The organism is Staphylococcus sp. IVB6214 (assembly GCF_025558585.1).
Taxonomy (GTDB): Bacteria; Bacillota; Bacilli; order Staphylococcales; family Staphylococcaceae; genus Staphylococcus.
The window spans coordinates 1,326,445-1,384,115 of record NZ_CP094723.1 but is presented as its reverse complement, the minus strand read 5'-3'; the positions used below and the strand labels follow the sequence as shown (position 1 = coordinate 1,384,115).

Below are 57,671 nucleotides of genomic sequence, written 5' to 3'. Positions count from 1 at the left end.
GTTTTCAACTTTCTGATCATCAATTTTTGTGATGATATCACCACGTTTCAATCCACTTTGACTGCGTTGGACTTCAGCAACATAAACACCACTGTCAGCATGAAGTTGTTTTTGATACGTTGCTGGAATATCAGTAACGTTAATCATACCAATCCTAACTGATGGGCGTTTCACTTCTCCATGCTTGACGAGCTGTTCAATGACTAATTTGACTTCGTTACTTGGAATGGCAAATCCAATCCCTTCAACATGTGGGGCAGAGATTTTCATAGAGTTAATGCCGACTAAGTTTCCATTAACATCAACCAATGCACCACCTGAGTTCCCTGGATTTATTGCTGCATCTGTTTGGAGTACTGTCACTTTATTTGTTCCTGCTGGTGTCTCAGCGTCAATGGTACGTTCACTTGCTGAAATAATACCAGAAGTGACTGTATTCGCAAATTCTAAACCGAGTGGATTACCCATCGCAAAGACACTATCACCTGTTTTTACTTTTGATGAATCGGCAAAATCAATGGCTTTAATATCATTTCGATTTTTAATTTTAAGTACAGCGATATCCGTCAGTGGGTCTGTACCAACCAGTTCAGCGCTCACTTGTTTAGAATTATGTAGTTGTACTTTAATAGAAGATGCTACGTCGATAACATGGTTATTCGTGACAATGAAAGCTTCTTTTTTATTGCGTTGATAGATAACACCTGAACCGATTCCAGAAGGTTGTGCATCTGTTGACTTGCCTCGTAGTAAATCTTCTATGTTTTCAGCTTTTTGTTCATTAACAACCCCTACAATTGAAGGGGATTTGTCTTTAATCATGGCGTTGATTGATGGATAAGACTTTGATTTTTGATCCAATACATTGCCACTTTTTTCATTTTTTGCAACATTGACATCCGCACCAGAGTGGTTATCTGATGATGTTAAGTTTGAAATCCCACTAATGGTTAAAAATGCAATGCCACCTCCGATAAGTCCCGCTATAAGTGCAATTACAATCGTACGTAGCCATCCATTCTTTTTTGGGGAAGGGGGTGGTGTATTATTTTGTTGATTTTGAGAAGTTGGATTAAAATCATTTGAATTCATAGTATGCCTCCTTTCCTTATATTATGCTTTTTTTTACACGATATTTCTAGTCACACGGTATCGGTCTAGAGTTGTATCTGTTGAATGCTTGTTGAAAAGATATGGAAGTGATAAAATCTAAAGAGTTAATTTTAATAAATAAAGAGGTGCCGAAATGCTCTACAAATTAATTGGAACAATATTAGAATTTATCGTTGCCAAAAGATTAAAAAATTTAGAAGTTATTGGAAAAGACAATGAACCAGATAACAACGAATATCTCGTGACATGCAACCATGAAAGTTATAATGAAATTGTATTGTTAGGAGTTGCATTATTACCAAATCAAATTCACTTTATGGCGAAGCAAGAGTTGTTTAATAATAAGCTTTTTGGTAAGTTTTTATCGGCATTGAATGCATTTCCAGTCAATCGTGAAAATCCGGGACCGAGTACGTTAAAAATTCCGGTTAAGTTATTAAATTCAAATAAAACAGTTGGTATTTTCCCATCGGGTCATAGAACGACAGAAGAAGTCCCACTTAAACGGGGGGCGGCAACGATTGCGATGTTAGCAAAGAAACCAATTTTACCTGCTGCCTATGTAGGTCCTACAAAACTTATCGGTATGCTGACAGGCAAAGCTTATATTAAGTTTGGGACACCGATTGATACAACGACATTCCCAGAAGGTATGAAGCGACAAGAAAAAGTGGAATACCTTACAAACTTAATTGGTGAACGCACAAAGCAATTACAACAAGAACTCAATGAGTATGTCAAAACAAAATAATGTATGGATTATAGTAGCGTAAATCACAGGCTTGCAGCTGATTTGCGCTATTTTTATTAATTCTATTGGGAGAGTTGGTGTATAAGCATGTCCGTGATATAATATCATTATCTGAATATTCGGGAAGAGGGATCAGTTATGACAAAAGCAGTATTGTTTGATGTAGATGGTGTGTTTTTAGATGAATCAAGATGCTTTGATGTATCAGCACTGACTGTTTATGAATTATTATATGATAAAGCTTATTTGAATCTTAAAGAAGGGATTGCTCTTGATGCTTTAACTGAATCTGAAATTATGACGATTCGTAACGAGCTTTTTGAAAATGATTTAATTTTGCATCGTCTCAAATCTTTAGGAATCAACTCTAACTGGGATATGCTATTTATCGTATTTTCAGTACACTTAATTGACTTGTTAAAGTCATTGCCTGAAGCTGAGAAGTTATCATTTTTAGATGAATCTACGTTCTCTGAAACGTCTATAAAAGCATTGCAATCACACATTAAATCGAGTCATATTGATTATGCATTGCCTTTAGACTTTTTAAATCATCTTACGGAAGGTAAGGAACAGATTTATGAAGGTTTAAAAGCTTATGCAGCCAATATTTTACAAACGGATAAAGTAGCATTGTTTGATATTAATAGTCCATTGTGGCAATTGGCTCAAGAGTTATATCAAGAATGGTATTTAGGAACAAAACTGTATGAAGAAGTAGAGAAAAAAGAAGCTAAGACGAACTACAAAAAGGGATATATATACGATGAAGTTGTTTTAGCACCAATTGATGGAATACGTAGTTTACTGCAAGATCTTAAAGAAGCAGGTTATTTAATTGCGATTGCCACAGGACGTACACGTGTTGAAACATTAATCCCTTTTGAAGCATTGGGCTTATTGTCATACTTTGATGATTCCCATATTGTAACGGCAAGTGAAGTGATTCAAGCGGAAAAACAATATCCAGAATTAAAGCCACTCGGTAAGCCGAACCCATTTAGCTATGTTGCGACATATGATGGGAACGATACGTCAAAATACCATGATTATGCAACAAATCAAGTGAATCGTTTACATCATCATGAAGTGACGATTGTTGGAGATTCGTTGGCAGATTTATTAAGTGCGCAAAAAGTCAATGCACGATTTATTGGGACATTGACGGGATTAAAAGGGACGGAAGCTGCAGAAGAACTTGATTCAAAAGGGGCAGATGAATTAGTCAATCATGTCTTAGAAGTTCGTCAATATTTATTATAGTCATTATTTAAGCCCAAAGATTGGAAGGTACTCTCCAGTCTCTGGGCTTATTTTAATTGATAAGTGACAAGTCATTCAAAGTGACAAGTTGGGCTTTCTCTAATCCAGGGATGTTTAATAACGCTTCGTGAACCGCTTCATTAATAGGATGATCAATTGATAAAATCATCATCGCATGGCCGCCGACTTGTTTACGACCAACATACATTGATGCGATATTAACATCGTGCTCTCCTAAAATTTGACCCGTCTGACCGATCATACCAGGTTGATCGGTATGCTGAATAATCAGTTGATAGCGCTCTGGTTTAAAGTCAACTGCATAGTCATTAATGCGTACAATACGTGGACCAAAACCGTTGAGGACTGTCATACCAATCTTTGCACGTTGATCTTTATTAATAAGTTCTACTTCGATATAGTTGCTAAACCCCTGAATTCCTTTTGTTTTTTCAATCGTATATGAGACATTTTGTTCGTTCAATAGCATGAGTGTATTGATTAAGTTGACGTGATCTCCCATATCTTCTTGAAGGACACCTTGCGCTAATGTTCGTGTTAACAAACTTGTATCATCCAGTGCTAAGTCACCCCCATAAGTAATATGCATTTTACGTGGTGCTTTAGGAAGTAATTGAATGGCTAATGCCCCTGTTAATTGTGCCAAATCGACAAATGGTTGAATTTCTTCTGATTGATCAAATATCACTTTTGGTGCATTAACTGCATGTTTCACATTTTGATGCTTTAAGATATCAATGATTTCTTCAGAGACTGAAATCGCAACTTTTTCTTGTGCTTCAATCGTTGAGGCACCTAAATGTGGTGTCACAATAATTTTTGGATGCTGGGTAACAGGTGTATTGACGGCAGGTTCGTTTTCAAACACATCCAATGCGGCTCCTGCTATTTTATTTTCATCCAATGCATCAATGAGTGCTTGTTCATCAATAATACCACCACGTGCAACATTGATCACTCTAAGGTTAGGCTTGGCAAGGTTAAAAAAGTCAGCATTAATTAAACCACGTGTTTTTTCAGTTAATGGTGTATGTACCGTAATAAAATCTGCCGCTTGGGCAATCTCTTCAACTGTTGCACGTGTGAATCCTAGTTCGTTAGCTTGTGCTTCAGTTAGGTATGGATCAAATGCAAGAATATCCATGCCAAAACTTTGCATACGTTTTGCTACACCAATGCCGATTCGACCTGTACCGATAACACCTAATGTTTTTTGATACAATTCTGTGCCACGGAATGTCTTTCGGTCCCATTCTCCTTGTTTGAGAGATGCATGTGCTTGTGGAATATTTCGAGCCATGCCTAATAGCATTGCGACAGAATGTTCTGTGGCTGATATGGTGTTACCATCAGGCGCATTGATGACGATGATGCCTTCTTTTGTAGCGGTATCAATATCAATATTATCTACACCAACACCGGCTCTTGCAACAACCTTTAATCGCTCAGCACTTTTTAAAACGGTTGCTGTCACTTGTGTTTGACTTCGCACGATTAGAGCGTCGTAATCAGGAATAACCGCAACGAGTTCGTCTTCAGTTAATCCGGTATTGTGAATAACTTCAAATGCATCATCCGCATATAATTGATGTAAGCCATCTTCAGAGATGGGGTCTGCAACAAGTACCTTATAATTCATGATAGATTACCTCCAAAAATACTTTTGTGCCTTTACCGATATAGTTTTCCTTGCGATAAGTACTTAAAATCATCTCAAGACTCGAAACAAATGGCAAAAGGTCATTGGGTGAGATGAATCCCATATGTCCAACACGCAATATATGTCCTTTTAATTTACCTTGTCCACCAGCAATGGTGATATTAAATTCTTTTGATAATTGTTCCTTAATATATATTAATTCGTCATGATCTTTTGGGACAAATGCAGTTACAGTAGGTGAGGCAGCATGATCATTGACAAGTAAATCAAGGGATAGTGACTTAAGCGCTTGTCTCAACGCATCACGTATTACATTATGACGTTTGACGACATGCTGAAATCCTTCTTCTTCGATCATTTCGTTATATTGTACAACACCACGAAAAGCCGGAACATTTGGTGTATATGGGGTTGTATTTGCTTCTAAGGATGAAAGATGTTTTGATAGGTTCAAATAAAAGCTTGGACTTTTAGCTTGAGAAAATCGTCTTTTAGCACGATCATTATATGCGACGAAAGCAAGTCCAGGTGGCAACATCATTGCCTTTTGACTGCCAGCGACTAACATATCAATCTGATCTCGTTCCATATCCACATCAACAGCACCAATACAACTTACGCCATCAACAATATAATAGATATCTGGATTGAACTGCTTTAAAGCATGTCCCAGTTCGGCAACTGGATGAAGGACAGACGTTGATGTTTCACAATATTGAGTGAAGACAGCAGTGACCGGATGATCAATGGATTGAATGAATGCCAGTACAGCTTCTGTATCGAATGATTCACCCCATTCGACATTGAAGACATGAAGATGATGTGAATATGTCTCTGCAATTTGTTGAAAACGCGCACCAAACGCACCTGATACGATGACAACGATATGATCGTCAGGGTCTATTAGATTGCGCATGCTAGCCTCTAATGCACTCGTACCACTAGAAGTTAAAATAATGACGTCATTAGGTGCACCAAAAACACGTTTCAGGCCTGAAAATGCGAGTTGCGCAATGGCTTCAAAGTCGCTTGAACGATGACCAACCATAGGTAAATTCATTGCATGTTGTATTTTGTTAGGGACAGGAGTCGGTCCGGGTGTTAAAAGTAAAGAGTGATGAGTATACATAGTTTTGCCTCCCAATCAGTATATTTTTTAATTTTAACAAATTTTCAGATAAAATAACAGCTTATAACGGATAACAATTTGATGAGTTAATGAATAATAAAGAAAGTGGGATGACAAGGGAGTGGGACAGAAATCTTTTTTGCTATAAAAGATTTCGTCGTCACACCCCGACAAGGGTGACTAGAAGTTTTGCAGTAGCTGATTGATATGTGACTACGTTTACTTAATAAACTTGTCACACATCTAATCATCTTTGCAGGGGCACAACTACAAAATCATTATAAATGTTTATGATTTTTGTAGTGCTCCCAAAGTTTGTAAAAACGCATTTTCACTTCAGATACCTACTGCCATTACACTTATTTCTACATCTTAAAAGCGAGGAGCTGAGCACTATGTCCCAGCCCCGCTATCACACTTAGTAATTTTGTCAAGAGTGCGATATTTCTCCCAATAATGTGTGATTGAGATTATATTTATTGGTCACACATTTATTTTATCCCAATCAAGGGTACTATTAAAATGTGATGAATTTTTATTAACAATGGATAATTTCAGGAATAATAACGATCTGCACGTTGCCTTTCAAACTATTTGATACCATACAATTGTTGTCTGCAATGCTAATGAGTTGTGCTATACGCTGTTCTAATTTTTTAACATCTTGTTCATTCAAAAGAAAAATTTTAGGATAATGTGTTATTTTTTTCATTTGGAATCGCTGTTGATCAAACACAGCATGTCCATCAGATTGCATTTCAATTTTAATTGGTGTGAGATGGGCACGTTCCAAAGTAGCTGCAAGTGATATCGTCATACAACTCGATGCAGCTGCAACGAGCAGTTCATCAGGGTTTGTTCCTTTTCCTGTACCGCCTAACGATGCTGGGATCGATACATCATGTGAAAGGACATCGCCTTTCAAGTAACCAACTTCATTTCGTCCACCTTGCCATGAGACAGTTGTTGTAAAAGTATGTTGTATCAATTTAAGTCACTCCGATTCTAAATATGATAAATTAAAGATAGATTATTTTTATAAAGAAAGTAGGGCAGTTTATGAAATTGTTGAGACCAAATAAGTCGTTCCAAGTGATTGCGCATCGTGGGTTATCACAGCGCTATCCAGAAAATACAAGACTTGCGTATCAAGCGGCACTTAGCCAACATATCGATATGTTAGAAATTGATTTACATATGACGAAAGATGGAATGCTTGTTGGCATTCATGATGAGTCAATCGATCGAACATCAAATGGAAAAGGTGCTATTAAAGACTTTACATTGGAAGATTTAAGAGGGTTTAACTTCAATGCACAAATGAAGGGAGATATCGATGCGCCGATTATGACGTTTGATGAAATCTTGACCTTGTGTAAAAATTACTCTAAAACACTGTTGATTGAAGTGAAAAAACCTAGAAAATATCCAAATATTGGGGCATTAATAATTCAAAAAATCACTCATCATGATTTCCCAATTAATCGAATTATCATCCAATCATTTGACCAATCATTTATAAAAGAATTGCAGCATCAAGTGCCATATATTCATTACGGTGTCCTTATCAGCAAAAGAAAATATTGGCTGAAGCAACCTGACTTTTATGATATTGCACAATATGCAGACTACATCAATCCTAATTATCAACTCGTCAACAAAAAGTTTGTGAAGCGTGCACATGATGTTAATTTACAAGTATTACCTTATACAGTGAACGACGCACAAACGGTCAAAAAGTTAATTCAACTCGGAATCGATGGCGTCATATCTGATATACCAGATGAAATATTTAAGTTATAGGGATAAAGGAAAAGAGGGGATTGGATCAATTCTGCTCTGATAAATGGACAAAAATGTCTTAATCTAGCAAGGTGTCTGAAGTAAAAAGTATTTCGACTTCAGACACCTTTTTAATTAACCATTGTTTTTATTGAATTTTTCCCATGCCCCAAGTGCAACGGCTAGGTCGAAGTGTGCAGCACCGACGCATTTGAAGATGGTGATATCTTCATCATTGCGTGCTACTTTTCCATTTAATGATACGCCTTTCAAGTCATCATTATGCTGATCGAAAGAAAATAGCCCTTGTTTATCTGCTTCGATAAATTCACCAGCTTCTTCCTTTACACCTTCTAAATCATCGAAAACAATTTGTGAAGATGCAGGAAAGAGGCGGTTATCCATCTCTTTCATCTCAGGACGATATGATCCAATACCATTGATATGTGTACCTGGTTGTACATCATTAGCGTTGAAAACCGGTGAAGTGGACTGTGTTTGGCAATTGATAATGTCAGACTGCTTGACAAGTTCATCGACAGTGGAAACGACTTCAAATATAACGTTTGGATGTTTGTCGGCAATTCGGGCTTTAAATGCGTGTGCCTTTTCAGAGCTACGATTGAACAATAGTACTTTTTCGATTGGACGGACTTCTAGATTTCCTAACAATTGTTCATAAGCCATACCACCCGTTCCAATCATACCTAATATTTTACTATCTGGACGACTCATATATTTAGTAGCGATACCACTAAGCGCACCTGTACGCAAGCGAGTTAAATAACTTCCGTCCATACTTGCGACATGTTCACCAGTCGTTAAATCAGTGATGACGATATTAGCTTGTGTTGTAGGTCGATGATGTTGTGGATTTTCGGGTGTTATAGACGTTATTTTAACAATCCCTTGTTGTTTGCCAAAATGGATGCAAGGCATGTACAGCATTGATTTTGCACCTTCACCTGTTGGTATGACAACACGAGATGTTTGACTAACGTCATCCATATTTTGAAACAAATTTTCAATATCTTGAATTGCATCCGACATTTGATATGTCGCCATGACTTCTTTTTCTGTAAATACTTTCACAGTAACATCTCCCTTTGAATAACTATATGTTTATTATAAAAAACAGACATGACATTGCAAAGTAATTCATTATTCTCTAAATAGGGAAGGGACGAAAAAGTTATGTAAAATAAAAGAAAAAACCAAGTAGGAACAGTGTCCATACTTGGTTTTTAAATAAATTATGAAATCTTAACGTGAGTAGTACTCAACGATTAATTGTTCATTGATTTCTGCAGGTAATTCGCTGCGTTCTGGTAAGCGAACGAAAGTACCTTTAAGGTTGTCTGCATCGAACTCTAAGTAGTCAGGAACAAAGTTGCTGATTTCTACTGATTCAGCGATGATTGCAAGTTTTTGTGATTTTTCACGTACAGCAATCTCTTGACCTGGTTTTAATGAGTATGATGGGATGTCAACACGTTTACCATCTACTAAGATGTGACCGTGGTTAACTAATTGACGTGCTTGACGACGTGTACGAGCTAAACCTAATGAGTATACAACTGCGTCTAAACGACTAGCAAGTAATACCATGAAGTTTTCACCATGTACACCACCTTGTTTACCAGCGATGTTGAAAGTGTTACGGAATTGACGTTCAGTCATTCCATACAAGTAACGTAATTTTTGTTTTTCACGTAATTGTAAACCATACTCTGATAATTTTTTACGTTGAGTAGGACCGTGTTGTCCTGGTGCATATGGGCGTTTATCTAATTCTTTACCAGTACCTGATAATGAAATACCTAAACGACGTGATTTTTTCCAGCTTGAACCTCTGAATCGAGCCATAATTGACTCCTCCTTTTTCTTTTTTGTAGTTATGAAAAAACAAAAAAGAGTGTTGAATGCTCGATAGGATATAGTGTTTTCTGTGTCCTCGCCTCATAGCTACGGTTACACGGCACGCCCGCTTTGGGAACACCATAGCGCCTATCAATATTCAACTGCTAATTTCGTTTATTCACACAAAGACAATTGTAACACTTTCATCACTTTTGTCAATGTTTTTATGCAAGATGTTGTTCGAGTACTTCGACAACTTTTGCAAGTCCTTCTTCGTCTTCTTGAGAGAAGCGATTCGTAATAGGAGCGTCAATATCTAATACACCTATAATGGTATCACCTTTATGGATGGGTACGACTATCTCTGATTGGCTTGCAGCATCACATGCAATATGTCCAGGGAAGGCATTCACATCTGCAATACGTTGAATTTTATTTTGTTCAACAGCTGTCCCGCAAACGCCACGACCGACTTCGATATGAACACATGCAGGCTTCCCTTGAAAAGGACCGAGAATGAGCGCATCATTTTTCATTAAGTAAAAACCGACCCAATTGATTTGATCAAGATTTTCATTCAATAGTGCTGAGGTATTACTTAAGTTTGCGATTAAATCTGTTTCACCATCTAATAAAGCATCAAGTTGGCGTGTTAGTAATGTATAATCTGTTTGTTTCACCGACATGTTATCCACTCACTTTTCTGAAATTTAAAGATATTATAGCTTCTCATATGTTTTCGTGCAATCATTCGATTTTATACATATAAATAAATGAAGTCAGATGTTTTTTGAGATTTTGATTTTATGACATGATAATTTACGTTATAATAGTTTTATGTATTCTAGGAGGAGAAAAATGAACATGTTATTGTATATCATACTAGCGGTTATTATTATTATTTTAATTGGCATTGGTATCTTGTTCTATATGCGATCTCAAAAGCGAACAATCATACAAGAAGCTGAGACGCGTAGAGAAAAACTGAATGCGTTGTCTTATGATGAAAGTTTGGATAAACTAAAACAACTTCGTATGTCTGGCGAAACGAAACAACGATATGACAGCTTGCGTTCAGAATGGACACAAACAACAAATGACTTTTTAGCACCTGTTGATGAGAAAATTCATGAAGCTGAAGTCACGCTCGATAAGTTTAAGTTTTCGCAAGCACAAGTTGAAATTGATGATGCGCATAGTTTGATGGATGCGTATGAAGCGAAACATCAAGATTTAACTGAACAAGCAGATGAAGTGATTCACCTTCATCAAGAAAGTGATACGATTTATGAACAGACGAAGGAAAATCATCGTAAAATGAAACGTGATGTATTAGCGAATCGTCATCAATTCGGTGAAGCAGCAACACCGCTTGAACAAGAGATTGAAGCGCTCGAACCTGAAATTGAACGTTATCAAGAGTTGAAGGATGCAGGTAACTATCAAGAAGCACATACACATATTAAGGGATTGAGCGATGACATTACATATCTTCAACAAGATATGACTGAAATCCCTGACTTAATTCGAGAAGCGCAAAAAGAGTTGCCAGGTCAGTTCCAAGACTTGAAGTACGGTGTACGTGACTTGAAGGTGGAAGGTTATGATTTAGATCATGCAAAAGTGGACAGCACTCTGCAAAGTTTAAAAACAGAGTTGAGTTTCGTTGAGCCGATGATTAGTAAGCTTGAACTTGATGCTGCGAATCAGAAGCTTGAAGAGATTAACAAGCAACTCGATGTGATGTATGACCTTATCGAACACGAAGTAAAAGCAAAAAATGCAGTCGAAGAATCAAAAGAACGCATTACAGATGAATTATTCCATGCAAAAGATATGAACTATACATTACAAACAGAAATTGAATATGTCCGTGAAAATTACTACATCAACGAAAGTGATGTACAAAACGTACGACAATTTGAGAATGAAATTCAAAATCTTATCTCTGTATATGATGAAATTCTAACAGAAATGTCAAAATCTGCTGTGAGATATAGTGAAGTTCAAGATAACTTGAAATATATTGAAGATCATGTTGTAGTTATAAATGACAAACAAGAAAAGCTACAAAATCATCTGATTTCACTCAGAGAAGACGAGGCGGAAGCGGAAGAACATATTTTACGTATTCAAAGCAAAAAAGAAGAGATTTACCGTCGCTTGTTAGCTTCAAACTTAACGAGTGTGCCAGAGCGTTTTATCATTTTGAAAAATGAAATTGATTATGAAGTAAGAGATGTTAATAAACGCTTTAGCGAACGTCCAATCAACGTACAACAATTGAAAGACAAAGTGAACAAAGTCGTACTTCAAATGAATAAGTTTGAAGATGAAGCCAATGATGTGTTAATCAATGCGGTATACGCTGAGAAGTTGATTCAATATGGCAATCGATACCGTAAAGATAACCATGACTTAGATAAGAGTTTGAATGAAGCAGAACGCTTGTTCAAAAACAATCGCTACAAACGTTCAAGTGAGATTTCGGCACAAGCGCTGGAACGAATTGAACCGGGGATTAGCCAACAAATTGAAAAAGAAGTAATGCTGAAACAAGCTTAAAATGACGGAAGCCATGATGTGTATAGTTGCATCATGGCTTTTTTGCGCAGTAATATTGAAATAACAAGAAAGCAAAGAATGTGATGGATTGGTTATTTGAGATTTTTACCTATTCATTTCAATTAGAATTATAGTACAATGAAATAATGATTAATGAGTGAAGGAGTCTTAAACATGCTCTATTTTGATAATGCGGCAACAACGAAGCCAGATTCATCTGTACTTGATAGTTTTATGAAGGTGAATCAACAATATTTTTATAACCCGAATAGTCCGCATGAAAAGGGTGTTGAAGCCGGTCGTCTGTTACAACAAGCACGCAATCAGATTAAGTCAGCGTTACATTTAAATGATGAAACAGTCATTTTTACAAGTGGCGCCACAGAGTCGAATAATATGGCATTGAAAGGTGTCGCCTACCAAAAGAAACAATTTGGTCGAACAATCATCACTTCCGTACTTGAACATCCATCGGTATTAGAAGTGTGTCGTGCGTTAGAGACACAAGGCTTTATATTGAAGTATGTGAATGTTACGAAAGAAGGACGCATTGATCTCGATCATCTGAAAACATTAATGTCGTCTGATGTGATATTAGTTACTTGTATGCATGTCAATAATATTATGGGACAAGTTCAACCGATCGAAGACATTGCTAAGTTGCTAAAACACTATCCGAAGGCACATTTTCATGTGGATGCGGTTCAAGCACTAGGCAAGTTATCGCTCATTACGCAAGATGTGGATAGTATTGCACTAAGCGGACATAAATTTAATGGTTTGAAAGGGCAAGGTGTACTGATTTTAAATAATATGCATAATATAGAGACTATCATTCATGGTGGCGGCCAAGAATATGGTTTGCGCAGCGGCACTGTTAATGTACCGATCGATGTTGCGAGTGCAAAAGCAATTCGTTTAGCAGAAGCACGTCGTCCGGATATGATGTCGACACTTGTTCAAGTCAATCAATCATTAAGAACATTTATTTCTCAATATAAAGGCGTATGTATTAATTCGCCAATCGATGCGTCACCGCACATTTTGAATATTGCTTTTCCAGGTGTTCGTGGTGAAGTGCTCGTCAATGCTTTCTCAAAACAAGGTGTGATGATTTCAACAACAAGTGCGTGTTCATCAAAGCACGCAAAAGTGAATGAAGTTCTTCAAGCGATGGGCATCTCTACATCACGCATATTAGGAAGTATTCGCTTGTCCTTTGACGTCAATACACAACATGCAGATATTCAACAATTTAAAGAGGCTTTTGACAAAGTATACAAAGAAGTGAAGGAGTTACTAGAATAATGATATATGATCATCTACTTGTAAGATATGGAGAATTAACATTAAAAGGCGGTAACCGAAAAGTTTTCGTCAATCAATTGCGTTCCAATGTGAAGCGATCATTGATGCCATTAAAGGGTTATGAAGTTAAAGCCAATAGGGATCGCATGTATATTGAGCTAGATCCACAGGCTGATGTAGAAGAAATGATGTCACGTATTTCGAAAGTTTTCGGTGTGCACTCGATTAGCCCAGTGCTAAAAATCGAGAAAAATATGGATGCTGTCTATGCACATGCAATAAAGTTTGCAGAAAAATATAATGAAGGCGATAGTTTTAAAGTCGAAGTAAAACGCAGTGATAAGCAATTTGAATATGAAACATTCGCCATCCAACGTATGGTCGGTGGTGAAGTCCTAAAACATGTACCTGGATTACACGTTGATGTTCGTAAGCCTGATCATCAGATTATGGTAGAAGTTCGTTTAGATGCGATTTACATGTATGATCGTACGATTGAAGCGATCGGTGGACTCCCAGTTGGAACAGGCGGCAAAACATTGCTGATGCTGTCAGGTGGTATTGATTCGCCAGTTGCTGGTATGGAAGTCATGCGTCGTGGTGTGACAATTGAAGCTATTCATTTCCACAGTCCGCCGTTTACAAGTGAAAAAGCCAAACAAAAAGTAATTGAACTAACACGAATTATGGCGGAACGTGTCGGTACGATTAAACTGCATATTGTTCCATTTACAGAAGTCCAAAAACAAATTCATAAAGTAGTCCATGAGCGCTATACAATGACGTCTACACGTCGTATGATGTTGCGCATTGCAGACAAATTGGCACATCAAATTGAAGCAGACGCTATTGTAAATGGGGAAAATCTAGGACAAGTAGCGAGTCAAACATTGAAAAGTATGTATGCGATTAATGCAGTTACGTCAACGCCGATATTGAGACCGTTACTTTCTTTAGATAAGGAAGAAATTGTCGCAAAAGCAAAAGCGATTGGTACGTTTGAAACATCTATCCAACCGTTTGAAGATTGTTGTACTATTTTCACGCCAAAGCATCCTGTGACTGAACCACAGTATGACAAAGTGTTGAAGTACGAATCAGGATTTGATTTTGAAGAAATGTTGAATCGTGCAGTCGAAAATATTGAGACATTGGTAATTGATAAAAATTACCAAGTACATGAAGAGACTGAAACAACTTGGGAAGCAGACTTATTCTAATATAATTAACCGAATAAAGGGGATGGTTAAATGTTGATGGAATGGGATTGGACATTGATTGCTATTATTTTAGTTTTTGGTTTTTTGGCAGCGTTTATTGATGCGGTAGTCGGTGGGGGTGGATTAATCTCCATCCCTGCATTACTTGCTATCGGATTACCACCTGCAACTGCGCTCGGAACGAACAAACTTGCCAGTGCATTCGGTTCATTTACGAGTGCCATTCGTTATTTACGTTCTGGCAAAGTTGATCTCGGAATCGTAGCAAAGCTATTTCCAGTATCGTTTATCGCTTCGATTTGTGGTGCGATACTTGCTGTTTATCTACCTGCTGCATTATTAAAACCATTGGTTATTGTGATACTAACAATTGTTTTAATCTATACATTGCTGAAAAAGGATTGGGGTAGCATACGTACATATCAAAAATTATCATTGAGAAAACTAATTGTTTTTGTACTTGCATTAGCAATTATTGGATTTTATGATGGTTTTCTCGGTGGGGGTACCGGATCATTTCTTATGTTTGTTTTTTTGATGATTGGATTTGATTTTTTAAGCGCCGCAGGAAATGCTAAAGTACTTAATTTTGCATCGAACATAGGTGCCTTACTACTTTTTATCTTTCTTGGATATGTCAATTATCTTTACGGACTTTCAATGGCGGCAAGTATGGTTATCGGGTCATACTTTGGTGCGTGGTTTGCATTAAAGTATGGTGTCGGTTACGTCAAAGTACTTTTTGTCGTTGTGACAGCTATACTGATATTGAAAAACTTATTAGACTATGCAACGACACATTTTTAAATAGTAAAACCTCTCATTCGAAACCCCGTTTGAGAGGTTTTTGTCATTTGGTACAAGAAACTTTTTCATATATAGTATAACCTTGTTACAAATTAAATGAGGTTTGATATGATAGGAACAAACAATTATTTAAGGAGTGGTTATCTATATGTCTAAACGAATTGTAGCAATTATTATTGCGGCTGTGATTGTACTGAGTGGTATTTTGACCAGCGCAGTAACAACATTAGCTTCATCGGTTTTTAATTCCAATCTTTCAATGATTGATGAAGCAAAGAGTACAGTTGTTGAAGAAGGCAATGGCAACAAGCAAATTGCAAAACTGTCTGTCAAAGGTGAAATTGTGGATATGCAGAGTGGCGGATTATTTGCCAGTGGAGGCTATGATCATCAAATGGCTTTGAAACAGTTGGATGCGATTAAAGAAGATGACACGATTAAAGGGGTATTTTTAACTGTCGATAGTCCAGGTGGTAGTACATATGCGAGTGATGAATTTTATCAAAAATTAAAAGAAGTGAAGGATTCAGGTAAAAAGGTTTACGTGCAAATGGAAACGATGGCCGCTTCAGGTGGTTACTACATCTCAGCGCCTGCAGATAAGATATATGCAGGACCACAATCACTCACAGGATCAATTGGTGTGATTTCTCAAGCAATGGATTACTCGGAATTACTGAATAATCTTGGCGTAAAAACAAACACAATCAAATCAGGCGAACATAAGGATATTATGAGTCCTTCAAAAGAAATGACACAAGAAGAACGCGATATTTTACAATCTATTAATAAAGATAGCTATGATCAATTCATAGATGTCATTGTCAAAGGTCGTCACATGTCAGAATCTAAAGTACGTGAATTAGCAGATGGTCGAATATATAGTGCACAACAAGCAAAGCGTAATGGACTTATTGATGAAATTGGATATAAAGAAGCATCTTTGAAGGATCTGAAAAAAGCGATAAAAGCAGAAGATGCACAAGTGATTAGCTATGATCAAGCTGATATGGGGTTCGGCTCATTATTCGGTGCGAAGAGCTTTTTCAAAGGTATTCGTGCAGATATTGAACAAGTGAAATCAATATTAAACAATGAAACACAAACGAGACCTATGTATAAATATGAAGGGTAGGTGTGTGACATGAATGAAGAACAAGTATACGTAAACACCAATCCGACACAAAGACGTTTTGAAGAAAGTAAATCAACTCAGACGAGTGTACCTATGAGTCCATATGAACGAGATGCCTTTTTGTATGCAGGCTTTGGACGAAGATTTTTCAGCTATATTATTGATATCATCATACTTTGGGCTGTCAAACAAATGATTTTAGAACCTATTTTTGCATTAACAAATATGGATGAATGGCAATTGTGGATATCATACTTCAACGTTGCAAATATGTTAGAAGCGCTTATATATTTCTTATACTTTTTATTAATGACACGCTTCTTCCAGCAAACTTTAGGCAAAATGATTTTAGGTATTAAAGTGTATACAAATCAAATTGAAGCCTTATCTTGGTCAGATGTATTAATGAGAGAATGGATTGGTCGAATTATTTCCAATGTGATGTTAGGATTACCATATTTGGCAGTGATTTTCACACCGAAACATATCGGTGTTCATGATTATTTTGCCGATACAGTGGTAGTTAAGCAAAAATACTTAAGACAGATTAAACATCATAAAAATGAAATGGATGCGAAATCAACACAAACTCGTTATAATGAGAATGAAATATAAGGCTAAGGAGGCAGTCAAATGACACAAATTACATTTAAACAACAACCAGTTGATTTGATTGGAGATGAAGTGAAAGTAAATGATCAAGCACCTGATTTTACAGTGGTAGATCAAGGCTTAAATCCAATAACATTAGATGATTACGAAGGTAAAAAGAAATTAATCAGTGTGGTACCTTCTATTGATACAGGTGTATGTGATCAACAGACACGTCAATTTAATGAACAAGCTAACGATGAAGATGGTTACGTTTTAACAATATCAGTTGACTTACCGTTTGCACAAAAAAGATGGTGTGCTAGTAACGGTTTAGACAACGTGATTACGTTAAGTGACTATCAATCACATTCATTTGCTAAAAATTATGGTGTACTAATGGATGGTTTAATGTTGTTAGCACGTGCAGTATTCGTTCTAGACGAAAATAACAAAGTCGTATATAAAGAAATTGTTCCAGAAGGTACAGATTTTCCAAACTTTGATGCGGCATTAGAAGCATATCAAAATATTTAATCACAAGAAGAGGTTGAGACGCTAGAGGGTTCTACTTGTCTCAACCTTCATTTTTTATTATGCTAGAAATAGATGAGAATTATTGAAAGGGCGTAACTTATGACACAATCACCATCTATCATGGAGCAATTATTCCAGCGACTTGATGAAAAAACAAAAGCTTTAAACGAAGAGAATGGGCAGAGTTTTATTGAAAATCTAGGTTTAGCGATGGAACACTTTTATACAAATGAACGTTCATTGCTAGAATCTGCAAATTTTCAGGATAGACGAAAAGCATTTCAATTTGCTTATTTAAGTCAATTACAACAAGAAGAAGTACAAGCGAACCATCAGATTACGCCTGATACGATTGGTTTAGTCGTTGGTTTTCTTATTTCACAATTTGAAGAAGATACGAAAGAAATGCATATTGCAGACTTAGGAAGTGGTTCTGGACACCTGAGTGCCACAATTCACGATGTCTTAAAAGATGTAACAGTGATGCATCACCTTGTAGAAGTTGATCCAGTATTGTCACGATTAAGTATTCATCTTGCTAACTTTTTAGAAATTTCATTTGATGTATACCCACAGGATGCAATTATGCCGTTACCTTTTGAAGAAGCGGATATTGTAGTAGGAGATTTACCAATCGGCTATTATCCCTTAGACGAGCGAAGCCATCAAATGCAGTTAGGGTTTGGTGAAGGACACAGTTACGCACATTATTTATTTATTGAGCAAGCTGTTCAAGCGCTCAAACCAACTGGCTATGCATTTCTCGTTGTTCCGACACAACTTTTTGAAGGCGAACATGTGAAACAGTTAGAAAATTTCATTGCAACAGAAACGGAAATGCAAGCATTTTTAAATCTTCCTGCTAATTTGTTTAAAAGTAAAAATGCACAAAAGTCAATTCTCGTATTACAACGTAAGCAGCAAGGGGTTACTAAACCTGTTGAGGTTTTATTGGCAAATATCCCTGATTTCAAGAATCCGCAACTTTTCCAGAACTTCTTGGCGGAATTAAAAGAGTGGCGTTCTGAAAATCATTAAAATAACCTGTAATACTCTTGAATTACAACTGTATTAATGGTTAAATAGATGTGGATAAATTTAAATATATTGGAGGACGTTCCTATGTCTAAGTTAATTTTGGCGATTAACGCTGGTAGTTCATCATTAAAGTTCCAATTGATTGAAATGCCAGAAGAAAAATTAGTTACTAAAGGTTTAATTGAGCGTATTGGACTTAACGATTCAATCTTTACAATTGAAGTGAATGGAGAAAAAGTCAAAGATGTTAAAGACATTAAAGACCATGAAGAAGCAGTAAACATTATGTTAGATAGCTTCCAAAAACATGGTGTGATTAATGACATCAATGATATTGACGGTACAGGTCACCGTGTTGTACATGGTGGGGAAACATTCCCAGAATCAGCACTTGTCACTGATGAAGTAGCAAGCCAAATCGAAGCTTTAGCTGACTTAGCACCTTTACACAATCCTGCAAACTTAATGGGTATTAATGCATTCAGAAAGCTTTTACCGAATATCCCACACGTTGCAGTATTCGATACATCATTCCACCAAACAATGCCGGAATCAGCATATCTTTATAGCTTACCGTATGACTACTATAAAGACTATGGTATCCGTAAATATGGCTTCCACGGTACAAGCCACAAATATGTGTCACAACGTGCTGCAGAAATTTTAGGTAAACCAATTGAAGAATTACGTATGATTTCTTGTCACATTGGTAACGGTGCCTCTATTACTGCTATCGATGGCGGTGAGTCAATCGATACATCAATGGGATTCACACCGTTAGCAGGTGTTACAATGGGAACACGTTCTGGTAACCTTGACCCTGCATTAATTCCATTCATTATGGAAAAAACTGGCAAAACTGCTGAAGAAGTTATCAATGTATTCAACAAAGAATCAGGTCTATTAGGTATCACTGGTACTTCATCTGATTTACGTGACATTGAGCAAGCAGCTAACGAAGGTGACGAACGTGCGAAACTCGCTTTAGAAATCTTTGCATCACGTATTCATAAATATATGGGTACTTATGCATCACGTATGCACGGTGTCGATGTCATCATCTTCACTGCGGGTGTAGGTGAAAACTCAGACGTTGTACGTGCACGTGTATTAGAAGGCTTAGAATTCATGGGTGTTTATTGGGATCCACGTAAAAACGAAGGATTACGTGGTAAAGAAGCTGAATTAAACTACCCTCATTCTCCAGTAAAAGTTTTAGTCATCCCGACTGACGAAGAAGTCATGATCGCTCGAGACGTAATCACATTCGGTGAGTTATAAGTTTTAATGAGATAGGTTTGATTTGAAAAATAAGTAGATCGCCTGTATAATATTATAAATGAAAAGCATTTCTCTGTTTTTTAGTGGACGGAGAAATGCTTTTTTTAAAATATGTATGATGTTAAGAAAGGCATCACTCATTGACGCAATGATAATTTGTGATAAAGAGTGATATGCTGATCCTACTTCATCAAAGATCTTCAAATGAGGAGATTGTATGCGCGTATATAAAGAATATTGGTTGAATGCTTTTAATTATAAAGGTATCTCTACTGTGACAGATTTGCTGATTTGTTTAATGATTAATCTCGGTATTTTAGTTTTAATCAATCTTGTAGGTTTAGTTGTACCCGTTTCAAAAGAAAATATCATTGTAACACTGTATTATATCGTACTAGTCGTCATGATAATTCCCACAATTGCAATGGGTGTTCGAATCTGGAATGCTAAGAAATCTTAGTAACAAAAATCAATATCATCTCAATGAGAAAAAAAGTCCAAACCATCATCTTAATGTGGTTCGGACTTTTCATTTTTGTTGCGCTTACTTTTGATCATTTGAAGGATAAAACCACATACAATACCAAGTAATACACCAATAAATGCACCGGCAATGAGTGGTAACTTAAAATATGTTTGTAGAACAAAACTCACAATGACTGCAAAAATAATAATAGTTAACGACATATAATTTTCTTTAAGTGTTTTCATACATTTCACTCCTATTACTTTAATTATAACATCTCTTTATAAAAGGTAAATCATTCTGTATATTTATAAAAAATAACGCTTGACCCTTGAAACAAAAGTGATATGCTTATTTAGAAGAAAAGATGAAGGTGACAGCATGGACAAAAAATTATCAATTATTATTGTAGCAATTATCGCAATTGGTGTACTGGGCTTTCAATATATCAATCAGTCGGGTCCTTTTTCAGATACTACCTCGAGTTCAGAAGAGGAAATGTATACTGTAAAACGTGTCATAGACGGAGATACGATTATCGTTAGTAAACCGGGGCATGAGGATGAACGAGTGCGGCTAATTGGGGTTGATACGCCAGAAACGGTAAAACCGAATACACCCGTTCAACCATATGGAAAGGCAGCATCTGACTTCACGAAACGACATCTTACAAATCAACAAGTAAGATTGGAATACGATCGTGAAAAAACAGATCGTTATGGTCGTACACTTGCATACGTTTGGCTTGGAGATGACATGTTTAATGCCATGCTCGCAAAAGAAGGACTTGCACGAGCGAAGTTTTATGCGCCTAATGATAAGTATCGTATTGTAATTGAACAGGCACAAAAAGAAGCGCAAAAGAAACAACTTAATATTTGGGAACGATAAAAAGTCTCAGAATAGTACATATCGTACTGTTCTGAGACTTTTATGTTTATAACGTATTTTATTAATTAAGATTCTGTCAAAATAGATTTTTGAATTTGATCGAAGTCTTTAAGTATTTCATTCATTCTTTGATACTGCTCATCTGTAAAGGTGATGAAAACTTTACGTTCATCTTCTGTCGAACGTTCTTTTCCGATAATTTCCATTTCAGATAATGCAGTTAATGATTTATGTACTTCCATAAGACTAAAATCAATGGATTGTTTCACTTTATGAAGTGAAATACGTTTGCTGTTTGCTGATTTAAGGTGATAGAGAAACAAAATATCATTAAGTTTTAGGCCGAATTGTTTTTTTATTTCACTGATAATTTTTTTTCGATAGGATTCATAGAAAAAAATTTGTTCTGAATCCATTTTATAACCGTTTTTCATTCTTCCACTCCTTATCATAACCCTGTGAACTGCACAACTTATTATATTAAATTTTTTATACTTTTAAAAGAAAAATTTTAAATATTGACAAATGTAAGCGATAAATGACTTATAGCATAAGAGATACTTTACACTTTACATAAAGAATTTTACCCAAAAAACAAATCAATTTCAATTATTTAATAATAATAGAGAAAGTTTAAATATAAAAACAAAAAAATTAGTAGCAAAAAATCATTTTTCTTAACATAAGTCATGAAGATATACGAATATAATATTTTTTATTGGAATTTAAGAGATTTTGAAATTAATCCTTTGAAAAACTGATTATTTCATTTAGACATAAGCGTATATGTATATTTCATTTGAACATATAAAAAGTAGGGCTACGAGAGTACCTTTTTCATAAACGTACTACGTAGCCCTATATTATTTCTGAAAGCGGCTGAGACAGCTTCTAGTATCCGTACTATTAATTCCCAGAAAGTAAATTTTAAGATATCCTAATCTGTTATAAATAACAATTCAAGTAGCATGCTTTAACTGCTGCTTCAGCATCTTTGTTAGAAATACCGAACATCATTGAAATTTCAGAAGAACCTTGGTTAATCATTTTCAAGTTAATATTTGCTGCTGCTAATGCGGTTGTAATTTTATTCGCTGTTCCAACAACTGCACTCATACCTTCTCCAACAACCATTAAAATAGCTAAGTCATGTTCAACATTCAATTCATCAATTTCACATTGTGAACGAATTTCGTTCAATACTTTTTCTTCTTTACCAGCCAATTGAGAAGTGCGCATGATAATACTAATATTATCGATACCAGATGGCATATGATCATATGAGATATTGTTTTCTGCAAGGATATTTAAAATCTTTAATGAGAAACCGACTTGTCTATTCATCAAATATTTTTTGATATTAATACTTGTAAATCCTTTGTCACAACTAATTCCAGTCACGACTCTATGACGATTAATTTCTCTATCATGTACGATATACGTACCTGGATCATCAGGTCTGTTTGTATTTTTAATAACGACTGGAATACGATAACGATATAAAGGTTGCAATGCTTCATCGTGGAAGACACCGAACCCTGCATAAGAAAGCTCTCGCATTTCACGGTAAGTAATCTCGTTGATAATTTCAGGCGACTTGATAATTGTAGGATTGGCACGGAAAATTCCTGACACATCTGTAAAATTCTCATAGAGATCTGCATGGACACCACGCGCAACGATAGCACCAGTAATATCTGAGCCACCACGTGGAAACGTTACGATATGATTCGTTTCTGAATAGCCGAAAAATCCGGGAATAATAATTTTTTCTTTCGTATGACGAAGCTGTTCAATCTTGTCATAACTCGACTCTAATATTTGAGCATTTTCCGGTTCGTCGGTTACGATAATTCCAGCGTCTTTGGGTGACATATAAATAGTCGGCACACCTTGAGCATCGTTATAAGCTGCGATAATTTGGGCATTGAAGTTTTCGCCTGATGATTTTAGAGCATCCAGTAATCGTGATGGTTGATCTGCTAGTTCGCTGATGTGTTGTTCGAGTGTATCGTCTATTTTTTCTAATAAATCTGTTTGAAGATTGAGTTCTCGAATAATGTCATCAAACCGATCTAGGATTTCTTGTTTTTTCGATTGATAGTCTAACCCATTGATAACTTTTTCATAAAGCCTAATTAATAGGTCGGTTGCTTTAATGTCTTTATCGTGACGTTTACCCGGTGCTGACACAATAATGATACGTCTATCATCATCACTATTGACAATATTTAATACTTTTTTAATTTGTTCAGCTGAAGCGACTGAACTTCCACCAAATTTAGATACTTTCATAACTTATTACAACCTTTCTATTCTAATGGGATTCCCTATTCAGTTTTATACTGAGAAATGGTATTATAGAGATATCTTTTTAAATTTTTAGAACTTTACAAACTTTAGGAATGAACATATACTAAACTATATTTATTGATATTTCAATATGTAGTAAAGAATTTAGTTGAAACTATCGGAGGGATATTACATGAAACAGCTCAATGTTGCATTATTAGGACTTGGTACTGTGGGGTCTGGTGTGGTGAAAATTATAGAAGAAAATCATCAACAGATTAAAGAAACCATTCAGAAAGACATTCAGATCAAACATATTCTTGTTCGTGATAAATCAAAAAAACGTTCGCTTAATATTTCACAATATCATTTAACTGAAGATGTAAATGATATTTTAAATGACGATGATGTTGATATTGTGATTGAAGTGATGGGTGGTATTGAGCCGACCGTAGATTGGTTGAAAGCAGCATTGTCACAGAAAAAGCATGTAATTACAGCCAATAAAGACTTACTAGCTGTCCACTTGCGTGTGTTAGAGGATTTAGCACAGGAGAACGGTGTTGCTCTAAAATATGAAGCAAGTGTTGCAGGTGGTATTCCAATCGTCAATGCGATTAATAATGGCTTAAATGCCAATAACATCAGTAAATTTATGGGGATCTTTAACGGGACTTCGAACTTCATTTTGACGAAAATGACTGAAGAGGGTGCTGCCTATGAAGATGCACTACAAGAAGCGCAAGCGTTAGGATTTGCCGAAGTCGATCCAACAGATGATGTTGAAGGCATTGATGCGGCACGTAAGGTAGTCATCACATCCTATTTATCATTTAACCAAGTCATTAAGTTAGCGGATGTCCACACTGAAGGTATTAGTCAAGTGACGACGGATGATATTCAAGCAGCAACAGCACTTGGTTATAAGATCAAATTAATTGGTAAAGGAACGTATGAGCATAGTGTCGTACAAGCTTCTGTGAAACCAACTTTAATTGCTAATAGCCATCAATTAGCAGCGGTTGAAAATGAATACAATGCGATTTATGTCATCGGTGATGCAGTTGGTGAAACGATGTTTTATGGAAAAGGTGCAGGAAGTTTGGCAACTGGTTCTGCCGTAGTCAGTGACCTACTGAATGTATCATTGCAGTTTGAATCGAACTTGCATACATTACCACCACATTTTGAATTAACAACGGAAAAGACGAAGCAAATGATGGATTCGAATGAACCGCAAACGATTAAAGAAAAAGAAAGCTACTATTTCGTTGTCAACTGTCCAGAAGCATCAGAAAAGCAAATTGAATCAGATATTAAAGGACATCTCCCGTTCCACAAAACATTGCAATTACAACAGCTCAACGAACATCAATATGCAGTTGTTGTCATCGGTGTGGATGAGTTACCGACATCAGCGATAGATGCAATAGAAGGCTACAAAGTTGAAAAATTTTATTCGGTTGAAGGAGTTTGATGAAAGATGAAGTTATGGCAAGGTCTTGTAAAAGAATATGAAGGGTATTTACCTGTAAACGAAAATACGCCTAACGTAACGTTGAATGAAGGTCACACACCACTTATTTATTGTGATAAGATGTCTGAGTTACTAGGAATTGAACTATATGTAAAATATGAAGGTGCGAACCCAACTGGATCATTCAAAGACCGTGGTATGGTGATGGCAGTTACAAAAGCGAAAGAACAAGGACGTAAGATGGTTATTTGTGCTTCTACGGGCAATACTTCGGCATCAGCAGCGGCTTATGCGGCAAGAGCAGGCATGAAAGCAATTGTTGTTATACCAGAAGGAAAGATTGCACTAGGAAAACTATCACAAGCAGTGATGTATGGTGCGCAAATTGTTTCTATCGAAGGGAATTTTGATGAAGCGCTTGAGATTGTAAAAGAAATCGCACAAGATGGTGAAATTGAACTGGTGAACTCAGTCAATCCATATCGTATTGAAGGTCAAAAAACAGCAGCATTTGAAATTGTAGAACAGTTTGATGGTGTTGCACCTGATGTATTAGCAATTCCAGTTGGTAATGCAGGTAATATCACCGCTTATTGGAAAGGTTTCAAAGAGTACAATGAACATACACAAAGTGGTCTACCAAAAATGTTTGGCTTCCAAGCAGAAGGGGCATCACCGATTGTTCAAAATAAAGTTGTAAAAAATCCTGAAACTATTGCGACAGCGATTCGAATTGGGAATCCAGCAAGTTGGGATAAAGCAGTTGATGCGATTCAAACGTCTGACGGTTTAATTGATGCTGTTACAGATGAAGAGATTTTGGAAGCATATCAGTTGATGACATCAAAAGAAGGTATCTTCAGTGAACCTGCGAGCAATGCATCTATTGCAGGACTCATCAAATTACACCGTCAAGGTAAATTAGAAAAAGGTCAAAAAGTTGTTGCGGTATTAACAGGAAACGGATTAAAAGACCCAGATACAGCCATCGGATTATTAGAAAATCCAATTCAAGCATTGCCGAATAACAAAGCAGAAATCATACAATATATTAAGGATGCATTAAAATGATGAAAAACAAGTTGAGCTTAAAAGTACCCGCTTCAACGGCGAATCTCGGATGTGGCTTTGATTCCATTGGTATGGCACTAAACAAATTTTTATATGTAGATGCACAACCAATTCGTGCACAGCAATGGAAGTTTCATCATGAAGGTCCGAATTTATATGGTCTACCAGAAGATGAATCAAACTATATTTATAAGACTGCGCAGTGGGTAGCAAAAAAGTTTGATGTAAAGCTACCTACATTAGAGATTCGGTTGTACAGTGATATTCCACTTGCACGAGGTTTGGGGTCATCAGCATCAGCACTTATTGCAGCACTATATATTGCAAACTATTTTGGTGATATTGAATTGTCGAAGTATGAGTTGTTGCAATTGGCAACTGAAATCGAAGGACATCCGGATAATGTTGCACCGACGATTTATGGCGGATTGGTAGTCGGTTATCATGATGTTGAAACGAATGTAACGGACGTAGCACACATAGATATTCCAGATGTTGACTTCATTTTGACGATCCCAGAGTATGAATTAGAAACAGAAAAGTCACGTGCAGTGCTACCTGAACAAATCAGTCATAAAGATGCTGTGAAGTTTAGCGCAATCAGCAATACGATGATTAGCGCATTGATTCAACATAATTATGACTTAGCAGGGAAGATGATGGAACGAGATGGATTGCATGAACCATATCGTCAGCATCTCATTCATGAATTCGAAGCAGTGAAAAAAATGTCACACGAATTTGATGCTTATGCCACAGTCATGTCTGGAGCAGGGTCAACGATTATGACAATGGTGAAAAAGGAAAAGAGTGGGCCACTTGTGCGTGCGTTACGACAATCTTTTAAAAATTGCCATTCAGAACTTGTGACGGTGAATACGGAAGGTGTTATTAGCCAGGCAATGCATAAAAGTTAATTGTGATTACAATAGGATGATTGATAAGAACGGGATGGCAGTTAAGCCGTCCTGTTTTTCTATGTATATTATCCAAATTATAGATTTCTTATAAGTTTGTGACTTTCTTCTCATATCAGTATCATAATTAGACAGCCTATTGTAAGATATAAATGAAAAGGAGTAGAATAAATATGAAGACAGATTTAATTATTTTTGACATGGATGACACATTATTGACATCAAACAATAACGTATCACCGTTAACGAAAGAGTATTTATTGAAAGTACAACAGCAAGGCTACAAATTAACACTTGCTTCAGGACGCCCAACTGAAGGGATGTTAAGTGTTGCTAAAGAATTAAAGTTAGATGAGTATGGTAGTTATATTATGAGTTATAATGGTGGGCAAACATTGGATTTTGCCAATCAAACTGTCATTGCAAAACAAACGGTTTCTAAAACAAACTTTGATCGTATCGTTGACTTTTGTAGAGAAAATAATATGCTCGTTTTAACTTATTATAATGGCCAGATTGTCGTTGAAGGAGAACATAAGTATATGGACGTTGAATCACAACTGACGGGTATGCCGATGATTCAGGTAGATGATATTAAAGCACATGTACAAACAGATGTACCGAAAGCGATGGCTGTTGATAATGAAGAGAAGATTGCTGAGATGTTGGCAACACAAACCACACAATTTACTGATGAATTAACAGTGACAATCAGTAAGCCATTTTTCCTTGAATTTATGAGTAAAGGTGTATCTAAAGGAGCGGCTATCAAACGACTGGCTGAACAATTAAATCTCTCTGTGGACAGTATGATTGCATTTGGTGATAGTGCCAACGACTTGGATATGATTGAAACAGTTGGAACAGGTGTTGCTATGGGGAATGCATTAGACATCGTTAAAGAAAAAGCAAATGTTGTCACAAAGAGTCATGATGAAGATGGAATTCCATATATTTTAGAACAATTAATTGGTATTTCAATTACAGATTAATCAATAAATAAAAAAACAGTGAAGTGGAAAAATCTGCTTCACTGTTTTTATACTATTTTGCTGTATGTGTCCATTCTTTTTGACCACGATGGCGCTTAATATGCGCATATATATAGTCAGCTGCATAATCTTGATTTGTATAGATTGTAATGGCAAAAGCAGATTGGTTTTCTTCAAAAGGAACATCCAAGTACAAATCTTTTAAATGCTGATAAAGGTTTTCCATTTGTTCATGTGTCAAACTGCTGTACTCTCGCAAGGTACGTTTTAATAATTGACCTTGTTTTTCTTCAAGTGATTGTACAACAATAACGAAGCGTTCTTCTGTTTTAAGCACATCATCGAAAAGGTTTGTTTGTCCAACCATAATAAAACCACCTTTATTTGTTGTTACTTTAATTATACATTATTTATAAAAAGGATAAAATAGTAAAAGATTAGGGCTATTGCATGATTATGATGTCTACAAATTAAAAAGAGGAGCTAAGCACTGTGTCTCGGCTCCAAGTCCTTGTGTAAGTTATTTATACGATTCATGTTCACTCAAGTCGATTTCATTTAATGGAATGACCTTCGTTTTATGAATCATTTTATGTGTGATATAGATGATGAATAAAATTAAAATTGGCAATAAATTTTGAGCCAATTTTGGGACATCAAAGTGAATAATGGCCTCTGCAGAACTTCCTAGAATAAGGAATAGAATTGTAACAAATACGAGTATCGGACCAAATGGGAAAAACGGTGCTTTGTATGGTAATAATTGATCGATATCTTTTTGTTGAACGTTGATGGCACGTCTTAATCGGAATTGTGCCAAAACACTTGATGCCCAAACAACAGTAATCAATGCACCGATAATATTTAATAAGCCAACAACACTTTCAGTATTATAATTAGCATACACTGTAACTGCTGTGATAAATGTAAATGTCGTAAGTAATGCATTCATCGGTAACTTAGTTTGACGGTTAATTTTGCTCAAAAACTTAGGTGCTTGTTTATTTTCACTCAATGAATAAAGCATACGACTTGTTGTAAAAATCCCAGAGTTTGCCGCTGATAACAGTGTTGTGAGAATGACGGCATTGATAACGGAAGCTGCAAATGAAATACCAACTTTATCAAATACAATTGTAAATGGACTTTGTGTGATTGAACTATGTTCGTTTAATAGCGTTGGATCTGTGTAAGCTAGTATTCCAGAGATTACCGCAATTGAAAGTACGTAGAATAACAGTATACGCCAGAAAACTTGCTTAATTGCACGAGGCATTGACTTTCTAGGATTGTCAGATTCACCAGCTGCTACGGCAACAACCTCACTACCACCGACAGAGAACCCAGCGATGAGCAGTACGCTTAAAAATCCAGAAATACCGCCAACAAATGGTGCTTCACCAACTGTATAGTTTTTGAATCCATAATAATTACCACCTAAAATGCCGAAAATCATCAGTATCCCTAAAATGATAAAAATGATAATCGTGATAACTTTTACAAGCGATAACCAAAACTCTGCTTCACCAAATGCTTTAACAGAGAAAACATTCAGTAGAAAGATGATAGATAAGAAAATAATACTCCAAACAAGTGGAGAGAAGAAATGGAAGGCATCCCAATAGCCTAAAACGTTGGATGCAACAATCACGTCAATACTTGTAACGAGTGACCAAATTGTCCAATATAACCATCCCATAGTAAAACCTAATGATGGGTCAACAAATCGAGTAGAGTAACTACTAAAGGATCCAGAAACAGGATAAAATGTTGCCATTTCACCGATTGATGACATTAAAAAGTACAGCATAATTCCAATGATTAAATATGCTAGGATGGCGCCCCCTGGTCCAGCTTGGGCAATGACACTACCAGTTGCAACGAATAGGCCTGTACCAATCGCGCCACCAATTGCAATCATGGTAATATGTCTGGACTGCAGTCCTCTGTTTAAATTCTTTTCTTCCATAAGCATCTGCTCCTCATATAATTAAAGATTTCTATCTATTGTACTTGCTATTCTTATGATATTCAACAGGAATTTACAACTTTAAAGGAAAAAAGCAAAATTTTTTGAAAATTCGTCGATAATCACTTTTTGATTTACTTTTAAAATATAAAAAAACGGGTATAATATAGATAGTACTTAAATTAGAATTATTATAAATAAGAAAGAAGGTTTTTCTATGAGTAACCATGATGATTCGAAACTAACAGGCTTATTTGGGCATCCAGTAGGCGACAGAGAGAATTCAATGACAGCCGGACAACGTGGTCCACTGCTCATGCAAGATTGGTACTTTCTTGAGCAGATGGCACATTTCGATCGAGAAGTCATTCCTGAACGACGTATGCACGCAAAGGGATCAGGTGCATTTGGAACGTTTACTGTAACGAATGATATCACGCAGTATACTTCAGCAAAGATCTTTTCAGAAGTTGGCAAGCAAACAGAGATGTTCGCACGTTTCTCAACAGTAGCAGGTGAACGTGGTGCAGCTGATGCAGAGCGTGATATTCGTGGCTTTGCATTAAAGTTTTATACTGAAGAAGGAAACTGGGATTTAGTAGGCAACAACACTCCTGTCTTTTTCTTCAGAGATCCAAAACTATTTGCGAGTTTGAATCATGCGGTTAAGAGAGATCCAAGAACGAACATGCGCAGTGCTCAAAATAACTGGGACTTCTGGACTTCTTTACCAGAAGCATTGCATCAAGTAACAATCTTAATGTCAGATCGCGGTATTCCAAAAGGTTATCGTCATATGCACGGCTTTGGTTCGCACACATATGCGATGATTAATGATAGCAATGAACGTGTATGGGTGAAGTTCCACTTTAGAACACAACAAGGTATTGAAAACTTATCACCTGATGAAGCGGCTCAAGTGATTGCCAAAGACCGTGAATCTTCACAACGAGATTTGTTTGAAGCCATTGAAAAGGGTGACTTCCCTAAGTGGAAAATGTATATTCAAGTCATGACGGAAGAACAAGCACGTCAACATAAAGATAACCCGTTTGATTTGACAAAAGTATGGTTTAAGGATGAATATCCATTAATTGAAGTAGGAGAATTTGAATTAAATAGAAACCCAGATAACTACTTCATGGATGTAGAACAAGCGGCATTTGCACCTACAAACATCATTCCGGGTATTGATTTTTCACCGGATAAAATGTTGCAAGGACGACTTTTCTCATATGGTGATGCACAAAGATATCGCTTAGGTGTTAACCATTGGCAAATCCCAGTGAATCAACCTAAAGGTGTCGGTGTAGAAAATATTTGTCCGTTCAGTAGAGATGGTCAAATGCGTTTCTTAGATGGGAATGGTGGCGGTTCTACACATTACTACCCAAACAGTACAGGTGTTTTTAAAGATCAACCAGAATATAAACGTGCGCCATTGGATATTGAAGGAGCGGCTTATGAGTATGACTTTAGAGAAGATGATGATAATTACTTTGAGCAACCCGGTAAGCTATTCCGCCTGCAAACACCCGAACAACAACAGCGTATTTTTGAAAATACTGCCAATGAGATGGAGGGTACAACAGACGAAGTAAAACATCGTCATATTCGCCATTGTTATCAAGCAGATCCAGAATATGGTATCGGTGTCGCTAATGCACTTGGTATGGCAGATCAGTTAGATGAAATTTTAGGAGATTTAAAATAATCTTCATAATAAAAAGGTGAGCACTTTGAATGCTCACCTTTTTTGTCGTATTTTTGATTAGTCGTGATATGCCGTTATTATTTTGTTTCTCTGTGTAAAGTGTGTTTGTTTAATCTTGGGCAATATTTCATCATTTCGATACGCTCTGGGTTTGTACGTTTATTTTTAGTTGTGATATAGTTACGGTCACCACATTCTGTACAAGCTAAAGTTACATTAATACGCATGGTTTTCCCTCCTTTAGTACATAATAAATTGAAACCATTACGATTTATTATTTTATCACGCTTTTTTATATTTGCCAACATTTTATCTTGCGTTTATAAAAGAAAATATGCTAATATATAAAACGTAATGATTACGATTTATAAAAAGGTGGTATAAATATGGCTAAAAAGTCTAAAATAGCAAAAGAAGCAAAGCGTGAAGCGTTAGTTGCGCAATACGCTGAATTAAGACGTGAATTAAAAGCGAAAGGTGATTATGAAGCACTTCGTAAACTTCCACGTGATTCATCACCAACAAGATTGACAAGAAGATGTAAAGTAACAGGTCGTCCACGTGGTGTGATGCGTAAATTTGAAATGTCTAGAATTTCATTCCGCGAGTATGCACATAAAGGCCAAATACCTGGCGTTAAAAAATCTAGCTGGTAAAATTGCTTCCCTTTGTTTACTTTATCCGTTAATGATAGTATATTATCATATGGATAAAATAAATGAGGGGTTTTTTAAACATGAAAATTTTTGATTATGAAGATATACAACTAATTCCAAACAAAAGCATCGTGAAAAGTCGTTCAGAAATTGACACATCTATCCAATTTGGGCCTAGAAGATTTAAATTACCTGTTGTACCTGCAAACATGCAAACGGTTATGAATGAACAGTTGGCAGAATGGTTTGCGGAAAATGATTATTTCTACATTATGCACCGTTTTGATGAAGCAGCACGTATTCCATTTATAAAACGCATGCATGAGAAAGGTTTATTCGCTTCGATCTCAGTTGGTGTAAAAGACCCTGAATTTGAATTTGTTAAAAACATTAAAGCTGAAGGATTGAAACCAGAGTATATCACAATTGATATTGCTCACGGTCATTCAGATCAAGTTATCAATATGATTCAACACATAAAAGAGCACTTACCAGAAACATTCGTTATCGCTGGTAATGTAGGGACGCCAGAAGGTGTTCGTGAACTAGAAAACGCAGGTGCAGATGCAACGAAGGTTGGTATTGGACCAGGTCGTGTTTGTATTACAAAAATCAAAACAGGTTTCGGTACAGGTGGCTGGCAATTAGCTGCAATTAACCATTGCAGTAAAGCAGCACGTAAACCAATTATTGCAGATGGTGGTATCCGTACGCATGGCGATATCGCTAAATCAGTTCGCTTTGGTGCATCAATGGTAATGATTGGTTCATTATTTGCAGCGCATGAAGAGTCACCAGGTGAAACAGTCGAAATGGATGGCAAAAAGTATAAAGAATACTTTGGTAGTGCATCTGAGTATCAAAAAGGTGAACGTAAAAACGTTGAAGGCAAAAAAATGTTTGTTGCACATAAAGGTTCACTTCAAGATACATTGAAAGAAATGCAAGAAGACTTACAAAGTTCTATCTCTTATGCAGGCGGTAAAGATGTCGGTGCATTAAGAAAAGTGGACTATGTAATTGTTAAAAACTCAATTTTTAACGGTGATAGAGACTAATAAGAAAAGCTCGGACACACATCATTCGTGTGTCCGAGCTTTTTTGACGTTGACTGAGGAGTGTCATTGAGAGAAAGGGTGAAAAACGAACTACATTTCTCTAAAAAGACCGACAACTTTTCCTAAAACAGTCACATGGTCCAGATAAATAGGACTGAGCATACTATTTTCTGGTTGTAATCGATAACGATTTTTCTCTTTAAAGAATCGTTTTACTGTCGCTTCATCTTCTTCAGTCATAGCAACAATAATATCTCCATTTTCAGCGATAGATTGACTTCTAACAATCACTTTATCACCATCTAAAATGCCTGCTTCAATCATACTGTCACCAACAACGTTTAATATAAAAATTTGGCCGTTATGTGTGGAAGTGAAATGTTCGGGTAATGGATAATACTCTTCTACATTCTCAACAGCCGTAATTGGGACACCGGCAGTGACCTTTCCAATCACTGGAACGAAAATAGTTGCTTCCATATTGACTGGTTCACCCATGAGTTCACTCACAATCTCGATAGCACGTGGTTTCGTTGGGTCACGACGAATATATCCTTTTTCTTCTAAACGAGAAAGATGACCGTGAACAGTTGAACTTGAAGCTAAGCCAACTGCTTCTCCTATTTCACGAACACTCGGTGGATATCCCTTAGAATGTACAACTTGTTTAATGAATTCAAATATTTCACTCTGTCTCTTCGTTAATTCCCTCATAAATAGCACTCCTCTATTGAATTTAAAGCTATTATAGCATATCACACGAACAAGAACAAACATTTGTTCGTCTTTTTGTTGACACGGAACGCTTGTTCTGTTAGATTACTAATACAAACAAATGTTCGAGGAGTGTATGAGAATGATTCAACAAAAATATCACGAGTTAACACTGTTTTTAATTGTATTCCTAGTCTCTATCATCTTGTGTTTTGCTTTCTTTATTATGGCAAGTCAAAACGAACAGGTGGAACAGACGTACGAAATGACAGATCACTCACTTAAAAATACAGAACAATATGAAGCAGCACCTGATCACAGTAATGAAGAGAGTGTGTTTGCTATTACGTTAAGTAAATAATGCTTTAATTAAGTATAAAGAAAACTGATTTGTGTAGAGTAAGTATTTCTAAGTGAACGACAATGATGTCAATGTTTTCGTTAGAATGAATCGTTTGGTTTTCCACAGTACTTCTGTTATATTTTTATAAAGAAATTAACGGAGGTAATACGGTATGTTAAGCCAAGATAAATTAAATCGTATTAATGAACTTGCAAGAAAGAAAAAAGAGCAAGGATTAACAGAAATTGAGGCGAAAGAACAATCTAAATTAAGAAGTGAGTATTTAGAGACATTTCGCGGTAGCTTCAAGGCTCAGATTGAACAAACAAAAATAATCGACCCACAAGGTAACGATGTGACGCCTGAAAAATTGAAATCAATTCAGAAGCAAAACAATTTGAGAAAGTAACTGTCACACTATTTTCATGAATATTTTAATTGAAGCATTGATTTGCTAGGTTTCTAATCTATGTTTCGGGTATAATATAGCTATGAAAAGAAAAAGAAAGGAAGTAATTTTATGTTTGATAAAAATGATAGTTTAGCAGTGAATACACTGCGTGCTTTGAGTATTGATGCAATTGAAAAAGCAAATTCAGGACATCCGGGTCTTCCTATGGGTGCAGCACCTATGGCTTATACGTTATGGACACGTCATTTGAATTTCAATCCAAAAGCTGATCAATACTTTAATAGAGACAGATTTGTCTTATCTGCTGGACATGGATCAGCACTACTTTACAGTCTTTTACATGTTTCTGGTGGTTTAGCATTGGATGAATTAAAAAACTTTAGACAATGGGATTCAAAAACACCAGGGCACCCTGAGTTCCGTCATACACAAGGTGTAGAGATTACAACAGGACCATTAGGACAAGGTTTTGCAATGGCTGTTGGTATGGCAATGGCAGAAAAACACTTATCAGATAAATACAATCAAGATGGTATTTCTATCGTAGATCATCACACATATGTATTAGCTTCTGATGGTGACTTGATGGAAGGGATCTCACATGAAGCTGCTTCATTAGCAGGTCACTTGAAGTTAGACAAGTTAATCACATTATATGATTCAAATGATATTTCATTAGATGGAAAAACAAATAAATCATTTTCAGAAAATATTAAACAACGCTTTGAAGCATACGGTTGGAATCATCTTTTAGTAGAAGATGGTAATGATTTAGAAGCGATTGATCGTGCGATTGAAACAGCAAAAGAACAAGCAGGACCAACAATTATCGAAGTGAAGACGATTATTGGATATGGTTCTCCTAACAAATCAAATAGCCATACATCACACGGTGCCCCATTAGGTGCAGATGAACGAGCACTAACGTTTGATAACTACGCGTTAGATGCGGATAAACAATTCCACGTAGATGAAGTTGTTTATGACATTTTCAAGGAAACAATGATTGAACGTGCAGATGCTCATGAAGCTGCATGGGAAGCAGAATTTAAGAAATATGAAGAAAAATATCCAGAACTTGCTGCAACATTCAAAACAGCCATTGCGGGTGAACTTCCAGAAGATTATGCAGCATCATTACCTCAATTTGAAGTGGGTCATAACGCCGCTTCTCGTGCAGACTCCGGTGAAGTGATTCAAGCGATTAGTGCCGCAGTGCCATCATTCTTTGGTGGATCAGCTGACTTAGCTTCATCTAACAAATCAAATGTAAAAGCAGAAGGTGACTTCTCTGCCGAAGATGGTAGTGGCAGAAATATCTGGTTTGGTGTACGTGAGTTTGCGATGGCAGCAGCAGTCAATGGTATGGCAGCACACGGTGGTGTACATCCATATGGTGCGACATTCTTCGTATTCAGTGACTACGTTAAACCTGCATTGCGTTTATCATCATTAATGGGATTAGGTTCAACATTTATCTTCACACATGATTCAATTGCTGTTGGTGAAGATGGCCCGACACATGAACCAGTTGAACAACTTGCTGGTTTACGTGCAATGCCTAACTTAAACGTGATTCGTCCAGCAGATGGTAACGAAACACGTGTTGCTTGGCAAGTAGCACTTGAATCTAAATCAACACCGACTGCTTTAGTATTGACGAGACAAGGATTGCCTGTCTTGGATGTTGACTTTGCAGCGGTTGAAGAGGGTGTACGTAAAGGTGCATATGTTGTTTATGAGACTGAAACAACACCTGAATACGTATTGCTTGCGACAGGTTCAGAGGTGAGTCTACTTGTAGACGTAGCAAAAGAATTAGCTGAGCAAGGTAAAGGTGTACGTGTTGTATCAATGCCAAACTGGCAAGCATTTGAACAACAACCACAAGCTTATAAAGATGAAGTTTTATTACCACATGTTGAGAAACGTGTTGCAGCTGAGATGGGTGCGACTTTAGGTTGGCACAAATATGTCGGTATGCACGGTAAAGTAATTGGTATCGATCGCTTTGGTGCAAGTGCGCCTGGCAACTTAGTAATTGAAAAATACGGTTTCACTAAAGAGCAAGTTTTAGCAGAGATTGAACAACTATAATCAATTATTTCAATCGTCATAACAGATTAGGGCATAGAAAGTTTGATTGCTTTCTTGTCCTAATTCTTTTTTCTGTTATTTAAGGTATATTCATTTGAATTACCTTGAAAACAAATGGTATTTCTAGTAAAATGCTAAAGGATAAAGAAAGTGGGTGAAACGATGGCAACATGGTTAGCGATATTATTAATTGTTATTGCACTTATCATCGGTCTTGTTGGTGGATTCTTCTTAGCTCGTAAATATATGATGGATTATTTGAAAAAGAACCCACCTATTAATGAAGAGATGTTACGTATGATGATGATGCAGATGGGACAAAAACCATCACAAAAGAAAATCAATCAAATGATGACAATGATGAACAAAAATATGGAAAAGAAAATGTAATAGCTTTTACTTAGATAAGCAAGGGAATCGATGGTGACACATACATGGATTTCCTTGCTTTTTACTTTGCTGTGCAATGAAATATGGCTATAATAAAAGTAACAATTTTAAATGGAAATACATATGAATGTACGGATGATATGCATATCATTTATAGTCCGATACTTGAGGAGGCAACACTTTGAGCTATTTAGTATTTTCAATCATAGTAGCATTTGTCATGGGGGCTGCTGTGATTGTTGTGCGTATGAAAGCACAACAGTATCCAGTGAATATAAAGAAGATTATTTTGCCACCTGTTTTTATGTCGACAGGTGCACTAATGTACGTTGTCCCTTATTTTCGATTGACGCATACAGAAATTGTAGAATCAATTGTAGTGGGTGTGATCTTTTCAACAGTATTGATGTTCACTTCTCATTTCGAAGTGAAAAAAAATGAGATTTACTTAAAAAAATCAAAAGCGTTTCCTGTTGTACTCGTGTCATTATTAGTGATTCGTACAGTGCTCAAAGTCTTTCTAGGGAACTCTATTGATGCAGGAGAGCTTGCAGGTATGTTTTTCTTACTTGCATTCAGTATGCTATTACCGTGGCGTTTAGCGATGCTGTGGCGATATCAACAGTTAAAAAAACGTATGTTTCACCATACGACGTAGTTCATTAAGAGACTTTTGCAACAAAGCAGTGATCATAGCCATTCGGTATGTGACCTGCTTTTTATTTTGTCATATAAGAAAATGATTCATTTGAGGTGAAAATATGAAAATTATTCATACGGCAGATTGGCATTTAGGCAAGCGACTCAATAGTCATAGCTTTTTAGAAGATCAACGTTATATTTTGTCACAGTTTGTTGAAGCAATGATAGAAGAGAATCCAGACTTAATTATTATTGCTGGAGATATATATGATACAGCACATCCTAATAAAAATACGGTGGCAATTTTTGAAGAAATGGTTCAAAAGTTAAACTTGCAAATGCGTATCCCAATTATTATTATCAACGGTAATCATGATAGTAAAGAGCGCCTAAGTTATGGGGCATCATGGTTCAATCAGAGTCAGCTTTATATCCGAACATCGCTATCATCCTTTTTTGAACCGATTGAATTTGAAGATATCGCTATTTACACACTTCCATTTTTTTCAGTTTCTGAGGCACGTGTATACCTTGAACAAGACGTTAAAAGTTATGAACAAGCTGTCAAAAAATTTGTTGAATTGGTGAAACCACAATTGGATACGACGAAAAAAAATATACTTGTTGGACATTTTACGTTACATGGTGCGCCTAAGTCTGATTCTGAACGTGATTTGACAATTGGAACGATAGAGTCTGTATCTCCACGATATTTAGATGGGTTTGATTGTGTTTTGTTAGGACATATCCATCATCCGTTTGCGATAGATTATGCGCATATTTTTTATAGTGGATCGATCTTGCAATATTCTTTTTCTGAAGTGAAACAAGCAAAAGGATATCGTACGATTGAATTTGATAATAAAGGTCAATTAAAACAAATATTTCGTCAGTTACAACCGCAATTTGAACTTGAAGTTGTAGAAGGGAAGTATGAAGATATTATCAACGGTCATTTTGATAGAAAGTCTGATAATAGTTATTTTCATTTTAAATTACGTGAGATGCAACATGTTACGGAACCTATGCAAAAACTAAAACAACTATATCCAAATACATTGGCATTAACGCCAGAAGTTTTAGCAATTTCCGACACAGTACAGGAAACAGGTGAAATTAGTCAATCAGAACCTTTGGATATTATCAATATGTTTTATCGCATGCATACAGAAGAAGACTTATCTGAGATTCAACGTGATCATTTGGTAAAACTCATTGAAGAAGAAAGGGGGACACATTAAGTGAAACCGATACGTTTACATCTTGAAAATTTTGGTCCTTTTGTTCAGGAAGAAATAGATTTTTCTAAAATACATGATAATCAACTCTTTTTAATTTCTGGAAAGACGGGTTCCGGAAAGACGATGATTTTTGACGGTATCGTATTTGCATTATACGGACGTGCATCTACTGAAAAGAGAGAAGTAAAGCATTTGCGTAGCCAGTTTGCTGACCCGAATGAACCATTAAAAGTAACTTATGAATTTGAAGTGCGTGGTCGTCGTTATAAAGTGATTCGAACAGCCCCTTATGTGACACCAGATAATCAGCAAGTGAAGCATCAAACGATAGAAGTGTATGCGTTTGACGGTACAACTTATCATTTAGAAGAAAGCAAAAACAGAGAAAGTAAACAATATTTATTAGACCTTATCAATTTGGAGCATGAACAATTTCGACAATTATTCATACTACCACAAGGTGAATTCAAACGCTTCTTAATTTCTAGCACGAAAGAGAAACAACCCATTTTAAGAACGCTGTTTAATACGCAATTGTATGAATTTTTAAATGATAGACTAGTTAATAATACGAAAGATATCAAAATAAAGATAGCGAACCAGCAAGAGAAAATAAAGGACAAGTGGCAAACACTTGAGACATTTGATCATGAAGCGCTTCAAACTTATCAAATGTTATCTGCAGAGCAGTATGATCGTTTATTTGAAGTTTTACCGGAGTATCAATTAATTGGTGAACAGATTGTTAAAAACCTAGACACAGAAACGAAACAATTAAATAAGCGTACTGAAGCTGTCAAAGCTGAACTTGAACAGCAAAGGAAACGGCTTGAATTAGAAGAAAAATACGAACAGATTCTTGAAGAAATCAAGGTACTCGAATCAGAGAAAACACAAATTCAAAAAGATGAAACATTGTTACAAAGGATTAGAGAAAGTAAAAGTGCCATACGCCTATATCGTGATCAGACAAACGAAGAGGCACAACTGTCTGAATATGATAAACAGATGCAACGTTTAGAAAATGCTCTTGATCAAGCACAGCAAGAAATGTCGCAATTGGATCGTAAGGAAGTTGAATTATCAGAGCAAAGCCATGCCATTGAAGAAAAACGAGAATTTGTTAGAAAAACGCATTATTTTTATGAAAATCATCAACAATTTATTAAATACGTAAAGAATGAGAAGGAAAGAAAAAAAGAGATTGAAGTGTTAGTAGAACGTCTTGCTCAATATGAAACAAAAGTTACAAATCTTCATAAACAAACAGGAGAGCAAGTTATAGATATTGATAAAGAGAAAGATCTTTTCATTCAAATAGAACAACTCAAACGGGATGTTGACGATATAGCACAAGCAGAAGAAAAAGCGAAGGAAGCCAGTCGCTTAAAAGAAGAAATTAAGAAAATTAAATATGTGATGGAAGATTTGAATGAGAAAGTCATGGAAAAAACGCAACAGATAGTACATCTAACATCACATGACCATACATTGTTAAACCATGAAAGTGCTGTTGATGTTTTAAGAAGTGAATTGCATTTAGGTGAGCCATGCCCTGTTTGTCAGCAGATTGTTCATGAGCTGGCAGAAGGAGCGTCAATGGCAACATTGAAAGAGCAACGTCATCAAAATGAACAGTTAGAGCAAGAGATCAATAAGTTGAAAGAGCAGATAAATGATTGCAAAATACACTTATCAGTAAGTGAGGCCAAATATGAAAGTGTGTCTGACGTTCAATTTGATAGCGAAAAACTGCAATCACAAAAAGAATTATTAGAAGAAACATCACAAACGTACCAAGAATTGCACGATACGAATAAAAAATTAGAAAAAACACAAAAACAACTTGCAGATTTAAAGCAATTAATGAATGGTATCGAGCAAGAGATAGCAGTTAAAAAGGAACAATTGGCACGTGATATAGAAGCACTTGCAGAATTTGAACAGAAAACAACATACACAGATGTTCAACAATTTGTATATGAATATGAACAACAGTCTCAAGCAGTCGAAGGTTATGACAAAGCATTAGCGCACCAACAACAAGAAAGACAAAAGCGTGAAAAACAAGTCAATGACATCACTTCTCAAAGAAATACGACAACAGCATTGATGAAAGTCTCACGTAAGAAAATTCAACAATTACAATCAGAACTTGATGTCGAACTTGAGCGTTTAAACTTGGATGGTGTGCATGAATTAGAACGAGTGATGAAAGAAGTAGATAAAGAGGCAGAGATAGAAGCACGCATAAAAAAACATAATGAAATGTATCATGTTAAACTGGATCATCAGAAAGAATTGTCTAAACAGATACAAGCAATGGATGTAAAGGATTTAACAGAACTTGAACATAAGTATGAAGAAATAAACAATAAACATCGGGAGTACTTCAAACAATTGAGTCAAGCACAATTAAAATTAGATAATAATGAACGATCCATAGAGATGATTGAGCAAGAGATTATTTATTTGAAAGAGCAGCTTGATCAACAACGAGAACTGGTATTCTTATCTGATGTTATTAAAGGGAATAACGATAAAAAGTTAAGTCTTGAAAACTATGTGTTGACTTATTACTTGGATCAAATATTGTTGCAAGCGAATAAGCGACTACTTAATATGACAGGAGATCGTTATCAGCTCGTCCGTAAAGAAGAAAAGGGGAAAGGTTATAGTGGCTTGGAAATTGATGTGTTTGATTATTACGCCAATCAATCACGTCCAATTAACTCTTTGTCAGGTGGTGAGACATTCCAAGCTTCATTAGCATTGGCACTTGGTCTGTGTGAAATTGTTCAAAACGAGCAAGGGGGTATATCGCTAGACGCGATGTTTATTGATGAAGGTTTTGGAACGCTCGATCAAGAAACGTTGGAAACGGCACTTGATACATTGATTCAACTTCAATCAAGTGGTCGTTTGGTTGGTGTTATTTCGCATGTTACCGAGTTGAAAGAAAGGATTCCAGTTGTTTTAGAAGTTGTTTCAAATAACTATCAAAGTCACACACAATTGGTATTTCGAGAATAAAATAAAAGCGTTAGAATTCACCAAGAATGAATTCTAACGCTTTTTCGCATAATCTTACTTATTGCGTAAGATGTCACGGATTTCAGTTAAAATAAGTGTGTTTTCTTCGATTTCTTCTTCAACTTCAGCAGGTTTTACAACTGTGTTAGCAATTTTCACGAAAATGAATAATGCAAATGCAACAATCAAGAAGTCGATGATTGATTGAATGAAAATACCATATTTAATACCGAAAGCTGACCAGTTTTCAGCGAAGTCTACTTCTCCGAATAATAAACCGATTAACGGCATGATGATGTTTTCTACTAAAGATGTCACAATTTTATTGAATGCAGCACCCATAACAACAGCGACTGCTAAATCTAATACATTGCCTTTTAGCGCAAACTCTTTAAACTCTTGAAACATTTTAAATAACTCCTTTATAAAATTGATTTAATTAACAAATGATATTATACAACATTTTGCTACCATTACAACACACTTTTTTAAATAAAAATTTTTTCATTTTACACTTCATTGATTATATTGTTTTATTTTGTTATGGTATATAAGTAGCGCACTTTTTAGCTTTAAACTTTAAAAAGTTGGGTATATAAATAAAAAGTGATGAAAAAATTTAATACGAAAGGGAGTATGTTAATTTATGAATACTTCAACTCCAGAACCAAATGGTAAGAAGTTTTCACCAGTTTTCTTAATCAGTTCTATCATTGTATTTGCAATTGTTTTAATTGGGGTGTTTATCCCATCACAATTTGGCGATTTTACAAATGAAATAAAAATTTGGATTACAGATAACTTAGGTTGGTATTACTTGATTCTAACAACTGTTATCGTGTTCTTCTGTATCTTCTTAATCTTCAGCCCAATTGGTAAATTAAAATTGGGACGCCCAAATGATAAACCAGAATTTAACACAATTTCTTGGTTTGCCATGTTATTCAGTGCGGGTATGGGTATCGGATTGGTATTCTATGGCGCTGCAGAACCACTTTCTCACTTTGCAGCACCTCCAACAGCGGACCCAATGACGAAGCAAGCATATGCAGAATCATTACGTTCAACTTTCTTCCACTGGGGATTCCATGCTTGGGCTGTATATGGTGTCGTAGCATTAGCACTTGCATACGCTCAATTTAGAAAAGGTGAACCCGGCTTACTTTCTAAAACATTACGACCTATCTTAGGCGATCGCGTCGATGGTCCAATCGGTATGTTCATCGATGTACTTGCTGTATTTGCAACTGTTATCGGTGTTGCCGTATCACTTGGTATGGGTGCTTTACAAATTGCCGGTGGTTTAAATTACTTATTCGGCATTCCAAACAATATTGTTACACAAGGTGTCATTATTGTTGTCGTTACAATTTTATTCATCATGAGTGCTTGGTCAGGTTTAAGTAAAGGAATTCAATATTTAAGTAACTTGAATATTGGTTTGGGTTCACTTTTAATGTTTGCTGCTTTATTTATTGGACCAACTGTCTTAATTATGAATATGTTTACAAGTTCAACAGGTAGCTTGTTAGATGGCTTTTTATTCAGTAGTTTTGACACAGCTGCACAAAATTCTCAGAAAGCAGAATGGATGTCTGGTTGGACATTGTACTACTGGGGTTGGTGGATGAGCTGGAGCCCATTCGTTGGGGTCTTCATCGCACGTGTATCAAAAGGGCGTTCAATCCGTGAGTTCATCTCAGGTGTGATGCTCGTTCCAGTTATCGTAAGTTTCTTATGGTTTAGTGTCTTCGGTGTGTTAGGTATTGAAACAGCTAAAAAACATAAAGAAATTCTTGATATGTCAGTAGAAACCCAACTCTTTGGTGTGTTTAATCACTTGCCAATGGGAATGGTATTATCAATGATTGCATTATTACTTATTGCATCATTCTTCATCACTTCAGCAGACTCAGCAACATTCGTTTTAGGTATGCAAACAACGAACGGTTCACTTAATCCAAGTCAATTCGTAAAAGTGACATGGGGTATCGCTCAGTCATTAATAGCCTTCGTATTATTGTTATCAGGTAATGGTAATGGAGAAGAAGGACTGAATGCATTGCAAAGTGCAGCGATTATCAGTGCATTGCCATTCTCTATCGTTGTCATACTTATGATGATTAGTTTCTACAAAGATGCGAACAGAGAACGTAAATTCTTAGGATTAACATTAACACCAAATAAACATCGTCTTAAGGAATACGTTGCCCAGTCACAACAAGACTATGAGGAAGAACTTATTTCAAAAAGAAAAGTGATGAGAGAACAAGAACAATAAGAAATCAAGAAGCGGTAAGATGACAATTCATGTCATCGATACCGCTTCTTTTTTGGAAGTCCATTTTTTGTGGTGGGCAGATAATAAAAAGTAACTAATTTTATTTTTAACTTAATCATAACATGTAGTCATCTCTACATTCATTTAAGCGTGCAGTTTAATTATTAATTGTGCGCTTTTTCTATACCATCATTTCTTTAATACTCGCTTGCCAAGGCGCCTCACTTCAACTAATTTTGGCTTTATTGAATAAAAGAAGCCAAAATGGATTTTCCGTTCGGCTTGTTGCCTTAGGCGTCTCGTATTAGAAATGATTTTAGATACACATCTCTAAGTGTGTTAGGACATATTAGATAGCGATTACTACGTAATATATTTATGCAGCGTTATTTATTAGTAAACTATCCTTTTTACGTCGTTGATATAGCTTAAAAATAATCAGTATCCTTGCCTTGAAGTTATTAAAGTTTCGATAGCCATATGATACACGTTTAATAAGCTTAATTTTATTATTGATACCTTCAATCGCTCCATTGTTTAACTTAGGGTGTTTAATTGTTGAATAAAGGATATACTCGTATTTTTTATAGAACCGAATGACACGCCAAACACCACGTGATACATGCTTCTTTTCAACACTCATTAAAGTTTCTTTGAAACGTAACCAATCACATTGTTTTAATGCTTCTCGAAGGTGATGAACTAACATATATGTGTCATAGAGCTGCTGATCAAGATTTAATAGATACTCTAAAATATCTCTTGATGTCGTATACGTTTTGAAGGACTTCGACCAAAAGTATTCATAGCTGTTGATATCTTGTCTGTCAGAAAGGAAAAGTTTCCAGTGTTTTTTCATTTTCGTGTAATCTGTTGATGACTTATAGCGACAAGTATTCATTATAGAAATACGTTGCTTATTAAGTTCACGGTTAAGGTGCTGAACAATGTGAAAACGATCAAAGATTAAAATCGCATTCGGGAATACTTCATGAATGAAGTTAATGTAGGGTTCATACATATCGGCTGTGACCGTTTTGACAGCTAATCGTTCACGACGATCAAAACGATAGAAGTACTCTTTAAGTTTGTGAATACGTCTATCTTCTAAGATATCGATAATCTGATTCGTTTCATTATTTATAAACAGAAAACTCATCGCTGTTGTCACATTTTTAACGCTTTTAAATTCATCTATGGAGAGATGTTTAGGCAATCCAGATGAAGGTTTTACTATTAATGATTGTGAGATATGGTGAATACATCTCTTAACTGTGCTTGGTGAAACACTACAATCATTAGCAATGTCTATCTCAGACTGTACACGTGTGAGTTTGTCCTGAATCGCTAATTTCACAAGGTTAGTAATAAAGCAATTACTATCAACAATGTTTGTTTGAGCCGTAAAAGTCTTTAAACAATGTAGACACTTAAAGCGTTCTTTCGCTAAATTAAGATAAACATTAGACTCTTGAGATTTTAATAGTGTTAAACGCGAAACACGTTTACCGTGCTTATGTATTTGTCCGTCATTGACACAACCACACTTCATACATGCCTTTGGTGTATAAGAAAGTGTTCCATAAACAACCGTAGAAAGCTGACCACGCACTTCTACATCTTCTTCCACTTTAAGAACTTGAATATTTTCATCTTTTATTTTTAATAGTTTTAATATATCATTACACATAGGCGCATCATGTCTCCTCTCATTTTTTGTTTAGGCACTTAAAATTATAGAGGCATGAGCGCTTTTTTTGTATCAAAATGATTTAAAAAACAAAAAAGGGCGGGACAGCAGTTCATGCCATCCCACCACAAAAGATTAAGACCCTCTTTTTTTGGGGCGTGTGAATTGAAAATCGTTCTCAACTAATAACAATAAATTATCAATATCATAAAAAGTCATAAGTTATTATTATAGTTTCTAATTACAAAGACAAAATTCAAAACGGGTTGTTTTAGCGCTTACATAGTTGTTTTTAAAGCGCTTTAATAATACAATTGAAACAAAGGCATATAAATTTTCCAAGGGGGACATTCAAATGACTGCAAATTTAAAAGAGCAAGCGAAAAAGTCATTTCAAGTGAACGGTCAGGACATTACATATTATGACCTGAATGTATTAGAAGAAAAAGGCTTAACAAAAATCAGTCGCTTACCATATTCGATTCGTGTGTTATTAGAATCAGTGTTACGCCAAGAAGATGGCTTTGTTATTACAGAAGACCACATTAAATCATTGGCAACATTCGGAAAAGAAAATGACAAAGGCGAAGTACCATTCAAGCCTTCACGTGTTATTTTACAAGACTTTACAGGTGTGCCAGCGGTCGTGGACTTGGCCTCTTTACGTAAAGCGATGGATGATGTAGGTGGGGACCTTACAAAAATTAATCCAGAAGTACCCGTTGATCTCGTTATTGACCACTCTGTACAAGTAGATAGTTACGGTAATCAAGACGCTGTTGAGCGCAACATGAAGTTAGAATTCGAACGTAACTACGAGCGTTATCAATTCCTAAGCTGGGCAACAAAAGCATTCCAAAACTATAATGCAGTGCCACCAGCAACAGGTATTGTTCACCAAGTAAACTTAGAGTATCTTGCGAATGTTGTTCACGTTCGTGACGAAGAAGGCGAAAAAGTCGCTTATCCAGATACATTAGTAGGTACAGACTCACATACAACGATGATCAATGGTCTCGGCGTATTAGGCTGGGGTGTTGGTGGTATCGAAGCGGAAGCAGGTATGCTTGGACAACCTTCATACTTCCCAATTCCAGAAGTAATCGGTGTTCGTTTATCAAATGAGTTACCACAAGGTGCAACAGCAACAGACTTAGCATTACGTGTAACAGAGTTATTACGTCAAAAAGGCGTAGTAGGTAAGTTTGTGGAATTCTTCGGCCCTGGTGTTGACAAGTTACCACTCGCAGACCGTGCAACAATTGCGAACATGGCGCCTGAATACGGTGCAACATGTGGTTTCTTCCCAGTAGATGATGAAACATTGAAATATTTACGTTTAACTGGTCGTTCTAATGAGCATATCGATGCAGTTGAAAAATATTTAAAAGAAAACCACTTATTCTTTGATGTTGCAGAAGAACCTAATTACACAGATATTGTTGATTTAGATTTATCAACAGTTGAAGCGTCTTTATCAGGTCCTAAGCGACCACAAGATCTTATCTTCTTGAGCAACATGAAAGAAGCTTTCCAAAAATCTGTCACTGCACCAGCAGGTAACCAAGGACACGGATTTGATGAAAGTGAATTCGATAAGAAAGCAACAATCAACTTTAAAGATGGTCGTCAATCAGAAATGACAACAGGTGACATCGCAATTGCTGCGATTACATCATGTACAAACACATCTAACCCTTACGTAATGTTAGGTGCTGGTTTATTAGCGAAAAAAGCGGTTGCTAAAGGCTTAAAAGTACCTGATTATGTGAAAACATCACTGGCTCCAGGTTCAAAGGTTGTAACTGGATACCTACGTGATGCAGGTTTACAAGAGTACCTAGATCAACTTGGCTTCAACTTAGTTGGTTATGGTTGTACAACATGTATCGGTAACTCAGGTCCTTTATTAGAAGAAATCGAAGCGGGTATCGCTAAAGAAGACTTATTAGTGACTTCTGTATTATCTGGTAACCGTAACTTTGAAGGTCGTATCCACCCACTTGTTAAAGCAAACTATCTTGCATCACCACCACTTGTTGTGGCGTATGCATTAGCCGGAACAGTGGATATCGATTTACAAAATGAACCACTTGGTCAAGATGCAGAAGGTAACGATGTATTCTTAAAAGATATCTGGCCTTCAATCCAAGAAGTATCAGATACAGTAGACAGCGTTGTAACACCTGAACTCTTTAAAGAAGAGTATGCCAACGTGTATGAAAATAATGAACTATGGAATGAAATCAATACAACAGAACAACCATTGTATGATTTTGATCCAAACTCAACATATATTCAAAACCCAACATTCTTCCAAGGTTTATCAAAAGAACCTGGTACAATTCAACCATTAACTGGTTTACGTGTGATGGGTAAATTTGGAGACTCTGTTACAACTGACCATATCTCTCCAGCCGGTGCAATTGGTAAAGATACACCAGCAGGTAAATACTTGTTAGACAACGGTGTATCTCCACGTGACTTCAACTCATATGGTTCACGTCGTGGTAACCATGAAGTGATGGTACGTGGTACATTCGCAAACATCCGTATTAAAAACCAACTTGCGCCAGGAACTGAAGGTGGCTTTACAACTTACTGGCCTACAAATGAAGTGATGCCAATCTTTGATGCTGCGATGAAGTATAAAGAAGACGGTACAGGCTTAGTTGTATTAGCTGGTAACGACTACGGTATGGGATCTTCTCGTGACTGGGCTGCAAAAGGTACAAACTTATTAGGTGTTAAAACTGTTATCGCACAAAGCTATGAACGTATCCACCGTTCAAACTTAGTGATGATGGGTGTATTACCATTACAATTCAAAGATGGTGAATCAGCAGATACACTCGGTTTAAACGGTGAAGAAACAATCAAAGTTGACATTGACGAAACAGTTCAACCAGGACAACTTGTTAAAGTCACTGCGACAAAACCTGATGGTACAGAAGTTGTATTTGAAGCTATTGCACGTTTCGACTCTAACGTTGAAATGGACTATTACCGTCATGGCGGTATCTTACAACTTGTATTACGTAAAAAGTTAGCATAATACAGACATCCAATAGACGGATACAGTTACTTATGACTGTATCCGTTTTTCAATTCAATTTGCTTATGTGACAAACATGATTTGTGATAAGATAATCTCAATAATACTTTAGAGAGAGGTTTATAGTTATGTTATATGCATTAACGGAAATAGAAGTGCGCTACCAAGAAACAGATCAAATGGGTGTTGTATATCATGGTAACTATGCGACATGGTTTGAAGTAGCACGTACGGACTACATTCGAAAGTTAGGCCTTGACTATATGGAAATGGAACAACAGGGCGTCGTATCACCTGTGACAGAATTGAATGTTCAATACAAAAAAAGTGTGGGATACCCTGAAAAAGTAACTGTAAAAACGTGGGTCTCTAAGTTTTCTCGATTACGCTCTCGTTACCAATATGAGATTTATAATTCTGACGGGGAGATTGTCACAACAGGTTATACTGACAATGTGATTATTACTAAGGAAGAGGGCAGACCGCTTCGCCTTGATAAAGCTTTTCCAAATTGGTATGACGTATACAATGATGTTGATAAGCGAAACAAAGAAGGAGAAAACCTTGAACTAAAAAGAACCAATCAATAGGCGTGGCGCTTATTGATTGGTTCTTTCTTAATTCTTAATTCTTAATTCTTAATTTTTTACTTGAGCACGATAAACAATTTCGTCATTTTCAATATCAATTGTTAGTTGATGATCTTCATAGTACCATACGTCTTTTTCTGCAATCACAACATGTAAGTCATCAAAAGTTGTTTCATAACCAACTTCATTGATGTCCTTTAGAAAGTCAACATTAAATGCAGGACTGAATCCTTGTTTTAACTGGAACTCGCCACCGTAACGAACAACAAAATGAAGTACTTTACCAGCTTCAGGTAATTCAAGTTCTTGTTTGAACCATTCAACAGCTTTTGGGGTTAATTCTAAATTCATGCGCAAAACGCCTCCTTCATCTTTAAAGCAGTATATGCTTTAATTGTAGCTTGTTATATGCTGAAATCAACTGTCGTGCTTACATCCACTTTATCTTAGGTTCTGTTCCATTCAAGATGCGTTTAATATTACTCGTATGTCGGAATATCAACAAACATGTAACAGCAAAGCTAACAACAAGCAAAATGTAGTCATGAACGATGAGTGATCCAATCACGCAGCAACTTGCTCCGACTATGCTTGATAGAGAAACATATTTTGATAAATAGAGTGTAATAAAGAAAACACCAACGAGTATAAGGAATAGCCAAGGATTGACACCTAATAGAACGCCAGCACTTGTTGCGACAGCTTTCCCACCACGAAATTTTAAATAGATGGGATACACATGACCGATAATGGCGAAAATACCCACGATAAGGCCATGGACATCAACGTTGAACCATAAAGGTAGGAACACAACGATCGTCCCTTTAAGAATATCAAAAAATGTTACAGCAAAACCAGCGGGCTTTCCGAGTACTCGGAAACTATTTGTGGCACCCATATTCCCGCTACCGTAATTACGAATGTCTTTGTTGAAAAATATTTTACCGATCAGATAACCACTTGGAATGGATCCGATTAAATAACTTGCAATAAATAAAAGGCATAATGCCATGTATGTTCACATCCTTTTAGTACCTGCTCTTATTTTAACATAAATTCATATATCGTCATGTATTTTCTATAAAACTTTACTGTGATTACTTTGGATATAAGATAACAACGGGATTCAAATCTTGTTAACGCTTGCAATCTATGGCAGATATGTTTAAGGTTAAAGTAAGTCAATATACAATAGTGTCGCTTTATATAAGATGGTGTGATGCACTTAATATACAGCTCGAATGGATTTTTGCCTCCTATTCTCAATCACAATAGGGGGTTTTTTATTGGTTGTTAGCATCACTGATTTTGCAATTGAATGCGGAACAACTGCGATTAAGTGTTGAGTATGTGCAAATGATGGGGCGCAATTGTGGCAATTTCACAGAAGAATCCCTTTTTGGCCTACCAGCTCATGAATTTCCAGAGTACCCATTTTTATGTCAAAGTCACTGATAAAAGCCTTTGTTTCGCTGGTTTCTTTCATTTGTGACTTGCATTTTTGTAGGTTTTATATAAGAATATCTATTGTATAGTTTGATAAACGAACGTATGTTTGTAGGAGGGGAATTGTGTGTCAGCGAAAAAGAAGAATAATTATTCGGATGATGCGATACAAGTATTAGAAGGTCTAGAAGCAGTACGCAAAAGACCAGGTATGTATATAGGTTCTACAGATAAGCGCGGGTTACATCACCTTGTATACGAAGTCGTTGATAACTCTGTCGATGAAGTCTTGAACGGCTATGGTGACGAGATTCAAGTCACTATCAATGCTGATGAAAGCATTACGATTGCAGATAATGGACGTGGCATGCCGACTGGGATGCACCAATCAGGCAAACCGACTGTCGAAGTCATCTTCACAGTACTACATGCTGGTGGTAAGTTTGGCCAAGGTGGTTATAAAACATCAGGTGGACTACACGGTGTAGGTGCGTCTGTTGTCAATGCGCTAAGTGAATGGTTAACTGTTGAGATTCATCGTGATGGTAAGGTGTTCGAACAACAATTTGCACATGGTGGCGTTCCACAAACAAGTCTTGTCAAAAAAGGAAAAACAAAAAGAACAGGAACAATTGTCACATTCAAACCCGACCCGGAAATTTTTAAAAGTGCAACGTCCTTTAATTTCGACACATTAAGTGAACGTTTCCAAGAGTCTTCCTTCTTATTACAAGGATTGAAAATCACGATGGAAGATAAGCGACAAGGGAAAGAGCGACAAGAAGTGTATCATTATGAAGAAGGTATCAAAGCCTTTGTCAATTATGTCAATGAAGGAAAAGAAACCCTTCATGATGTCGCACTCTTTCAAGGGACGGTCAATGATATCGAAGTCGATGTCGCGTTTCAATATAACGACCAATATTCAGAAAGCATTTTAAGTTTTGTTAATAACGTACGTACTAAAGATGGTGGTACACACGAAGTTGGATTTAAAACAGCGATGACGCGTGTATTCAATGAATATTCTCGACGTATTGGTGAGTTGAAGCCGAAAGATAAGAATGTCGAAGGGAATGATATTCGTGAAGGATTGACAGCAATTGTGTCTGTGCGTATTCCTGAACATTTATTACAGTTTGAAGGGCAGACGAAGTCGAAGCTGGGAACGCCTGAAGCAAGAAGTGCAGTTGATACTTTAATTGCTGAGAAATTACCGTTTTATTTGGAAGAAAAAGGACAATTGTCTAAAGCCTTAGTGAAAAAGGCGATCAAAGCACAACAAGCGAGAGAAGCGGCACGAAAAGCACGTGAAGATGCTCGCTCTGGCAAAAAGAATCGACGCAAAGATACATTGTTGTCAGGAAAGCTGACGCCAGCACAAAGTAAAAATACGAAAAAGAATGAATTGTATCTTGTCGAAGGGGATTCTGCCGGCGGTTCTGCCAAACTAGGACGCGACCGTAAATTCCAAGCGATCTTACCATTGCGTGGGAAAGTGATCAATACTGAAAAAGCCCGTTTAGAAGATATTTTTAAAAATGAAGAGATCAATACAATTATCCATACAATTGGTGCCGGTGTCGGAAATGACTTTAACTTAGAAGATAGTAACTACAATCGTGTTATTATCATGACCGATGCCGATACAGATGGTGCGCATATTCAAGTGCTCTTATTAACATTCTTTTTCAAGTATATGCGTCCACTAGTTCGTGAAGGGCACGTGTATATTGCTTTGCCACCCCTTTATAAGTTAGAAAAAGGGAAAGGGAAACAAAAACGTGTAGAATATGCATGGACTGACGAAGAATTAGAGAAGTTGCAGAAAAAACTTGGTAAAGGATTCATGTTGCAACGCTATAAAGGTTTAGGTGAGATGAACCCTGAACAATTATGGGAAACAACGATGAATCCAGAAACGCGTACATTGATTCAAGTTCAAATTGATGATGAAGTACGCTCATCTAAACGTGTATCAACATTGATGGGGGATAAAGTTGCCCCTCGTCGTGAATGGATTGAACGTCATGTACAGTTTGGTATGCAGGAAGATCAAAGTATTCTAGAAAATGATGAAGTGCAAATATTAGTTAAAGATGAAGCGGACGGGGAGGATGCATAATGGCTGAGGTAATACAAAGTTTACCGTTAGAAGATGTAATAGGCGACCGTTTTGGACGATACAGTAAATACATTATCCAAGAACGTGCCTTACCGGATGTTCGTGATGGTTTAAAACCTGTACAAAGACGTATTTTATATTCGATGTATTCAAGTGGAAATACTTACGATAAAAATTTCCGTAAAAGTGCCAAAACAGTCGGTGATGTTATTGGGAACCTTCATCCCCATGGTGATAGTTCTGTATACGATGCCATGGTACGTTTGAGTCAAGATTGGAAGTTGCGCCATTTACTCGTTGAAATGCACGGGAATAACGGGAGTATTGACAATGACCCACCGGCAGCGATGCGTTATACAGAAGCAAAGTTAAGTCAACTATCTGAACAACTGTTGCGTGATTTGAACAAAGAAACAGTTGATTTTGTTCCAAACTATGATGATACACAAATGGAACCCATGGTGTTGCCTGCACGATTGCCTAACTTATTGATCAATGGTTCTACTGGTATCTCGGCAGGTTATGCGACAGATATTCCACCGCATAACTTAGCAGAAGTGATTACGGCTACGTTGAAATTGATCGACAACCCGGATATGACTGTGAAGCAATTGATGAAGTATATCAAAGGGCCTGACTTCCCAACGGGCGGTATTATTCAAGGCATTGACGGCATCCAAAAAGCGTATGAGACAGGTAAAGGCAAGGTGATCGTACGTGCAAAAACTGAAACCGAAACGTTACGAAATGGCCGCAGTCAAATTATTGTAACGGAAATTCCTTATGAAGTGAATAAAGGGAATCTCGTTAAAAAAATTGATGAACTGCGTGCGGATAAAAAAGTTGAAGGGATTATCGAAGTACGTGATGAGACTGATCGAAGCGGTTTGAGAATTGCAATTGAACTGAAAAAAGATATCAATGCGTCAGCAATCCTTAATTACTTATTCAAAAACACTGATTTACAAGTCGCATATAACTTCAATATGGTTGCAATTAGTGATGGTCGTCCAAAGTTGATGGGTATTAAGCAAATTATCGATTGCTATTTAAGTCACCAAATTGAAGTTGTTTCACGCCGCACAAAATTCGACTTAAAACATGCTGAAGACCGCATGCATATTGTAGAAGGTCTGATGAAAGCACTGTCTATTTTGGATGAAGTCATTGCTTTAATTCGTGAGTCGAAAAACAAACGTGACGCCAAAGATAACTTAGTAGCAACTTATGATTTTACCGAAGCACAAGCGGAAGCAATTGTCATGTTGCAACTGTATCGCCTAACGAATACCGATATTGTGGCTTTGCAAGAAGAGCACGATGCGTTAGCAAATAAAATCGCTGGGCTTCAACATATTTTAAATGATCATCAAGCATTGTTAAATGTGATTAAAACAGAATTAGAAGAAATTAAGAAACAATTTAAAGATCAGAGATTGTCAACGATTGAAGCAGAGATTGCTGAGATAAAAATTGATAAAGAAGTCCTTGTACCTAGTGAAGTTGTAATGGTAAGCGTAACGCACGAAGGATATATGAAGCGAACATCCTTACGTAGCTATAATGCTTCTGGTAAAGAAGAAATTGGCTTGAAAACAAATGATCATGTCATTAAATGCCTAGAAGTAAATACCCAAGATACGGCACTCGTTTTTACGAATAAAGGACGTTATTTATCTGTGCCTGTGCACAAAATTCCTGATATCAAATGGAAAGATTTGGGGCAACATATCTCACAAATTGCATCGATTGATGAAGATGAAATGATTATTGATTATGATGTTGTGTTTAAGTTTGATGATCATGCAGCAATTATGACAACAACACGTAACGGTATGATTAAAATGACAACGTTGTCTCACTATAAAACAGCACGTCATTCAAAACCGCTTGTTGCAATGAAACTAAAAGATGATGATTCAGTTATCAGTGCTGTGAAAGTAGATGTAACTAAACCTGAACAGCTCGTGACATTACTGTCTTACAAGGGGATGTCACTGACATATCCAATTTCCGAATTGCCTACAACAGGCATTCGTACAAGTGGTGTGAAAGCTATTAACTTGAAAGCTGGAGATCATGTTGTGATGGCTAACATAGTTAGCGAAGCGGATACTGTATTGATTGCCACACAGCGTGGTGCATTGAAGCGTATTGGGTTTAATGTGCTTCAAGTGGCGAAGCGTGCGCAACGTGGTATTACACTACTGAAGGAATTAAAAAAACAACCGCATCGTATCGTGGCTGCACGTGTATGTGATGCGTCTACTGCACAATATCATTTAATTTCAGATGAAGATGAACATATTGGGCAAATTAACAAAATACATCTATCTGAGCAATATACAAATGGTTCATTTGTTGTTGATACGACTACGTTTGGTGAAGTAAAAAATCTTTATGTTAGTGAATAATTAAAAATTTTATAGTCACTTTTAAATATTGATGATAGAATACAACTAGTTGTATTTAAAGAATGATATGAAAATCTAATAGTAAAGAGTGATATTAATGAGAGATTTTGATAGTTTAATTCCTGATTGGTTTAAAACAATAGTTGAAGTTGGGAACGACTTAATCTGGTCACAATATCTAATTGGTCTATTGTTGACTGCTGGTATCTTTTTTACCATCAGTTCTCGATTTGTTCAAATTAGATGGATTCCAGAAATGTTCCGTGCCATCAAGGAAAAACCAGAAACGCTTGATTCTGGTGAAAAAGGAATTTCTTCATTCCAAGCTTTCGCCATTAGTGCAGGATCTCGTGTTGGTACCGGAAACATTGCCGGTGTTGCGACAGCAATCGTATTAGGGGGTCCAGGTGCAGTATTTTGGATGTGGATCATTGCGATTGTAGGGGCAGCAAGTGCATTTATTGAAGCAACTTTAGCACAAGTGTACAAAGTACATGATGAAGAAGGTGGCTATCGTGGTGGACCTGCATACTACATCACTAAAGGTATTAACCAAAAATGGTTAGGTGTAGTGTTCGCAATATTAATTACAGTAACATTTGCATTCGTGTTCAACACGGTACAATCAAATACGATTGCAGAATCATTACAAACACAATATAGTATAAGTCCAGTTATTACGGGAATTATCCTTGCTATTCTAACTGCAATCATCATATTTGGTGGTGTGCGTAGTATCGCAAACTTATCATCTGCGATTGTTCCATTTATGGCAATCATTTATGTTGCTATGGTATTGATTATTCTATTTATGCATTTTGATCAAATCATACCGATGATTCTGACAATCATTAAAAGTGCATTCGGTATTGATCAAGCTGCTGGTGGTGCGGTAGGTTTTGCTGTATTACAAGGGATTAAACGTGGTTTATTCTCAAACGAAGCTGGTATGGGTTCGGCGCCGAACGCAGCTGCAACAGCTGCTGTATCACATCCGGTTAAACAAGGTTTAATCCAGTCACTCGGTGTGTTCTTCGATACAATCTTAGTATGTACAGCAACAGCAATTATGATCTTACTCTACTCAGGTTTAGAATTTGGTGAAGATGCAAAACAAGGTGTGGCAGTTACACAATCTGCATTAAATGAACATCTTGGTAGTGCTGGGGGTATTTTCTTAACAGTTGCGATTGCATTATTTGCATTTTCATCAGTAATCGGAAACTACTACTACGGTCAATCAAACTTAGAGTTTTTAACTAACAGTAAAATAGCATTATTCATTTTCCGTTGCTTAGTTGTTGTCCTTGTATTCGTAGGTGCAGTCGTTAAAACTGAAACAGTTTGGAGTACTGCTGACTTATTCATGGGATTGATGGCGATCGTCAACTTAATTGCGATTATTGCATTATCAAACATTGCATTTGCAGTCATGAAGGATTATCAAAAACAACGCAGAGCAGGTAAACGTCCGCTATTCAAACCAGAAGAGTTAGAAATTAACTTATTCGGTATTGAATGTTGGGGAGACCAATCTAAGAACTTGAAAAAATAAAATAATGATATGATAAACTGAGTGAACAGTCATAAAAGATTGTTCACTCAGTTTTCTTTTATGACAATATGACTTTTCA

General features: G+C 36.4%; 52 protein-coding genes (1 of these 52 running past the window's edge). 34 read left to right on the top strand and 18 right to left on the bottom strand.

Going from position 1 to position 57,671, the window contains the following annotated elements; all coding sequences use genetic code 11:
- Positions 1–1,092, bottom strand: the 5' portion of a protein-coding gene (locus MUA51_RS06670) for a S1C family serine protease (RefSeq protein ID WP_262559034.1). Its footprint begins 120 nt before the window's first position; only the first 1,092 of its 1,212 coding nucleotides appear in the window; its start codon is at positions 1,090–1,092; the stop codon falls past the left edge of the window.
- Between the two features lie 154 nt (positions 1,093–1,246).
- On the opposite strand from MUA51_RS06670, the gene MUA51_RS06665 reads away from it, so the two are divergent.
- Positions 1,247–1,864, top strand: a complete 618-nt coding sequence (locus MUA51_RS06665; protein WP_262559033.1) for a lysophospholipid acyltransferase family protein — start codon at positions 1,247–1,249, stop codon at positions 1,862–1,864.
- 138 nt (positions 1,865–2,002) lie between these two features.
- Positions 2,003–3,127: an HAD family hydrolase gene (locus MUA51_RS06660; RefSeq protein WP_262559032.1), complete on the top strand. Its 1,125-nt coding sequence runs from the start codon at positions 2,003–2,005 to the stop codon at positions 3,125–3,127.
- Positions 3,128–3,179: 52 nt separating this feature from the next.
- On the opposite strand, the gene serA is transcribed toward MUA51_RS06660, so the two are convergent.
- The 3 genes from serA to MUA51_RS06645 form a co-directional block, all read right to left on the bottom strand.
- Positions 3,180–4,787 carry a phosphoglycerate dehydrogenase gene (gene serA / locus MUA51_RS06655; protein ID WP_262559031.1) on the bottom strand — a complete coding sequence of 536 codons (1,608 nt, stop codon included), beginning with the start codon at positions 4,785–4,787 and terminating at the stop codon, positions 3,180–3,182.
- Positions 4,777–5,937 (bottom strand): pyridoxal-phosphate-dependent aminotransferase family protein, encoded by a 1,161-nt coding sequence (locus MUA51_RS06650; RefSeq protein ID WP_262559030.1) that lies wholly within the window; start codon positions 5,935–5,937, stop codon positions 4,777–4,779. The genes serA and MUA51_RS06650 overlap by 11 nt, the downstream gene beginning before the upstream one ends.
- A 538-nt stretch (positions 5,938–6,475) precedes the next feature.
- Positions 6,476–6,925: an SACOL1771 family peroxiredoxin gene (locus tag MUA51_RS06645; RefSeq protein WP_262559029.1), complete on the bottom strand. Its 450-nt coding sequence runs from the start codon at positions 6,923–6,925 to the stop codon at positions 6,476–6,478.
- Between the two features lie 71 nt (positions 6,926–6,996).
- Here MUA51_RS06645 and MUA51_RS06640 point away from each other — a divergent pair, with 71 nt between their 5' ends.
- Positions 6,997–7,740 (top strand): glycerophosphodiester phosphodiesterase, encoded by a 744-nt coding sequence (locus MUA51_RS06640; protein WP_262559028.1) that lies wholly within the window; start codon positions 6,997–6,999, stop codon positions 7,738–7,740.
- 114 nt (positions 7,741–7,854) lie between these two features.
- Here the strand turns inward: MUA51_RS06640 and MUA51_RS06635 are convergent, their stop codons facing one another.
- The 3 genes from MUA51_RS06635 to MUA51_RS06625 all read right to left on the bottom strand — a co-directional run bounded on the left by MUA51_RS06635 (position 7,855) and on the right by MUA51_RS06625 (position 10,265).
- A complete protein-coding gene (locus tag MUA51_RS06635; protein ID WP_262559027.1) occupies positions 7,855–8,811 on the bottom strand; it encodes an ornithine cyclodeaminase family protein in 957 nt (318 codons plus the stop codon).
- 171 nt (positions 8,812–8,982) lie between these two features.
- Positions 8,983–9,585, bottom strand: a complete 603-nt coding sequence (gene rpsD / locus MUA51_RS06630) for a 30S ribosomal protein S4 (protein ID WP_095117161.1) — start codon at positions 9,583–9,585, stop codon at positions 8,983–8,985.
- 218 nt (positions 9,586–9,803) lie between these two features.
- The gene (locus MUA51_RS06625) at positions 9,804–10,265 is read right to left on the bottom strand and encodes a GAF domain-containing protein (protein ID WP_276580939.1); all 462 of its coding nucleotides are present in this window, start codon (positions 10,263–10,265) and stop codon (positions 9,804–9,806) included.
- Positions 10,266–10,443: 178 nt separating this feature from the next.
- Between MUA51_RS06625 and ezrA the strand changes: the two genes are divergently transcribed.
- The 10 genes from ezrA to MUA51_RS06575 all read left to right on the top strand — a co-directional run bounded on the left by ezrA (position 10,444) and on the right by MUA51_RS06575 (position 20,521).
- Positions 10,444–12,144 (top strand): septation ring formation regulator EzrA, encoded by a 1,701-nt coding sequence (ezrA, locus tag MUA51_RS06620; RefSeq protein WP_262560879.1) that lies wholly within the window; start codon positions 10,444–10,446, stop codon positions 12,142–12,144.
- 174 nt (positions 12,145–12,318) lie between these two features.
- Entirely contained in the window at positions 12,319–13,452 is a 1,134-nt protein-coding gene (locus MUA51_RS06615; protein WP_262559017.1) for a cysteine desulfurase family protein, read from the top strand.
- Positions 13,452–14,672: a tRNA uracil 4-sulfurtransferase ThiI gene (gene thiI / locus MUA51_RS06610; protein WP_262559016.1), complete on the top strand. Its 1,221-nt coding sequence runs from the start codon at positions 13,452–13,454 to the stop codon at positions 14,670–14,672. The genes MUA51_RS06615 and thiI overlap by 1 nt, the downstream gene beginning before the upstream one ends.
- Positions 14,673–14,702: 30 nt before the next feature.
- Positions 14,703–15,479 carry a TSUP family transporter gene (locus MUA51_RS06605; protein WP_262559015.1) on the top strand — a complete coding sequence of 259 codons (777 nt, stop codon included), beginning with the start codon at positions 14,703–14,705 and terminating at the stop codon, positions 15,477–15,479.
- 148 nt (positions 15,480–15,627) lie between these two features.
- Entirely contained in the window at positions 15,628–16,614 is a 987-nt protein-coding gene (gene sppA / locus MUA51_RS06600; protein WP_262559014.1) for a signal peptide peptidase SppA, read from the top strand.
- Positions 16,615–16,623: 9 nt separating this feature from the next.
- Positions 16,624–17,229 (top strand): RDD family protein, encoded by a 606-nt coding sequence (locus tag MUA51_RS06595; protein WP_262559013.1) that lies wholly within the window; start codon positions 16,624–16,626, stop codon positions 17,227–17,229.
- A gap of 18 nt (positions 17,230–17,247) precedes the next feature.
- Positions 17,248–17,742 carry a thiol peroxidase gene (gene tpx / locus MUA51_RS06590; RefSeq protein WP_262559012.1) on the top strand — a complete coding sequence of 165 codons (495 nt, stop codon included), beginning with the start codon at positions 17,248–17,250 and terminating at the stop codon, positions 17,740–17,742.
- A 99-nt stretch (positions 17,743–17,841) separates the two neighbouring features.
- Positions 17,842–18,780, top strand: coding sequence for a class I SAM-dependent methyltransferase (locus MUA51_RS06585; protein ID WP_262559011.1), 939 nt, complete (start codon positions 17,842–17,844; stop codon positions 18,778–18,780).
- A gap of 84 nt (positions 18,781–18,864) precedes the next feature.
- Positions 18,865–20,061 (top strand): acetate kinase, encoded by a 1,197-nt coding sequence (locus tag MUA51_RS06580; RefSeq protein ID WP_262559010.1) that lies wholly within the window; start codon positions 18,865–18,867, stop codon positions 20,059–20,061.
- 217 nt (positions 20,062–20,278) lie between these two features.
- Positions 20,279–20,521 (top strand): DUF805 domain-containing protein, encoded by a 243-nt coding sequence (locus MUA51_RS06575; protein ID WP_262559009.1) that lies wholly within the window; start codon positions 20,279–20,281, stop codon positions 20,519–20,521.
- 50 nt (positions 20,522–20,571) lie between these two features.
- Here MUA51_RS06575 and MUA51_RS06570 read toward each other — a convergent pair whose 3' ends face one another.
- Positions 20,572–20,772 (bottom strand): hypothetical protein, encoded by a 201-nt coding sequence (locus tag MUA51_RS06570; RefSeq protein ID WP_262559008.1) that lies wholly within the window; start codon positions 20,770–20,772, stop codon positions 20,572–20,574.
- 136 nt (positions 20,773–20,908) lie between these two features.
- Here MUA51_RS06570 and nucI point away from each other — a divergent pair, with 136 nt between their 5' ends.
- Positions 20,909–21,418, top strand: a complete 510-nt coding sequence (gene nucI / locus MUA51_RS06565) for a thermonuclease NucI (RefSeq protein WP_262559007.1) — start codon at positions 20,909–20,911, stop codon at positions 21,416–21,418.
- Between the two features lie 65 nt (positions 21,419–21,483).
- Here the strand turns inward: nucI and MUA51_RS06560 are convergent, their stop codons facing one another.
- Both MUA51_RS06560 and MUA51_RS06555 read right to left on the bottom strand, forming a co-directional pair.
- A complete protein-coding gene (locus tag MUA51_RS06560) occupies positions 21,484–21,852 on the bottom strand; it encodes a transcriptional regulator, SarA/Rot family (RefSeq protein WP_095117135.1) in 369 nt (122 codons plus the stop codon).
- A gap of 511 nt (positions 21,853–22,363) precedes the next feature.
- Entirely contained in the window at positions 22,364–23,713 is a 1,350-nt protein-coding gene (locus MUA51_RS06555) for an aspartate kinase (protein ID WP_262559006.1), read from the bottom strand.
- A gap of 190 nt (positions 23,714–23,903) precedes the next feature.
- Between MUA51_RS06555 and MUA51_RS06550 the strand changes: the two genes are divergently transcribed.
- From MUA51_RS06550 to MUA51_RS06535, 4 genes are all read left to right on the top strand, one after another.
- Entirely contained in the window at positions 23,904–25,187 is a 1,284-nt protein-coding gene (locus tag MUA51_RS06550) for a homoserine dehydrogenase (RefSeq protein WP_262559004.1), read from the top strand.
- A 6-nt stretch (positions 25,188–25,193) separates the two neighbouring features.
- Entirely contained in the window at positions 25,194–26,258 is a 1,065-nt protein-coding gene (gene thrC / locus MUA51_RS06545; protein ID WP_262559002.1) for a threonine synthase, read from the top strand.
- Complete coding sequence (gene thrB / locus MUA51_RS06540; RefSeq protein WP_262560878.1) at positions 26,258–27,175, top strand: homoserine kinase; 918 nt, start codon at positions 26,258–26,260, stop codon at positions 27,173–27,175. Before thrC ends, thrB begins: the two co-directional genes overlap by 1 nt.
- Before the next feature lie 173 nt (positions 27,176–27,348).
- A complete protein-coding gene (locus tag MUA51_RS06535; protein WP_262559001.1) occupies positions 27,349–28,167 on the top strand; it encodes a Cof-type HAD-IIB family hydrolase in 819 nt (272 codons plus the stop codon).
- A 52-nt stretch (positions 28,168–28,219) separates the two neighbouring features.
- Here MUA51_RS06535 and MUA51_RS06530 read toward each other — a convergent pair whose 3' ends face one another.
- Together MUA51_RS06530 and MUA51_RS06525 are read right to left on the bottom strand one after the other, a co-directional pair.
- Positions 28,220–28,534 carry a hypothetical protein gene (locus MUA51_RS06530; RefSeq protein ID WP_095117125.1) on the bottom strand — a complete coding sequence of 105 codons (315 nt, stop codon included), beginning with the start codon at positions 28,532–28,534 and terminating at the stop codon, positions 28,220–28,222.
- Positions 28,535–28,687: 153 nt separating this feature from the next.
- Entirely contained in the window at positions 28,688–30,136 is a 1,449-nt protein-coding gene (locus MUA51_RS06525; RefSeq protein ID WP_262558999.1) for an amino acid permease, read from the bottom strand.
- A gap of 217 nt (positions 30,137–30,353) precedes the next feature.
- Between MUA51_RS06525 and MUA51_RS06520 the strand changes: the two genes are divergently transcribed.
- The gene (locus MUA51_RS06520; protein WP_262558996.1) at positions 30,354–31,850 is read left to right on the top strand and encodes a catalase; all 1,497 of its coding nucleotides are present in this window, start codon (positions 30,354–30,356) and stop codon (positions 31,848–31,850) included.
- A 77-nt stretch (positions 31,851–31,927) separates the two neighbouring features.
- Here MUA51_RS06520 and rpmG read toward each other — a convergent pair whose 3' ends face one another.
- Positions 31,928–32,077 (bottom strand): 50S ribosomal protein L33, encoded by a 150-nt coding sequence (gene rpmG, locus MUA51_RS06515; protein WP_044361700.1) that lies wholly within the window; start codon positions 32,075–32,077, stop codon positions 31,928–31,930.
- A gap of 159 nt (positions 32,078–32,236) precedes the next feature.
- Between rpmG and rpsN the strand changes: the two genes are divergently transcribed.
- Complete coding sequence (rpsN, locus tag MUA51_RS06510; RefSeq protein ID WP_095117119.1) at positions 32,237–32,506, top strand: 30S ribosomal protein S14; 270 nt, start codon at positions 32,237–32,239, stop codon at positions 32,504–32,506.
- An 80-nt stretch (positions 32,507–32,586) separates the two neighbouring features.
- A complete protein-coding gene (guaC, locus tag MUA51_RS06505; protein ID WP_262558994.1) occupies positions 32,587–33,564 on the top strand; it encodes a GMP reductase in 978 nt (325 codons plus the stop codon).
- Positions 33,565–33,654: 90 nt separating this feature from the next.
- Here the strand turns inward: guaC and lexA are convergent, their stop codons facing one another.
- Positions 33,655–34,278, bottom strand: a complete 624-nt coding sequence (gene lexA / locus MUA51_RS06500) for a transcriptional repressor LexA (RefSeq protein WP_262558993.1) — start codon at positions 34,276–34,278, stop codon at positions 33,655–33,657.
- Between the two features lie 142 nt (positions 34,279–34,420).
- On the opposite strand from lexA, the gene sosA reads away from it, so the two are divergent.
- From sosA to sbcC, 7 genes are all read left to right on the top strand, one after another.
- Positions 34,421–34,639: a DNA damage-induced cell division inhibitor SosA gene (gene sosA / locus MUA51_RS06495; protein WP_262558991.1), complete on the top strand. Its 219-nt coding sequence runs from the start codon at positions 34,421–34,423 to the stop codon at positions 34,637–34,639.
- A 154-nt stretch (positions 34,640–34,793) separates the two neighbouring features.
- Positions 34,794–35,030 (top strand): DUF896 domain-containing protein, encoded by a 237-nt coding sequence (locus tag MUA51_RS06490; protein WP_262558990.1) that lies wholly within the window; start codon positions 34,794–34,796, stop codon positions 35,028–35,030.
- A 111-nt stretch (positions 35,031–35,141) separates the two neighbouring features.
- Positions 35,142–37,130: a transketolase gene (tkt, locus tag MUA51_RS06485; RefSeq protein ID WP_262558989.1), complete on the top strand. Its 1,989-nt coding sequence runs from the start codon at positions 35,142–35,144 to the stop codon at positions 37,128–37,130.
- A gap of 162 nt (positions 37,131–37,292) precedes the next feature.
- Positions 37,293–37,520, top strand: coding sequence for a YneF family protein (locus MUA51_RS06480; RefSeq protein ID WP_282956678.1), 228 nt, complete (start codon positions 37,293–37,295; stop codon positions 37,518–37,520).
- 181 nt (positions 37,521–37,701) lie between these two features.
- Positions 37,702–38,178 (top strand): CcdC family protein, encoded by a 477-nt coding sequence (locus MUA51_RS06475; protein WP_262558985.1) that lies wholly within the window; start codon positions 37,702–37,704, stop codon positions 38,176–38,178.
- Positions 38,179–38,281: 103 nt separating this feature from the next.
- Positions 38,282–39,403, top strand: coding sequence for an exonuclease subunit SbcD (sbcD, locus tag MUA51_RS06470; RefSeq protein WP_262558983.1), 1,122 nt, complete (start codon positions 38,282–38,284; stop codon positions 39,401–39,403).
- Complete coding sequence (gene sbcC, locus MUA51_RS06465; protein WP_262558982.1) at positions 39,404–42,436, top strand: exonuclease subunit SbcC; 3,033 nt, start codon at positions 39,404–39,406, stop codon at positions 42,434–42,436.
- A gap of 54 nt (positions 42,437–42,490) precedes the next feature.
- Here the strand turns inward: sbcC and mscL are convergent, their stop codons facing one another.
- The gene (mscL, locus tag MUA51_RS06460; protein WP_095117098.1) at positions 42,491–42,844 is read right to left on the bottom strand and encodes a large conductance mechanosensitive channel protein MscL; all 354 of its coding nucleotides are present in this window, start codon (positions 42,842–42,844) and stop codon (positions 42,491–42,493) included.
- A 238-nt stretch (positions 42,845–43,082) separates the two neighbouring features.
- Here mscL and MUA51_RS06455 point away from each other — a divergent pair, with 238 nt between their 5' ends.
- Positions 43,083–44,717: a BCCT family transporter gene (locus tag MUA51_RS06455; protein ID WP_262558980.1), complete on the top strand. Its 1,635-nt coding sequence runs from the start codon at positions 43,083–43,085 to the stop codon at positions 44,715–44,717.
- A gap of 376 nt (positions 44,718–45,093) precedes the next feature.
- Here the strand turns inward: MUA51_RS06455 and MUA51_RS06450 are convergent, their stop codons facing one another.
- Positions 45,094–46,407 carry an ISL3 family transposase gene (locus MUA51_RS06450; RefSeq protein WP_262558978.1) on the bottom strand — a complete coding sequence of 438 codons (1,314 nt, stop codon included), beginning with the start codon at positions 46,405–46,407 and terminating at the stop codon, positions 45,094–45,096.
- Between the two features lie 355 nt (positions 46,408–46,762).
- On the opposite strand from MUA51_RS06450, the gene acnA reads away from it, so the two are divergent.
- Both acnA and menI read left to right on the top strand, forming a co-directional pair.
- Entirely contained in the window at positions 46,763–49,462 is a 2,700-nt protein-coding gene (gene acnA, locus MUA51_RS06445; protein WP_262558976.1) for an aconitate hydratase AcnA, read from the top strand.
- 128 nt (positions 49,463–49,590) lie between these two features.
- Entirely contained in the window at positions 49,591–50,052 is a 462-nt protein-coding gene (gene menI / locus MUA51_RS06440) for a 1,4-dihydroxy-2-naphthoyl-CoA hydrolase MenI (RefSeq protein ID WP_262558974.1), read from the top strand.
- A 48-nt stretch (positions 50,053–50,100) separates the two neighbouring features.
- On the opposite strand, the gene MUA51_RS06435 is transcribed toward menI, so the two are convergent.
- Both MUA51_RS06435 and plsY read right to left on the bottom strand, forming a co-directional pair.
- The gene (locus tag MUA51_RS06435; RefSeq protein ID WP_262558972.1) at positions 50,101–50,403 is read right to left on the bottom strand and encodes a HesB/YadR/YfhF family protein; all 303 of its coding nucleotides are present in this window, start codon (positions 50,401–50,403) and stop codon (positions 50,101–50,103) included.
- Positions 50,404–50,482: 79 nt separating this feature from the next.
- The gene (plsY, locus tag MUA51_RS06430) at positions 50,483–51,064 is read right to left on the bottom strand and encodes a glycerol-3-phosphate 1-O-acyltransferase PlsY (protein ID WP_262558970.1); all 582 of its coding nucleotides are present in this window, start codon (positions 51,062–51,064) and stop codon (positions 50,483–50,485) included.
- Between the two features lie 561 nt (positions 51,065–51,625).
- Between plsY and parE the strand changes: the two genes are divergently transcribed.
- The 3 genes from parE to alsT all read left to right on the top strand — a co-directional run bounded on the left by parE (position 51,626) and on the right by alsT (position 57,592).
- Positions 51,626–53,623: a DNA topoisomerase IV subunit B gene (parE, locus tag MUA51_RS06425; protein WP_262558968.1), complete on the top strand. Its 1,998-nt coding sequence runs from the start codon at positions 51,626–51,628 to the stop codon at positions 53,621–53,623.
- Positions 53,623–56,037: a DNA topoisomerase IV subunit A gene (gene parC / locus MUA51_RS06420; protein ID WP_262558967.1), complete on the top strand. Its 2,415-nt coding sequence runs from the start codon at positions 53,623–53,625 to the stop codon at positions 56,035–56,037. The genes parE and parC overlap by 1 nt, the downstream gene beginning before the upstream one ends.
- A gap of 97 nt (positions 56,038–56,134) precedes the next feature.
- Entirely contained in the window at positions 56,135–57,592 is a 1,458-nt protein-coding gene (gene alsT, locus MUA51_RS06415) for a glutamine transporter AlsT (RefSeq protein WP_262558965.1), read from the top strand.
- Positions 57,593–57,671 lie beyond the last annotated feature (79 nt).

What these genes read in the sequence shown, in the direction of transcription:
- MUA51_RS06665 (WP_262559033.1), top strand. Translation starts at nt 1,247, where the DNA reads ATGCTCTACAAATTAATTGGAACAATATTAGAATTTATCGTTGCCAAA.
- MUA51_RS06660 (WP_262559032.1), top strand. Translation starts at nt 2,003, where the DNA reads ATGACAAAAGCAGTATTGTTTGATGTAGATGGTGTGTTTTTAGATGAA.
- serA (WP_262559031.1), bottom strand. Translation starts at nt 4,787, where the DNA reads ATGAATTATAAGGTACTTGTTGCAGACCCCATCTCTGAAGATGGCTTA.
- MUA51_RS06650 (WP_262559030.1), bottom strand. Translation starts at nt 5,937, where the DNA reads ATGTATACTCATCACTCTTTACTTTTAACACCCGGACCGACTCCTGTC.
- MUA51_RS06640 (WP_262559028.1), top strand. Translation starts at nt 6,997, where the DNA reads ATGAAATTGTTGAGACCAAATAAGTCGTTCCAAGTGATTGCGCATCGT.
- rpsD (WP_095117161.1), bottom strand. Translation starts at nt 9,585, where the DNA reads ATGGCTCGATTCAGAGGTTCAAGCTGGAAAAAATCACGTCGTTTAGGT.
- MUA51_RS06625 (WP_276580939.1), bottom strand. Translation starts at nt 10,265, where the DNA reads ATGTCGGTGAAACAAACAGATTATACATTACTAACACGCCAACTTGAT.
- ezrA (WP_262560879.1), top strand. Translation starts at nt 10,444, where the DNA reads ATGTTATTGTATATCATACTAGCGGTTATTATTATTATTTTAATTGGC.
- MUA51_RS06615 (WP_262559017.1), top strand. Translation starts at nt 12,319, where the DNA reads ATGCTCTATTTTGATAATGCGGCAACAACGAAGCCAGATTCATCTGTA.
- thiI (WP_262559016.1), top strand. Translation starts at nt 13,452, where the DNA reads ATGATATATGATCATCTACTTGTAAGATATGGAGAATTAACATTAAAA.
- MUA51_RS06605 (WP_262559015.1), top strand. Translation starts at nt 14,703, where the DNA reads ATGTTGATGGAATGGGATTGGACATTGATTGCTATTATTTTAGTTTTT.
- sppA (WP_262559014.1), top strand. Translation starts at nt 15,628, where the DNA reads ATGTCTAAACGAATTGTAGCAATTATTATTGCGGCTGTGATTGTACTG.
- MUA51_RS06595 (WP_262559013.1), top strand. Translation starts at nt 16,624, where the DNA reads ATGAATGAAGAACAAGTATACGTAAACACCAATCCGACACAAAGACGT.
- tpx (WP_262559012.1), top strand. Translation starts at nt 17,248, where the DNA reads ATGACACAAATTACATTTAAACAACAACCAGTTGATTTGATTGGAGAT.
- MUA51_RS06585 (WP_262559011.1), top strand. Translation starts at nt 17,842, where the DNA reads ATGACACAATCACCATCTATCATGGAGCAATTATTCCAGCGACTTGAT.
- MUA51_RS06580 (WP_262559010.1), top strand. Translation starts at nt 18,865, where the DNA reads ATGTCTAAGTTAATTTTGGCGATTAACGCTGGTAGTTCATCATTAAAG.
- MUA51_RS06575 (WP_262559009.1), top strand. Translation starts at nt 20,279, where the DNA reads ATGCGCGTATATAAAGAATATTGGTTGAATGCTTTTAATTATAAAGGT.
- MUA51_RS06570 (WP_262559008.1), bottom strand. Translation starts at nt 20,772, where the DNA reads ATGAAAACACTTAAAGAAAATTATATGTCGTTAACTATTATTATTTTT.
- nucI (WP_262559007.1), top strand. Translation starts at nt 20,909, where the DNA reads ATGGACAAAAAATTATCAATTATTATTGTAGCAATTATCGCAATTGGT.
- MUA51_RS06560 (WP_095117135.1), bottom strand. Translation starts at nt 21,852, where the DNA reads ATGAAAAACGGTTATAAAATGGATTCAGAACAAATTTTTTTCTATGAA.
- MUA51_RS06555 (WP_262559006.1), bottom strand. Translation starts at nt 23,713, where the DNA reads ATGAAAGTATCTAAATTTGGTGGAAGTTCAGTCGCTTCAGCTGAACAA.
- MUA51_RS06550 (WP_262559004.1), top strand. Translation starts at nt 23,904, where the DNA reads ATGAAACAGCTCAATGTTGCATTATTAGGACTTGGTACTGTGGGGTCT.
- thrC (WP_262559002.1), top strand. Translation starts at nt 25,194, where the DNA reads ATGAAGTTATGGCAAGGTCTTGTAAAAGAATATGAAGGGTATTTACCT.
- thrB (WP_262560878.1), top strand. Translation starts at nt 26,258, where the DNA reads ATGAAAAACAAGTTGAGCTTAAAAGTACCCGCTTCAACGGCGAATCTC.
- MUA51_RS06535 (WP_262559001.1), top strand. Translation starts at nt 27,349, where the DNA reads ATGAAGACAGATTTAATTATTTTTGACATGGATGACACATTATTGACA.
- MUA51_RS06530 (WP_095117125.1), bottom strand. Translation starts at nt 28,534, where the DNA reads ATGGTTGGACAAACAAACCTTTTCGATGATGTGCTTAAAACAGAAGAA.
- MUA51_RS06525 (WP_262558999.1), bottom strand. Translation starts at nt 30,136, where the DNA reads ATGGAAGAAAAGAATTTAAACAGAGGACTGCAGTCCAGACATATTACC.
- MUA51_RS06520 (WP_262558996.1), top strand. Translation starts at nt 30,354, where the DNA reads ATGAGTAACCATGATGATTCGAAACTAACAGGCTTATTTGGGCATCCA.
- rpmG (WP_044361700.1), bottom strand. Translation starts at nt 32,077, where the DNA reads ATGCGTATTAATGTAACTTTAGCTTGTACAGAATGTGGTGACCGTAAC.
- rpsN (WP_095117119.1), top strand. Translation starts at nt 32,237, where the DNA reads ATGGCTAAAAAGTCTAAAATAGCAAAAGAAGCAAAGCGTGAAGCGTTA.
- guaC (WP_262558994.1), top strand. Translation starts at nt 32,587, where the DNA reads ATGAAAATTTTTGATTATGAAGATATACAACTAATTCCAAACAAAAGC.
- lexA (WP_262558993.1), bottom strand. Translation starts at nt 34,278, where the DNA reads ATGAGGGAATTAACGAAGAGACAGAGTGAAATATTTGAATTCATTAAA.
- sosA (WP_262558991.1), top strand. Translation starts at nt 34,421, where the DNA reads ATGATTCAACAAAAATATCACGAGTTAACACTGTTTTTAATTGTATTC.
- MUA51_RS06490 (WP_262558990.1), top strand. Translation starts at nt 34,794, where the DNA reads ATGTTAAGCCAAGATAAATTAAATCGTATTAATGAACTTGCAAGAAAG.
- tkt (WP_262558989.1), top strand. Translation starts at nt 35,142, where the DNA reads ATGTTTGATAAAAATGATAGTTTAGCAGTGAATACACTGCGTGCTTTG.
- MUA51_RS06480 (WP_282956678.1), top strand. Translation starts at nt 37,293, where the DNA reads ATGGCAACATGGTTAGCGATATTATTAATTGTTATTGCACTTATCATC.
- sbcD (WP_262558983.1), top strand. Translation starts at nt 38,282, where the DNA reads ATGAAAATTATTCATACGGCAGATTGGCATTTAGGCAAGCGACTCAAT.
- mscL (WP_095117098.1), bottom strand. Translation starts at nt 42,844, where the DNA reads ATGTTTCAAGAGTTTAAAGAGTTTGCGCTAAAAGGCAATGTATTAGAT.
- MUA51_RS06455 (WP_262558980.1), top strand. Translation starts at nt 43,083, where the DNA reads ATGAATACTTCAACTCCAGAACCAAATGGTAAGAAGTTTTCACCAGTT.
- MUA51_RS06450 (WP_262558978.1), bottom strand. Translation starts at nt 46,407, where the DNA reads ATGTGTAATGATATATTAAAACTATTAAAAATAAAAGATGAAAATATT.
- acnA (WP_262558976.1), top strand. Translation starts at nt 46,763, where the DNA reads ATGACTGCAAATTTAAAAGAGCAAGCGAAAAAGTCATTTCAAGTGAAC.
- menI (WP_262558974.1), top strand. Translation starts at nt 49,591, where the DNA reads ATGTTATATGCATTAACGGAAATAGAAGTGCGCTACCAAGAAACAGAT.
- MUA51_RS06435 (WP_262558972.1), bottom strand. Translation starts at nt 50,403, where the DNA reads ATGAATTTAGAATTAACCCCAAAAGCTGTTGAATGGTTCAAACAAGAA.
- plsY (WP_262558970.1), bottom strand. Translation starts at nt 51,064, where the DNA reads ATGGCATTATGCCTTTTATTTATTGCAAGTTATTTAATCGGATCCATT.
- parC (WP_262558967.1), top strand. Translation starts at nt 53,623, where the DNA reads ATGGCTGAGGTAATACAAAGTTTACCGTTAGAAGATGTAATAGGCGAC.
- alsT (WP_262558965.1), top strand. Translation starts at nt 56,135, where the DNA reads ATGAGAGATTTTGATAGTTTAATTCCTGATTGGTTTAAAACAATAGTT.